41 protein-coding genes (1 of these 41 running past the window's edge) are annotated in these 57,671 nt (G+C 59.5%); 30 read left to right on the top strand and 11 right to left on the bottom strand.

The genetic code is table 11. The annotated features are described in order from the left end of the window. Positions 1 to 982: the 3' portion of an FAD-dependent oxidoreductase gene (locus AB5164_RS00640; RefSeq protein WP_368147723.1), read on the top strand. Its footprint begins 236 nt before the window's first position; 982 of the gene's 1,218 nt are visible here — the last part of the coding sequence; the start codon falls outside the window, past its left edge; it ends in the stop codon at positions 980 to 982. Between the two features lie 96 nt (positions 983 to 1,078). On the opposite strand, the gene AB5164_RS00635 is transcribed toward AB5164_RS00640, so the two are convergent. Then, positions 1,079 to 1,783, bottom strand: coding sequence for a response regulator (locus AB5164_RS00635; RefSeq protein ID WP_368142492.1), 705 nt, complete (start codon positions 1,781 to 1,783; stop codon positions 1,079 to 1,081). Further along, a complete protein-coding gene (locus AB5164_RS00630; protein WP_368142493.1) occupies positions 1,776 to 4,511 on the bottom strand; it encodes an ATP-binding protein in 2,736 nt (911 codons plus the stop codon). The genes AB5164_RS00635 and AB5164_RS00630 overlap by 8 nt, the downstream gene beginning before the upstream one ends. Before the next feature lie 334 nt (positions 4,512 to 4,845). On the opposite strand from AB5164_RS00630, the gene kdpA reads away from it, so the two are divergent. The 4 genes from kdpA to AB5164_RS00610 all read left to right on the top strand — a co-directional run bounded on the left by kdpA (position 4,846) and on the right by AB5164_RS00610 (position 11,539). Continuing rightward, positions 4,846 to 6,669 (top strand): potassium-transporting ATPase subunit KdpA, encoded by a 1,824-nt coding sequence (gene kdpA, locus AB5164_RS00625; RefSeq protein WP_368142494.1) that lies wholly within the window; start codon positions 4,846 to 4,848, stop codon positions 6,667 to 6,669. A gap of 16 nt (positions 6,670 to 6,685) precedes the next feature. After that, the gene (gene kdpB, locus AB5164_RS00620; protein WP_368142495.1) at positions 6,686 to 8,740 is read left to right on the top strand and encodes a potassium-transporting ATPase subunit KdpB; all 2,055 of its coding nucleotides are present in this window, start codon (positions 6,686 to 6,688) and stop codon (positions 8,738 to 8,740) included. 12 nt (positions 8,741 to 8,752) lie between these two features. Beyond that, a complete protein-coding gene (gene kdpC / locus AB5164_RS00615; protein ID WP_161115485.1) occupies positions 8,753 to 9,343 on the top strand; it encodes a potassium-transporting ATPase subunit KdpC in 591 nt (196 codons plus the stop codon). 246 nt (positions 9,344 to 9,589) lie between these two features. Beyond that, positions 9,590 to 11,539, top strand: a complete 1,950-nt coding sequence (locus tag AB5164_RS00610; RefSeq protein WP_368147721.1) for an oxidoreductase — start codon at positions 9,590 to 9,592, stop codon at positions 11,537 to 11,539. 118 nt (positions 11,540 to 11,657) lie between these two features. Here AB5164_RS00610 and AB5164_RS00605 read toward each other — a convergent pair whose 3' ends face one another. The 3 genes from AB5164_RS00605 to AB5164_RS00595 all read right to left on the bottom strand — a co-directional run bounded on the left by AB5164_RS00605 (position 11,658) and on the right by AB5164_RS00595 (position 14,163). Further along, complete coding sequence (locus AB5164_RS00605) at positions 11,658 to 12,299, bottom strand: RpiB/LacA/LacB family sugar-phosphate isomerase (protein ID WP_055309683.1); 642 nt, start codon at positions 12,297 to 12,299, stop codon at positions 11,658 to 11,660. A 202-nt stretch (positions 12,300 to 12,501) separates the two neighbouring features. Continuing rightward, positions 12,502 to 13,311 (bottom strand): gluconate 5-dehydrogenase, encoded by an 810-nt coding sequence (locus AB5164_RS00600; RefSeq protein ID WP_040358806.1) that lies wholly within the window; start codon positions 13,309 to 13,311, stop codon positions 12,502 to 12,504. A gap of 159 nt (positions 13,312 to 13,470) precedes the next feature. Then, a complete protein-coding gene (locus tag AB5164_RS00595; protein WP_368142497.1) occupies positions 13,471 to 14,163 on the bottom strand; it encodes a FadR/GntR family transcriptional regulator in 693 nt (230 codons plus the stop codon). A 234-nt stretch (positions 14,164 to 14,397) separates the two neighbouring features. Here AB5164_RS00595 and AB5164_RS00590 point away from each other — a divergent pair, with 234 nt between their 5' ends. Next, entirely contained in the window at positions 14,398 to 15,759 is a 1,362-nt protein-coding gene (locus AB5164_RS00590; RefSeq protein WP_368142498.1) for a GntP family permease, read from the top strand. A 108-nt stretch (positions 15,760 to 15,867) separates the two neighbouring features. Next, positions 15,868 to 17,646, top strand: coding sequence for a dihydroxy-acid dehydratase (gene ilvD, locus AB5164_RS00585; RefSeq protein ID WP_368142499.1), 1,779 nt, complete (start codon positions 15,868 to 15,870; stop codon positions 17,644 to 17,646). Positions 17,647 to 17,896: 250 nt separating this feature from the next. Here ilvD and AB5164_RS00580 read toward each other — a convergent pair whose 3' ends face one another. Continuing rightward, the gene (locus tag AB5164_RS00580; RefSeq protein ID WP_368142500.1) at positions 17,897 to 18,988 is read right to left on the bottom strand and encodes an ATP-binding protein; all 1,092 of its coding nucleotides are present in this window, start codon (positions 18,986 to 18,988) and stop codon (positions 17,897 to 17,899) included. Between the two features lie 548 nt (positions 18,989 to 19,536). On the opposite strand from AB5164_RS00580, the gene AB5164_RS00575 reads away from it, so the two are divergent. Continuing rightward, complete coding sequence (locus AB5164_RS00575) at positions 19,537 to 20,226, top strand: GntR family transcriptional regulator (RefSeq protein WP_368142501.1); 690 nt, start codon at positions 19,537 to 19,539, stop codon at positions 20,224 to 20,226. A gap of 391 nt (positions 20,227 to 20,617) precedes the next feature. Here AB5164_RS00575 and eda read toward each other — a convergent pair whose 3' ends face one another. Next, the gene (eda, locus tag AB5164_RS00570; protein ID WP_161115494.1) at positions 20,618 to 21,259 is read right to left on the bottom strand and encodes a bifunctional 4-hydroxy-2-oxoglutarate aldolase/2-dehydro-3-deoxy-phosphogluconate aldolase; all 642 of its coding nucleotides are present in this window, start codon (positions 21,257 to 21,259) and stop codon (positions 20,618 to 20,620) included. Positions 21,260 to 21,513: 254 nt separating this feature from the next. Further along, positions 21,514 to 22,548: a sugar kinase gene (locus AB5164_RS00565; RefSeq protein WP_161115495.1), complete on the bottom strand. Its 1,035-nt coding sequence runs from the start codon at positions 22,546 to 22,548 to the stop codon at positions 21,514 to 21,516. A 232-nt stretch (positions 22,549 to 22,780) separates the two neighbouring features. Between AB5164_RS00565 and AB5164_RS00560 the strand changes: the two genes are divergently transcribed. The 8 genes from AB5164_RS00560 (at position 22,781) to ligA (ending at position 32,367) form a co-directional block, all read left to right on the top strand. Next, complete coding sequence (locus tag AB5164_RS00560) at positions 22,781 to 23,803, top strand: LacI family DNA-binding transcriptional regulator (protein ID WP_349073825.1); 1,023 nt, start codon at positions 22,781 to 22,783, stop codon at positions 23,801 to 23,803. A gap of 134 nt (positions 23,804 to 23,937) precedes the next feature. Next, positions 23,938 to 25,275: a glutamine synthetase family protein gene (locus tag AB5164_RS00555; RefSeq protein ID WP_117745685.1), complete on the top strand. Its 1,338-nt coding sequence runs from the start codon at positions 23,938 to 23,940 to the stop codon at positions 25,273 to 25,275. Positions 25,276 to 25,325: 50 nt separating this feature from the next. Beyond that, positions 25,326 to 25,988, top strand: a complete 663-nt coding sequence (locus AB5164_RS00550; RefSeq protein ID WP_118256204.1) for a response regulator transcription factor — start codon at positions 25,326 to 25,328, stop codon at positions 25,986 to 25,988. A 184-nt stretch (positions 25,989 to 26,172) separates the two neighbouring features. Continuing rightward, entirely contained in the window at positions 26,173 to 26,688 is a 516-nt protein-coding gene (locus tag AB5164_RS00545) for a hypothetical protein (RefSeq protein ID WP_368142502.1), read from the top strand. Positions 26,689 to 27,312: 624 nt separating this feature from the next. Next, complete coding sequence (locus tag AB5164_RS00540) at positions 27,313 to 27,669, top strand: hypothetical protein (protein WP_368142503.1); 357 nt, start codon at positions 27,313 to 27,315, stop codon at positions 27,667 to 27,669. 3 nt (positions 27,670 to 27,672) lie between these two features. Beyond that, a complete protein-coding gene (locus AB5164_RS00535; RefSeq protein WP_117640056.1) occupies positions 27,673 to 28,257 on the top strand; it encodes a hypothetical protein in 585 nt (194 codons plus the stop codon). 172 nt (positions 28,258 to 28,429) lie between these two features. Next, positions 28,430 to 29,890 (top strand): S1C family serine protease, encoded by a 1,461-nt coding sequence (locus AB5164_RS00530; RefSeq protein WP_368142537.1) that lies wholly within the window; start codon positions 28,430 to 28,432, stop codon positions 29,888 to 29,890. A 248-nt stretch (positions 29,891 to 30,138) separates the two neighbouring features. After that, complete coding sequence (gene ligA / locus AB5164_RS00525; protein WP_368142538.1) at positions 30,139 to 32,367, top strand: NAD-dependent DNA ligase LigA; 2,229 nt, start codon at positions 30,139 to 30,141, stop codon at positions 32,365 to 32,367. A 427-nt stretch (positions 32,368 to 32,794) separates the two neighbouring features. On the opposite strand, the gene AB5164_RS00520 is transcribed toward ligA, so the two are convergent. The 3 genes from AB5164_RS00520 to AB5164_RS00510 form a co-directional block, all read right to left on the bottom strand. Continuing rightward, positions 32,795 to 33,967 (bottom strand): hypothetical protein, encoded by a 1,173-nt coding sequence (locus AB5164_RS00520; RefSeq protein ID WP_368138237.1) that lies wholly within the window; start codon positions 33,965 to 33,967, stop codon positions 32,795 to 32,797. A 108-nt stretch (positions 33,968 to 34,075) separates the two neighbouring features. Then, positions 34,076 to 34,915: a MerR family transcriptional regulator gene (locus tag AB5164_RS00515; protein ID WP_368142539.1), complete on the bottom strand. Its 840-nt coding sequence runs from the start codon at positions 34,913 to 34,915 to the stop codon at positions 34,076 to 34,078. Between the two features lie 54 nt (positions 34,916 to 34,969). Next, complete coding sequence (locus AB5164_RS00510; protein WP_368142540.1) at positions 34,970 to 36,316, bottom strand: MATE family efflux transporter; 1,347 nt, start codon at positions 36,314 to 36,316, stop codon at positions 34,970 to 34,972. Positions 36,317 to 36,574: 258 nt separating this feature from the next. Between AB5164_RS00510 and AB5164_RS00505 the strand changes: the two genes are divergently transcribed. The 14 genes from AB5164_RS00505 to AB5164_RS00440 form a co-directional block, all read left to right on the top strand. Continuing rightward, positions 36,575 to 38,404: an ABC transporter ATP-binding protein gene (locus AB5164_RS00505; protein ID WP_368138234.1), complete on the top strand. Its 1,830-nt coding sequence runs from the start codon at positions 36,575 to 36,577 to the stop codon at positions 38,402 to 38,404. Further along, the gene (locus AB5164_RS00500) at positions 38,397 to 40,295 is read left to right on the top strand and encodes an ABC transporter ATP-binding protein (protein ID WP_368142541.1); all 1,899 of its coding nucleotides are present in this window, start codon (positions 38,397 to 38,399) and stop codon (positions 40,293 to 40,295) included. The genes AB5164_RS00505 and AB5164_RS00500 overlap by 8 nt, the downstream gene beginning before the upstream one ends. A gap of 215 nt (positions 40,296 to 40,510) precedes the next feature. Next, positions 40,511 to 41,548 (top strand): putative endonuclease domain-containing protein, encoded by a 1,038-nt coding sequence (locus tag AB5164_RS00495; protein ID WP_368142542.1) that lies wholly within the window; start codon positions 40,511 to 40,513, stop codon positions 41,546 to 41,548. Between the two features lie 235 nt (positions 41,549 to 41,783). After that, the gene (gene moaA / locus AB5164_RS00490; RefSeq protein WP_368142543.1) at positions 41,784 to 42,839 is read left to right on the top strand and encodes a GTP 3',8-cyclase MoaA; all 1,056 of its coding nucleotides are present in this window, start codon (positions 41,784 to 41,786) and stop codon (positions 42,837 to 42,839) included. Positions 42,840 to 42,843: 4 nt separating this feature from the next. Further along, positions 42,844 to 44,151 carry a molybdopterin-guanine dinucleotide biosynthesis protein B gene (gene mobB, locus AB5164_RS00485; RefSeq protein ID WP_368142544.1) on the top strand — a complete coding sequence of 436 codons (1,308 nt, stop codon included), beginning with the start codon at positions 42,844 to 42,846 and terminating at the stop codon, positions 44,149 to 44,151. A 452-nt stretch (positions 44,152 to 44,603) separates the two neighbouring features. Next, positions 44,604 to 45,824: an MFS transporter gene (locus AB5164_RS00480; RefSeq protein ID WP_368142545.1), complete on the top strand. Its 1,221-nt coding sequence runs from the start codon at positions 44,604 to 44,606 to the stop codon at positions 45,822 to 45,824. Between the two features lie 224 nt (positions 45,825 to 46,048). Then, on the top strand, positions 46,049 to 46,870 hold the full coding sequence (locus AB5164_RS00475) for an HAD family hydrolase (protein WP_368142546.1): 822 nt from the start codon (positions 46,049 to 46,051) through the stop codon (positions 46,868 to 46,870). 504 nt (positions 46,871 to 47,374) lie between these two features. Continuing rightward, a complete protein-coding gene (locus AB5164_RS00470) occupies positions 47,375 to 50,899 on the top strand; it encodes a Spy0128 family protein (protein WP_368142547.1) in 3,525 nt (1,174 codons plus the stop codon). Beyond that, entirely contained in the window at positions 50,892 to 52,559 is a 1,668-nt protein-coding gene (locus tag AB5164_RS00465) for a SpaA isopeptide-forming pilin-related protein (protein WP_368142548.1), read from the top strand. The genes AB5164_RS00470 and AB5164_RS00465 overlap by 8 nt, the downstream gene beginning before the upstream one ends. 114 nt (positions 52,560 to 52,673) lie before the next feature. After that, positions 52,674 to 54,437: an isopeptide-forming domain-containing fimbrial protein gene (locus tag AB5164_RS00460; RefSeq protein ID WP_368142549.1), complete on the top strand. Its 1,764-nt coding sequence runs from the start codon at positions 52,674 to 52,676 to the stop codon at positions 54,435 to 54,437. 303 nt (positions 54,438 to 54,740) lie between these two features. Continuing rightward, positions 54,741 to 54,893: a hypothetical protein gene (locus AB5164_RS00455; protein ID WP_199409394.1), complete on the top strand. Its 153-nt coding sequence runs from the start codon at positions 54,741 to 54,743 to the stop codon at positions 54,891 to 54,893. Between the two features lie 281 nt (positions 54,894 to 55,174). Continuing rightward, complete coding sequence (locus AB5164_RS00450) at positions 55,175 to 56,092, top strand: class C sortase (RefSeq protein ID WP_368142550.1); 918 nt, start codon at positions 55,175 to 55,177, stop codon at positions 56,090 to 56,092. A gap of 324 nt (positions 56,093 to 56,416) precedes the next feature. Beyond that, the gene (gene gatC, locus AB5164_RS00445) at positions 56,417 to 56,728 is read left to right on the top strand and encodes an Asp-tRNA(Asn)/Glu-tRNA(Gln) amidotransferase subunit GatC (protein WP_035136890.1); all 312 of its coding nucleotides are present in this window, start codon (positions 56,417 to 56,419) and stop codon (positions 56,726 to 56,728) included. Further along, a partial coding sequence (locus AB5164_RS00440; protein ID WP_368147719.1) for an amidase occupies positions 56,728 to 57,671 on the top strand: 944 nt, incomplete at its 3' end. The genes gatC and AB5164_RS00440, both read left to right, overlap by 1 nt.

The following is a 57,671-nucleotide window of genomic DNA, read 5'->3' as shown; positions in this document are numbered from 1 at the left end:
GGGCACACCGGTGCATTTTTCGAGTATCGAGAACTATATCTCGACTGCATATTTGGACCGCAAGGAGTGGAAGCCCGCGCCGTCGTGCGGCAAGCAGGTTGCCGTGGTCGGTTCCGGTCCTGCCGGCATTACCGTGGCCATTAAGATGGCCCAGCTGGGCTGTGCCGTCACGGTGTTTGAACAGCGCCCCGAGATCGGCGGCGTGCTGGAGTACGGCATCCCCGAGTTCCGCCTGCCGCGCTCGCTGGTGCAAAAATACCGCCATGTGATGTGCTCACTGGGCGTGCGCGTCCGTCCCTCGACCACCATCGGTGGCGCGCTGCATATCGACGACCTGCTGCGCGACGGCTACGATGCGGTCTTTGTCGGTACCGGTACTTGGCGCGCCCGCAAGCTGGGTATTCCCGGCGAGTCGCGTGGCAACGTGCTGTTTGGTATCGATTATCTGGTCGATCCTACGAGCGTGGCAATTGGGCAGAACGTGGCGGTTATCGGCGCCGGCAACGTGGCCATGGATGTTGCCCGCACAGCCCTGCGCTCGGGCGCTCGCAAGGTCACCGTGTATGCCCGATCGCGCCATATCTCTGCCATCGATGATGAGGTGGAGCTGACCGAGCTTGACGGTGCCGAGATTATGTGCGGCAAGGCGATCTGCGCCATCGACGATAACGGTCCGGTGTTCGAGACGGCTATCTTTGACGAGGACAACAACGTGGTGGGCTACGAGGAAGAGCTCGACCATGCGTCTGCCGACACGGTTGTGATTGCGGCGTCTCAGGTGCCCAAGGACAAACTCGTGCTTACAACGGGCGGTCTGGAGACCGACCATCGCGGCCTGCTTTCGGTCGACGAGAACGGCATGACAACGGTGCCTGGCGTCTTTGCCGCCGGCGACGTGGTTAACGGCCCGCTCACGGTGGTTCATGCCGTGGCAGGCGCCAAGCTCGCCGTCGAAGGCATGACCAGCTACCTGGGCCTCTAACACATTCCATCCATCAGTTGCGGTGAAATACGGACTGTTTTGGCTGCCAAAAGCCTCGATTGCTCCGTATCTCACCGCAACTTTTTGTGGGGTAGGCTAGAGACGCTGCATGCGGTACCCGACACCCATGTGTGTCTGAATCATCTTGGGGTGAGAGGGGTCTGCCTCGATCTTCTTGCGCAGGGTGCGCATGAACACGCGCAGGCTCGCCAGATCGCTGTCCCAGCTCGTGCCCCATATCTCGTGGGTGATGAAAGTGTGGGTGAGCACCTTGTCGACGTTTTTCGCCAGAAGGACGAGCAATTTGTACTCAGTTGGGGTGAGCGAGAGCTCGCGTCCGTCTTTTGTCGCGTATCCCGCGGCGTAGTCGATATGCAGCGGACCGTTGTCAAAGGTGCTCGCTTCTGTCGACTCGCTCGACGCCATCGAGGAGCGCCTCAAATTCGCACGGACGCGCGCGAGCAACTCATCCACAGAAAAGGGCTTGGTGAGGTAGTCGTCTGCCCCTGCGTCAAGTGCTGCAATCTTGTCGGAATCTTCGGTGCGCGCCGAAATGACGATAATGGGGACTGCCGACCAGCTTCGGATCTTCGTGATGACCTCGATACCGTCAATGTCGGGAAGGCCGAAGTCGAGCATGATGAGGCTGGGGCCGTGCGACACCGCATCCATGATGGCGGCCTGGCCGTTGCAAACCTTGCTCACGACATAGCCGTGGAGGTCAAGCGCGGTCGAAACGAGGTTTTGAACGGTCAGGTCATCTTCTACCAGGAGGATGCGTGGCTTAGCGGCATTATTCATGAATCTCGATCTCCTCGGCGGGCAGGGTAAAACGGAAGACGGCCCCATGGGGGTGGTTGTCGCGAACTTCGATGACGCCGCCATGCGCCTCCACGATGGAGCGGCAGAGCGACAGCCCAAGGCCGATGCTTCGACGCGAATCCACGGGCCGCGTATTGCTTGAGGTGAAGAAGCGCTCAAAGATATGAGGTTTGTCGCAGTCTGCCACACCCGGCCCATCGTCTGCGACGTCCACCACGATGAACTCACCCTCGCGACGTGCGCTGATGGTGACAGTCGAGTCCTCGGGCGTGTATTTGAAGGCGTTCATGATGAGATTCGTAAGCACCTGCATGATGAGATGGACGTCGATGCGTACCAGCAGGATGTCGTCAGTGTGCTCGATGGTGACGGCACGTCCATGCGATGCTTGGGCGACATGGCTGAGGGCGGCCTCGATGACCTCGTCGATGAGCTCGGATGTTAAGTTGAGGCGAATGGTGCCGTCCTCGACGCGTGTGATGGCGAGGAGGTTTTCCACGGTATCGATAAGCCAGAGGGAGTCGTCGTAGATGGCATCGGCAAGATCGCAGCGTTGTTCGAGGCTGAGCTTCTCGTCGCTCTTCCGAAGGATTGCCGCAGATCCGGATATAGCCGTGAGGGGTGTCCTCAAATCGTGGCCGATGGAGCGCAAAAGGTTGGCGCGCAGCTGCTCGTTTTTCGCCAAGACCGCAGCCTCTTCGCGCTCTTGCGCCGCCCGGTCGCTTTCGAGCGCCAAGGCGCATTCACCTACGATAGATAGGACGATCGAATGCTCGAAGGCTTCGATCTCGCGCCCCTCCAGGGCGATGCCGATGACACCGAATACCTTGTCGCCGGTGCGAACCGCGAGGTAGAGACAGCGCGCCTCAGGCAGGGTCCGCGTGCTTGCGCCCGCGCGCTTGTTGTTGGTGTAGGTCCAGGTTGCAACGGCGCGCTCGTAGTCGGTGAGCAGCGACGCGGATCGGTTTTCGGTGCCAGCGGACTCATAGAGCGCCTTGCCGAGCGTGCCGTGTTCGGCGGGGTAGAAGACCACGTCGAGTTTTAGCAGTTTGACGAGTTGGTTCATGGCGACGCGGGCGCACTCCTCCGCGCTATGGGCTTGCTGCAAGAGCTGGTTCGTTTCGAGGAGTACGCGCGTTTTGAATGCGTTCTCGGCGGATGTACGGGCGTTGTCGGCGATGCGCGCAGTTAACTCGCCGGCGACCATAGCGGTGGCGAACATGATGCCGAACGTGACCAGATAGCTTCGGTCGTAGCTGGCGAGCGAAAACAGAGGCGTGACGAAGCAGAAGTTGTAAAGCACTACAGAGAGCACGCTCGATACGATCGTGCAGATACGCCCCGTCGTGGTGACGGCGGTCAGCAGGGCCGTGAAGATATAGAGGGATATGATGCTGGAATCGGCAAATCCCAGATGGCGGAAAGCCGTGCCGATCGCCGTGGCGGCAAGAGAGAGAGCCAGCGTGCGAAGCACGTTTCGGCTGCTGGGCGGCTGCAGGGCGAGCGCATGGCGGCGTCCTATGGGTCGGGAGGGCGGAGTCGACTGTTCTGGAATGATGTAAATGTCGAGGTTCGGAGCGAATGTTATGAGCTGTTCTACGAGAGATTTGCGGCCGAAGAGGGCCTGACGGACGCTGCTGCGCTCGCCCGTGCGCCCCATGACGATCTTCGAAATACCCGACAGGCGCGCGAACTCGGAGATCTGAAACGCGATGTCGTCGCCATAGACGGTTTCCATATGTGCTCCGAGCTGCTCGGCTAGGGCGATATTGGCTGCAAGCTTGGCGCGCTCATCATCGCTCATGGCTTGCGTGCGCGGGCTCTCTACGAACAGGGCGACGAGCTCGCTGCGAAACGCTTTCGCCATGCGTGCGGCGGCACGGACGATGCGGGGATTGGTCGGCGCCGGGGAGACACAGACTAAGATACGCTCCCTGGTGTAGTAGTCACGGTTTCCCAGCACGCGTGCGGCGTCTGTGAGGTGACCGGTGCGATCGGCGCAGCGGCGCAGCGCGATTTCTCGGAGTGCGGTGAGGTTCTCGACGGTAAAAAAATGCTGTTGCGCTCGGTCGGCTTGTGCGGGACGGTAGACGAGGCCGGCGCGAAGGCGCTCAAGTAGGTCTTCGGGCTCTATGTCGACGAGCTCGACCTGGTCGGCATCATCGAAGATGCGGTCGGGGATTCGTTCGCTCACGACAACGCCGGTGATGGATGCAACCATGTCGTTTAGGCTCTCGATATGCTGAACGTTCACGGTCGTATAGACGTCGATGCCCGCATGTAGAAGTTCCTCGACGTCTTGATAGCGTTTGTCGTGGCGAGACCCCGGCGCATTCGTATGGGCGAGCTCGTCGACAAGGATGAGCTGAGGGGCGCGTTCGATAGCCGCATCTAGATCGAACTCGCTGAGCGCAATGCCGTTGTGCTCGATGAGTTTACAGGGCACGTTCTCAAGCCCTTGTGCAAGATGGGCAGTTGCCGGACGTTCGTGCGGCTCGATGTATCCCGCGACGACGTCGACACCTCGCCGCTTGGCGGCGTGGGCGGCTTGAAGCATCGCATAGGTTTTGCCTGTGCCAGCAGCGTAGCTAAAGAAAATTTTGAGGTGTCCCCGGCTGGTTCGAGTGTCATCGGCGACCCCGTCTTTCTCAATTGCCTTGAGGATGAGGTCTGGATTGACGCGAGTGTCCGATGCGTCGCGCTGCATAGCGTAGCCTTTCTGAAGCGTTGTCCATGCGTGCATACGCGGTGAAGACACCACTGTATGCTCGCGAGGTCGAGTATAGGCGCACTGCAGCTGCAATAGTGCTTTCTACCTGCATCTTTACGGCATCTTAAGGACGTGAGCCCCGGCCCTCACGCCTCTTTAATCCCTAGAAGCGTTTACTGTCCCCAGACGCTTGCGAGGGCAGGCGTCCGAGACATCGGACCGCGTGTGAAAGGGGCGGTAAATGGACATCCTCATTCCCATCATCGGAGTCGTCTGCATTGGACTTCTTATCTATTACATCTACATTCTGATGAGGAGTGATTCGTAAACTATGGACGCTGCGATTCAGTACATCTTGTACTTTGCCGTACTCGTCGTCCTGGCCGTTCCGCTCGGTCGGTTCATGGCCCATATCATGGATGGTGAGCATACGTTCCTGTCGCCTGTGATTGCTCCTGTGGAGCGTGGCGTCTATCGTCTGCTTCGCATCGACGCGGCAGAACAGATGGGGTGTAGGCGCTATCTGGCGAGCGTGCTGGTCTTTTCGGGGATCGGCCTCGTGACTCTTGTGGCACTCCAGGCGCTTCAGTCCTTCTTGCCAGGCAATCCCCAGCACCTGCCGGGTGTGTCATGGGACCTGTCGTTCAATACGGCTGCTTCCTTCATAACCAACACCAACTGGCAGTCCTACTCCGGTGAGACCACCCTGTCCTACCTTGTGCAGTTCATGGGTCTCACCGTGCAAAACTTCTTGTCCGCTGGCACCGGTATCGCGGTCATGTTCGCGCTGATCCGCGGCTTCCGTCAGGTCAAGGAGCAGGGTCTGGGTTCCTTCTGGGTCGACCTCACCCGCACCGTCCTGTATGTGCTCATCCCGCTGAACCTCGTGTTCGGCATCTGCCTGGCTGCCGGTGGCGTCATCTCCAACTTCCAGCCGGCTCAGAAGGCTGAGCTCGTAGAACCCGTCGCTGTTCAGCCTAATGCAGACGGCGGCTGGAGCGTCATCGACGGCGCCCAGATTGAGGGCGACACGGTCAAGGTCGACGGCAAGGTTGTCGAGGGCGCGCGCGTGGTCACCGAGCAGTTCCTGCCCCAGGGTCCCGCGGCTCCTCAGGTCGCCATCAAGCAGTCCGGCACCAACGGCGGCGGCTTCTTCGGCGTGAACTCCGCCCATCCGTATGAGAACCCCAGTGCCTTCACCAACATCATCGAGATGACCAGCCTGCTGCTGATCCCGGCCGCCTGTTGCTTCGCCTTCGGTATCGGCGTCAAGAACACCAAGCAGGGCAAGGCCATCTTTGCCGCCATGTTCATCCTGCTGGTGATCTTCACCGGCATCATCGCCGTCAACGAGCATGCGGGCACCCCGCAGCTGGCCGATGGCGGAGCGGTCAATATCGAGATGACCGACGGCCAGGCCGGCGGCAACATGGAGGGCAAGGAGAGCCGTTTCGGTATCGCCTCCTCTTCTACCTGGTCCGCTTTCACGACGGCTGCTTCCAACGGCTCGGTTAACTCCATGCACGACTCCTACACCCCGCTGGGCGGTTTTGTCCAGATGCTCCAGATTGCTCTGGGCGAGGTCGTCTTCGGCGGCGTGGGCTGCGGCCTGTACGGCATGATCGGCTTTGCCATCCTCACAGTGTTCATCGCCGGCCTCATGGTCGGACGCACGCCTGAGTTCCTGGGCAAGAAGATCGAGCCGGGCGAGATGCGCTGGGCAGTTGTCCTGTGCTTGGCAACTCCGTTTGCCATTCTGGTGTGCTCGGCCATCGCCTGCATGGTGCCCGGTCTTGCCGACCAGCTCAACAATGGTGGCGCGCACGGCTTCTCCGAGGCGCTGTATGCCTTCACCTCATGCGGCGGCAACAACGGCTCGGCGTTTGCAGGCATGAACTGCAACATTCCCTGGATCAACGTCATGCTCGGCCTCGAGATGCTGTTCGCCCGCTTCATGCCTATCATCGGTACGCTGGCTATCGCCGGCTCGCTGGCCAAGAAGGGCAAGGTCGCCGAGAGCGCCGGTACCCTGTCTACCACCAACGGCATGTTCGTATTCCTGCTCGTGTTCATCGTTCTGCTGATCGGTGCCCTGAGCTTCTTCCCGGCCCTGGCGCTTGGCCCCGTTGCCGAGTTCTTCCAGATGATTGCGTAAAGGAGGGCGCAGATTTATGACTATGCAAAAAGACATGATGGGCCGTGCGGTCCGCGACTCGTTTGCCAAGCTGGATCCTCGCGTCCAGATTCAAAACCCGGTCATGTTCCTGGTGTGGCTTTCCGCCGTCATGACCTCCGTCCTGGCCGTCGCTTCCATTTTCGGTGTGCAGGACGCGGGTGTGCCCACCTACTATGTGGTCGCCATCGCGGTCATCCTGTGGCTTACCGACCTGTTCTCGAACTTCGCCGAGGCGCTTGCCGAGGGCCGCGGTAAAGCCCAGGCCGATTCCCTGCGTGCGGCCAAGAAGGATGTCGAGGCCCATCGCATCGAGTCCGTTGAGGACAAGGAGCACTTCACCGTCGTTCCCGGCACCGAGCTCACGCGCGGCGACCTGGTGATCGTACGCGCCGGCGAGCAGATTCCCGGCGACGGCGACGTCATCGAGGGCGCTGCTTCCGTTGACGAGTCCGCCATCACCGGCGAGTCCGCCCCCGTGGTCCGCGAGGCCGGCGGCGACCGCTCTGCCGTTACCGGCGGTACCACGGTGCTGTCCGACTGGATCATCGTCAAGATCTCCAGTGAGCCCGGCCAGAGCTTTCTGGACAAGATGATCGCGATGGTCGAGGGTGCCGCGCGCAAGAAGACCCCTAACGAGATCGCTCTGGAGATCTTCCTGGTGGCCCTCTCCATCGTCTTTATCCTGGTCACGCTGGCCCTGTATTGTTACTCCTGCTTCTCGGTCGGTCTTAACGACATGGACAACCCCACGGCCGTGACCACGCTCGTGGCGCTGCTCGTGTGCCTGGCTCCTACTACCATCGGCGCCCTTCTTTCCGCCATCGGCATCGCCGGCATGAGCCGTCTGAACGAGGCCAACGTGCTGGCCATGTCCGGCCGCGCCATCGAGGCCGCCGGCGACGTCGACATCCTCATGCTCGACAAGACCGGCACCATCACCCTGGGTAACCGCCAAGCCGCCGAGTTCATCCCGGTCGACGGCATCGATCCCGCGGAGCTGGCCGATGCCGCCCAGCTTTCCTCGCTGGCCGACGAGACCCCCGAAGGCCGTTCCATCGTCGTGCTCGCCAAGGAGCAGTTTGGGCTGCGCGGCCGCACACTCGAGGATAAGGGTATGGAGTTTATCCCGTTCACCGCGGCAACGCGTATGTCCGGCGTGAACTACGAGGGCAATGAGATCCGCAAAGGCGCTGCCGATTCCGTACGCACCTATGTGGAGGCAGCCGGCGGCGTGTTCTCAAAGGAGTGCGACGAGGCCGTCGAACGCATCGCCAAGGCCGGCGGCACCCCGCTGGTCGTGACCAAGAACTGCCGCGTGCTGGGCGTTGTGTACCTCAAGGACATCATCAAGTCCGGCGTTAAGGAGAAGTTCGCCGACCTGCGCAAGATGGGCATCAAGACCATCATGGTGACGGGCGACAACCCGCTCACCGCCGCGGCAATCGCCGCCGAGGCCGGCGTTGACGACTTCCTGGCCGAGGCCACCCCTGAAGGCAAGCTCGAGAAGATCCGCGAGTTCCAGCGTGAGGGGCACCTGGTCGCCATGACCGGCGACGGCACCAACGACGCGCCCGCTCTGGCCCAGGCCGACGTCGCCGTGGCCATGAACACGGGCACCCAGGCTGCCAAGGAGGCCGGCAACATGGTCGACCTCGACTCCAGCCCCACCAAGCTCATCGAGGTCGTGCGTATCGGCAAGCAGCTGCTCATGACCCGCGGTTCGCTCACGACCTTCTCGGTGGCCAACGACATGGCGAAGTACTTCGCTATCATCCCGGCCCTGTTCTCGCCGATCTACCCCGGGTTGGACGCCCTCAACATCCTCGGTCTGGCAAGCCCGCTGTCCGCGGTTCTTTCGGCCATCATCTATAACGCGCTCGTTATCGTCGCGCTGATCCCGGCCGCGCTGAAGGGCGTTAAGTATCGCGAGGTCCCGTCCGGACAGCTGCTGACCCACAACCTGCTCGTGTGGGGTCTGGGCGGCATCGTTGCCCCGTTCGTATTCATCAAGCTCATCGACATGCTGCTCGCGTTCTGCGGCATTATGTAAGTGGAGGTTTGTATGTTCAAAGGTGTTGCATCGCGCGCACTGGGCGTGTTCGCGCTGTTTACCGTTGTCTGCGGCCTGGGCTATACGCTTGTCGTGACCGGCATTGCCCAGGTTGCGTTCCCGTATCAGGCGAACGGTTCGCTCATTACGGTCGACGGCAAGGTTGTGGGTTCCGAGCTCATCGGCCAGAACTTCGAGGATGAGGACCACATGTGGGGCCGCATCCAGAACGTGTCAATTTTCGAAGGCGAAGATGGCGAGCTCATGGCGTATGGTGCCCCATCCAACCTGTCCCCGGCGAGTGAGGAGTATCGGCAGCTTGTGGATGCGCGCGTGAAGAAGATCCGCGCCGCCAACCCCGATGCCGATATGGATGCTGTGCCCGTCGACCTGGTGACGTGTTCCGGCTCAGGGCTCGACCCCGAGATCTCTCCCGATGCCGCCGAGTACCAGGTCCCGCGCCTTGCCAAGGCCACGGGCAAAAGTGAGGACGAGGTGCGCGACATCATTGCCGCGTGCACCAAGGGCCGTTTCCTCGGCGTGTTCGGCGAGCCCACGGTCAACGTGCTCAAGGTGAACCTTATGCTGGACGGCGCGCTGTAGGTGAGGGAGTGGCGGATGAGGGCATGACTGACTATCTGAGCCCTCAAGTCCACCCCGCCCATCAGTTGCGGTGAAATACGGACTGTTTTGGCTGTCAAAAGCCTCGATTGCTCCGTATCTCACCGCAACTTTTTTGTGGGTCGATACGTAGGCAGGGGAGTGCGTGCGGTCGGGTGTTGTGCAGTTGCTGGTACGATAGATACGTCAGCAACTGCCGCCGAGCGGCTCAAACGAAAGGAACCCTGTATGGAGTCTTCCGCCTATCCGATGCTCTTTAGCCCGATCAAGGTCGGTACGACCGAGGTCAAGAACCGCGTCTTTATGCCGCCGGTGTCCACCAACCTGGCCGATCATGGCTACGTGACCGACGACTTGGTTGATCATTACCGTGCCCGCGCCAAGGGCGGCGTGGGCCTGATCATCACCGAGGTCGTGACGGTCGAGCCCACCTATACCTATCTGCCGGGCGACATGTGCTGCTACGACGACACGTTTATCCCTGGCTGGGAAAAGCTCGCCGCGGCCGTCCACGAGTATGGCTGTAAGATCATGCCGCAGCTCTTCCACCCCGCCTACATGGCCTTTAACATTCCGGGTACGCCGCGCCTGATCGCTCCGTCCTTTGTGGGCCCGTCCTATGCCCGCGAGGCGCCGCGCCCCATTACGGTCGATGAGATTCACGAGCTCACGCATCAGTTTGGCGACGCTGCCGTGCGTATGCAGAAGGCCGGTGTCGATGGCGTCGAGGTCCATGCGGCGCACGCCCACGGTATGCTCGGCGGCTTTTTGACTCCGCTCTATAACAAGCGTACCGATGAGTACGGCGGCTCGCTCGACGCCCGCATGCGCTTTTTGCTCGAGGTCATCGCCGAGATTCGCGAGCGCTGCGGCAAGGACTTTATCATCGACGTCCGCATCTCGGGCGATGAGTACACCGATGGCGGCCTGACCCTCAACGACATGATCTATGTCTCGCGTCGCTTGGAGAAGGTCGGCGTCGACATGATTCACGTGTCGGGCGGTACCACCATCAAGCGCGGTTCCGCAATTCCCGCCGCCGGTACTCAGCAGGCCTCGCATGCCGCCTGCTCGCGCGAGATCAAAAAGCACGTCAACATTCCCGTTGCCACCGTCGGACGCATTAACGAGGCTTGGATCGCCGAGGAGCTGATCGAGGACGGTGCCGCCGACATCTGCATGATGGGCCGCGCCAATCTGTGTGATGCCGAGTTCTGCAACAAGGCCGCTGCCGGCAACGCCGACGATATTCGCCCCTGCATTGGCTGCCTGCGCTGCCTGAACGGCATTATGTTTGGCAAACGCATCTCCTGCACCGTTAATCCGGACGTGGAGCGCGACGAGGCTGGCTACGAGCCTGCCGCCGAGGCCAAGAACGTGCTCGTTGTGGGCGCTGGTCCTGCGGGCATGGAGGCGGCGTTCATTGCCGCCAAGCGCGGCCACAACGTGGTGCTCGTGGACAAGCAGGACGAACCGGGCGGTGAGATGCGCATCGCGGCCGTTCCGCCGGCAAAGCAGGAACTCACCCGTGTGATCAAGTATCAGTATCGCCGTCTTGCTGAGGCGGGCGTGAAGTGCGTATTTGGCACCGAGCTTACTGCCGAGGACATTCAGCGCGACTACGCCGGCTACGAGGTCGTCCTGGCCTATGGCGCCGAGCCCATCGCTCCGGCCTTCATGCAGGGCTTTAAGCAGGTTATGACGGCCGACGACCTGCTGGGTGGCAAGGCTTTCCCGGGTAAGAAGATCGTCATCGTGGGCGGCGGCACCGTTGGCTGCGAGACGGCCGATTACCTGGCCCCGTTGGTCAACGACCTGTCGCCGGCCAACCGCGATGTCACCGTCATCGAGATGACCAAGACGCTCGCCGCCAACGAGGGCGGTGCCGGTCGCGCGGTGCTCATCACGCGCATGCTCTCCAAGGGCGTCCACGTGCTGACCGAGGCCAAGGTGACCGAGATTACCGAGGACACTATCAGCTACGAGAAGGACGGCGAGGTCCACACCATCGCCGATGCCGATACGCTGGTACTTGCCATGGGCTATCGTCCCAATACCAAGTTGGCCGACGACCTTGCTGCAGCCGGCGTTACCACCCACGTGTTGGGCGATGCCAACAAGTGCGGCAACATCCGCGACGCCATCGGCGACGGCTACAAGATTGCCTGCGAGCTCTAGTTAATCCCTTGGTGCATGGGGCCTGTCCCCGCGGCGTCAGTCGGTAGATAGCAAAAAGCGGCGGTCGTCCCGTACGTGGGACGACCGCCGCTTGCGTTAGCTGCAATGAGTCGTGCGATTAGAGGCCCAGGATCTCCTTGACCTTGGCGATGATGGCCTCGTCGGTGGCGTTGGCAAAGAAGTACTCCTGGAAGTGCTCGCCGGCAAGTGCGCCCTTCACCAGGTCCTGATCGATCTCGCCCAGGACGTCGACGAGCGGACGCATGGTCACAGCGCGCACGCCGTCGAGGATCTTCTTGTTGCGCTGCTCGGGCTCAACGCGCTCGGCAGGATAGCCGTTGCCCGAACCAAAGCCAAAGAGCTTCTCGAAGGTGTACTCGAGGTTGAGCTCCTGGCCCCAGCCGTTCTTGAGGGCGAAGGGCATGGCAACGGCGTTGCCATCGTTGACCTGGGCAAAGGTGTAGGCATCGAGCGGGTCGGCAACGTGGCCGCACAGCACGCCGGGGAAGGAGTTACAGGCGAGCATGGCGCCCTCGCCGGTGCCGCAGCCGGTCACGACGTAGTCGGCAGCACCGGAGTTCAGCAGCACGGCGGCAAGGATGCCGTTCTGCACGTAGGTGAGGGGCTTGGAGTCGGCGTCGGCATACATACCATAGTTAAAGACGGTGTGCCCCATGGGCTCGACAACCTTCTTAAGGGCAGCCTCGATCATGGGGTTCTTGGAGTTCTGAGAGTTCTCATTGATCAGAGCGATTTTCATGATAGGTAACCTTCCGCTATTTTCTGAATTAATTGTTCGTTATGTTGAGCGGCATTTCCAACAGAGAGGCCGCTCTGCGGGCGGCGGACAATAAGGTCTGTCGCGAGTTCCGCACGAGCCGAAGAGCACTTAATGTGCTCTTCGTGCGAGTCAGGACTGCTCGAGCAGCAGACCTTATCGTCCGCCGCCTCGCCCAGACGTCTTACTGCGGTTGCTTGCCGATGTAGGCCAAGATTCCGCCGTCGACATAGAGGATGTGGCCGTTGACGAAGTTCGATGCATCGGAAGCCAAGAACACGGCGGGGCCCTTCAGATCTTCGGGCGTGCCCCAACGGGCGGCCGGCGTCTTGGCAATGATGAACTGGTCAAACGGGTGACGGCTGCCGTCGGGCTGCGTCTCGCGCAGCGGCGCGGTTTGCGGTGTGGCGATGTAGCCGGGCCCAATGCCGTTGCACTGGATGTTGGCCTCGCCAAACTCGGAGCAGATGTTCTTGGTGAGCATCTTGAGTCCGCCCTTGGCGGCGGCGTAGCCGGCAATGGTCTCGCGGCCCAGCTCGCTCATCATGGAGCAGATGTTGATGATCTTGCCGTGGCCCTTGGCGATCATGCCGGGCAGGCAGGCCTTGGACACGATAAACGGGGCGTTGAGGTCGATATCGACGACACGGCGGAAGTCCTCGGCGCTCATGTCGAGCATCGGCGTGCGCTGGATGACGCCTGCATTGTTGACCAGGATGTCGGGCGTGGTGCCAAAATCGGCCTCGATCTTGGCGATGAGCTCGGCGACGACGGCCTCGTCGGTGACATCGGCAACATAGCCGTGAGCATCAAAGCCCAGCTCGCGGTAGTGCTTCTCGGCCTCGGTGACCTTGTCGGCATGACGGGCGTTAAAGGCAATCTTGGCGCCGGCTTCGCCGAGCGCCTCGGCAATGGCCATGCCAATACCGTAAGTGGCGCCGGTCACCAGCGCGACCTTGCCATCCAGACGGAAGCTGTCCATAAGATCAGACATAGCGATCCTTTCAAAAGAAACGTTCATCTGTATAAGTCTTGCTTTTCGTACAAGGTCAGTATAGGAGAAGAGGAGGATTTAAAAGTCAGATTCTCCTAAAATCAGGTGAACGTTCACTTTTAAAAGGCGAACGGTTGTAGATAATTGTCGCGATGACTGCTATTCGCTCTGATCCTGCGTGCCCTCTGCGATCATGTTGCGGTTATACACCAGGTGCAGATACATCGCGTCGTGCGCGGCGGTGGGATTGCGCGAGGCGATGGCGTCGGCTACATCGCGGTGCGTGCGGATAGTTTCCTCGACGAGCTTTTTGCCGGTCACGTCGATAAAGAGGGGGACGGATGCCTTGAACACGCCCATCAGGCGGGGAACGACGAGGTTTCCGGAGCTCTCGGCAATGGCATTGTGGAACGCGGTGTCGGCGGCGGAGTAATCCTCACCGGCCTCGGCCAGGCGCTCGGATTCGTCGCAGAGCTCTTTGATACAGACGACCTGGTCGTTGGTTGCGTGCTCGGCCGCCATGCGTGCTATCTGCGGCTCGATCATAAAGCGCACCTCGAGTAGGTCGCGCGCCAGACGCTGCTTGTCGTCGATAAAGGTAAAGCCCAGCGGGTCGTCGGCAACGCCGGGGTTTGACGCCACATAGGTGCCCGAACCCTGCTTGATGCGCACGATATTGCGCGACTGCAGCAACTTCATGGCCTCGCGCACGGTGCTCCTGCCGGCGCCCAAGCGCTCGACCAGCACGGTTTCCTTAGGCAGGCGATCGCCTTGCTCAAGGTGTTCATCCAGAATCAATCGAATGATTTTCTCCGATATTTGCTCGGGGAGTCCCGATTCGGCGCGGGCCATAGCTATACCTTTCATTACAAAATTCATCTGAGCTATTTTAGCGCACCGCGGATGCGATATTGGCCGCTGGATTTGAGTCGGGCGGCTTAAATATACCGTTCGCAGCGCAAATACGACCGTTTACCAAATACATCAGATGTATTTCGAACAAATTTCAAAATGAAACATCAGACCTATCCAAAACACGCTATAGTCATCAGACGAATTCAAAAGGTCTGATGAATTGGAGGAAAGATGTCAGACCCAACGTTTATGGCTGATCCCACCAGGCTGGTCATCGCCGCCATCGTGGGCATCGCGCTGCTGCTTGCGCTCATCATCAAGTTCAAGCTGCACCCCGTGCTGTCGATGATGGTCTCGGCGCTCGTGATCGGTATCGGTGCCGGCATGCCGCTCGACATGGTGGCAGACACCGTCACCAAGGGCGTGGGCACCACGCTGCAAAACATCGCCCTGCTCATTGGCCTGGGATCGATGTTTGGCCAGATTTTGGAGGAGAGCGGCGGCGCCAAGAAAATCGCCCAGACCTTCATTGACACCTTCGGCCAGGGCCACTCCAGCTGGGCGCTGGGCATCACCGGTTTGGTCATCGGCACCACGGTGTTCTTTGAGGCCGGCGTGGTCGTTTTGATCCCGCTTGCCTTTAGTGTGGCGTCGCAGACCAAGAAGTCGACCCTCTACTACGGCATCGCCCTGCTCGCGGGATTGGCGGCTGGCTATGCGTTCGTGCCGCCTTCGGCCGGTTCGGTCCTGGTTGCCGGCACGCTCGGTGTCGACCTGGGCACCATGATTCTCGTCGGTATCCCCACCGCCTTCATCGCCATGGCGATTGCCGGCGTCATCTGGGGCCGCAACGTGGGCGGTCGCATTTTTACCGATGTTCCGGAGCACTTTACCTCTGCCGAGGGGGCGAGTGACGACAAGGAGCTTCCCTCCTTTGGCATGGTGCTCGCGATCGTGCTCACGCCGCTTTGCCTGATTCTGCTGGGCACGTTGTCCTCTTATATCCCCATGCCCGCTGAGCTCGCCTCGATTCTCGCCTTCTTGGGCAAGCCGTTCGTCGCTTTGACGCTCGCCACGCTCGTCGCGATGTATCTGCTGGGCGCGCGCCGCGGCTACTCCGGCGCCGAGCTCAAGGCCTTGCTCGACCGCTCTCTTAAGCCCGTCGGCATGATCTTGCTGGTTATCGCCTGCGGCGGCGTTATTCGCTGGATGCTGCAGGACTGCGGTCTGGGCCAGGTTATCGGCCCTGTGCTCGAGAACTGCCCGCTGCCCCTCGTGGTTGTCGGCTTCCTCATCGCTGCGCTCGTCCGTGCCTCGGTCGGTAGCTCTATTGTTTCGATGACCATGGCATCGGGCATTATGGCCGCTATGCCTGCGGTCGTCGGCGCTTCGGTGCTCATGCGTGCCGCCATCTGTCTTGCCATCTGCGGCGGCGCCACGGCACTCTCGCACGTCAACGATGCCGGTTTTTGGATGTGCTCCTCGTTCCTGGAGATTGACGAGAAGACCACCCTCAAGTCCTGGACCGTTATGGAGACGCTCATCGGCCTTTCGGGTCTTGCCTGCGCCCTGGTGATTTCGTTATTCGCCTAGTTCGCGTAGCTAAGCATCTTTCGCCGAGTGCATCGCTCGGTACCCATTTACACCTGATTCATTAACCAACGATTGGTACAACCGTTCAAACCAAAAGAGGAGAATATCATGGACGAGAAGACCAAAGCACAGATTCAGCAGGAGGCAGCCAACCTGGTTGCCAAGCTGCAGCCGCGTTCCGGCAAGTTTCGCACCATCAGCCCCGAGATGGACCCGCTGCGTCTGGGCTCCGGCTGGACGATCGAGGATCTGGACAAGCCGCAGGTCATCATCGAGTCGACATTCGGTGATTCGCACCCGGGTTCTGCCGGCCTGTTCGAGCTGGTCGAGGAGGTCCGTGCCGGCGTTGCCGAGGCCGGTGGCCATGGCGCCCGTTACTTCTGCACCGATATCTGCGACGGCGAGGCCCAGGGCCACGACGGCATCAACTACTCGCTGCCCAGCCGCGACATGATCGCCAACATGATCGAGATCCACGCCAAGGCCACTCCGTTCGACGCCGGCGTTTTTGTCGCCAGCTGCGATAAGGGTCTGCCTGCGAACCTCATGGCCATGGGCCGCATCAACATCCCCTCCATCGTCGTCACCGGCGGTGTCATGGATGCCGGCCCCGACCTGCTGACCCTCGAGCAGCTCGGCGCTATCTCGGCTCGCTACGAGCGTGGCGAAATCTCCCGCGAGGAGCTCGAGTTCGCCAAGCACAACGCCTGCCCCAGCTGCGGCGCCTGCTCCTTTATGGGCACCGCCTCGACCATGCAGGTTACCGCCGAGGCCCTGGGCCTTATGCTCCCCGGTACCGCCCTGCTGCCCGCAACTAGCTCCGACCTGCGCGAGTTTGCCCGCGCGGCCGGCCGTCAGTCCGTGTGGCTCTCCGAGCACAACCTGTGCCCGCGCGACATCGTGACCAAGGAGTCCTTCGAGAACCTCATCATGGTCCACGGCGCCATCTCCGGTTCCACCAACTCGCTGCTGCACATCCCCGCGATCGCCCGCGAGTTTGGCATCGAGATGTCCGCCGACGATTTCGATCGTCTGCACCGTGGTGCTCACTACCTGCTCAACGTTCGCCCCGCAGGCGAGTGGCCGGCGCAGTTCTTCTACTATGCGGGCGGCGTGCCGCGCATCATGGAGGAGATCAAGTCGATGCTCCACCTCGATGTTATGACCGTCACCGGCAAGACTCTCGGCGAGAACCTCGAGGATCTCAAGAACAACGGCTACTACGAGAAGTGCGGTCGTTACCTTGAGAAATGGAATCTCAAGCGCGAGGACATCATCCGTCCGTTTGACCAGGCCTTCGGCACCGACGGTTCCATCGCCATCCTCCACGGCAACCTTGCTCCAGAGGGCGCGGTCGTCAAGCACACCGTCGTTCCGCGCGAGATGTTCCAGGCCACGCTTAAGGCCCGCCCGTTCGATTGTGAGGAGGACGCTATCCATGCCGTCCTGACGCACGAGATCAAGCCCGGTGACGCCGTCATCATTCGCTATGAGGGCCCCAAGGGCTCCGGCATGCCCGAGATGTTCTACACCACCGAGGCTATCGCCAGCGATCCCGAGCTGGGTGCGAGCATTGCCCTGATCACCGATGGCCGCTTCTCCGGCGCCTCCAAGGGCCCGGCTATCGGTCACGTTTCGCCCGAGGCTGCCGTGGGCGGCCCGATTGCCCTGATCGAGGAGGGCGACCTGATCCAGATCAATATTCCCGAGCGCTCGCTGTCCATCGTTGGCATCGCCGGCAAGGAGATGGAGCCGGCCGAGGTCGACGCCGTCCTGGCCGAGCGTCGCGCCGCCTGGAAGCCCAAGGCTAATCGCTATACCTCCGGCACGCTCAAGTTCTTTACCGAGCATGCAGTTTCCGCCATTCAGGGTGGCTACATGGAGTAGCGCCCATGCGCATCAAAGTTCTCCTCTCATAGATGCGCGGCACGAAGGGCCCCGAGCTTACACTGAGCTCGGGGCTCTTTTCGTCTGGATTGGGGACGTATGGACAGACGAAAACAGTTTGCGTCTGGTAATAAGCGTGCGAAAGCGCAATTTACGTCTTAATTTCGTACGCAAACTAAGACGAAACGCATTTGCGTCTGCTTTAAATCTGTATGAAAACGGTTTTCGTCTTGCAGGGCAGTTGCCGTTTCTACAGTTCAACTTCCAGTTCGGCTTTGTGCTCGTAGAGGTAGTCGCGCATGTAGGGGATGGCAAATGAGACCTTGCCGTACGAAGGAGCCTCGATAATCGATTCTCTTAACAGGCGGCTGCGGACGGAGCTTACCTGTTGAGGCGTTTTGTTTAGGGCGTCGGCAACCATGCTGGTCGAGCTCGTCTGCCCCAAAGACGCCATGCTCAGCAGATAAGCGATGCACGTGGGCGGAATGCGCTGCAGCGCGGGCTCAATCACCATGGCGCAGAAGCGTTCGCGTGCCGTTGCAATGCCGCGCTCGGCTTCTTCTTCTCCAATAATCGCTGTATGCGCGCGTCTCGCCAACTGCCATGCGTAGTATCCAACGAGTTGGATCATGAAAGGATAGCCTTGCGTTGCCTCGGCAAGTTGGCCGGCAATACCTGGTTGCAACTCCACGCCAGACGCTTCAATGGTTTCCTCGAGGGAATACAACACTTCGGTTACTGCCACAGCCTTCAGGTCAAAGGGGAGGGCGCGGCGCAAAAACGCAAGTGTCTTTCCGTTGATGATGCTTTCAATCATCGAAGGCAGACCCGCAAAAACAAAGGCGATATCAAGGTCTTCGCCGATAACCTGCTGAATCGCAATGGAGAGCGTTCGGACCTCATCGAGCTCTGCGTCTTGAACCTCGTCGAGAGTGATGAGCAGGCCATTTCCATTCTTGGATATTGTCTGTCTCATGGCGTCGCGTAGCGATGGGCCGATTCGTTCAATATCTATGCTGCCGATGGATATGCCAGCTACGGTGGGCTCAAATCTGGCGTGCTTGGCCTGGAATTTGGGCTGCAGCTGTTCGAGAATGCGCTGGCAAAGTCCCTCGGTTGCGACCTCTTTTATGACCGTCCAGCCACGGCTTTGCGCCAAACGTGAGCACTCGTCAAGGAGGACCGTCTTGCCCGTTCCACGGACGCCGGCTATGCGCATTAGGCGCCCCGGGGCACCAGGCCCGTTGACGAGGCCCTCATTGAATTCTTCGAGCACATCTTCGCGGCCGATAATCGTGGGAGGTGTTTTACCTGCTGTGGGCTTAAAAGGGTTTGTTTGCATGTGAGCCACCTTTGCTCAAGATATAGCAAGATATAGCAAAGTATAGTGAGATATAGCAAAGTAAGCGCTACTCGCGGGTTTTGCGGTGGTGCTATTTTCCAAATGCCGCGCGGATAAAGCGCTGGGCGAACAGCTTGTTGGCAACTCACGAGGGCTCGGGGTGCCAATTTGGGGTGCAGTAGTGCTGCGCCACGAAAAGGGCCTATCTACTACGTTTAAGCCGCAGGGGTCAACCATAGTCGGCTTTTTCGAAAATCGACAAGCTGTCTACCTGCGGTTTTATTTTTGCAGTTTTCGGCATGGTCGGGGCTATCCGCGTTAACGTAGTAGATGGGCCCCTTTTGTGGCAAGGGGCCGACCTGCGGCTCAGGGTAGCCAAAAAAGCCCCGTCCCAAAAAGACTGTTGGAAGTTGCGGTGGAATAGTTCCTGTTTTTGCTGCTGAAGGCTTTGAACAGGAACTATTCCACCGCAACTTATGAGGGGGCGTGTCGATGCGATAGTATTGCATGGTGGTATTCGACAAACCGTGGCTTCATCCGAGGGCTTTATGGAACAGCAGCATTATCAGAGCCTGCAAGACCAGGCGTACAACGCATTGCGGTCCAAGATCATCTATGCCGAGCTCAGGCCCGGCACGCGCCTTTCGGCGATTGGTCTGGAAAAGGAGACGGGAATCGGGCGCACGCCCATTCGCGAGTCCTTTGTGCGCCTGCGTGAGCAGGAGCTGGTGGAAACGCGTCCCAAAAGCGGCACCTACGTCTCTAAGATCAGCATGGAACGCGCCGAAAACGCCTGCTTTTTGCGCGAGAAGCTCGAGAGAAGCGTGCTAATTAAATGCTGTTCGGCCGCCTCGCCCGAGCAAAAGCAGCGGCTTGAGCAGATTCTTACCGAGTCCGAGTCGCTCGACCATGGCGAAACGCGCCGTTTCTTTGACCTGGATAACCTGTTCCATGAGACATGTTTTGAGATTGCCGGTCGTCACATGTTGTGGGGTTGGATGAAGAGCATCAACACGCATTTTGAGCGATATAACTGGTTGCGTATGGTGTCGCAGGATTTGGATTGGGAGCCGATTCGTCGGCAGCATCGCCGGATTCTCGAGGCCATTAAGAGGGGCGATACCGACGCGGCGAGCTATCTGGCAGAGACGCACCTGCACCTGATGCCCGAAGAGCAAGGTCCGGTTATCGCCTTGCATCCCGACTATTTTGAGCTGTCCAAAGACTCGTTCATCTAATCAATCCCCATATAAGTTGCGGTGAAATAGGGACTGTTTTGTGACCTAGGTGGCGCAAACAGTCCCTATTTCACCGCAACTGCGTTGGGGCGTAACCGGGGCACAAAGCTGCGGCACCGCTTGGAGGAAAAGACCGGAAGCAAGGGTCCATTCCTCCAGACGGCACCGCAGCTGTTTTGGTGGCTCGGCTTTTGTCGAAGTGGCTTAGTTGAGCGCGACGGCCAGCCGAGTAGGCAAAGCGGCTTGGAGGCGTGTCGCTTCCGTCACGTTCTATCAGCATACAAGACGGTTTTGGTTCTTGTTCGTGACGGAAACGGCGCGCTTCCGAGCCGCTTTAAAAGAAAGGGGGCGAGGTCTAGGGCACGCCCCCTTTCACGATAGAGAGCTAAACCTAGCCGCGGACCTTCTTGACGACGTCCATGGCCTCGCGGGCAATCTGCTCGACCTTGGAGAAGTCGCCATCGGCAAACAGGGCCGGCTTGACCATCCAGGTGCCACCGCAGGCGATGATGGCAGAGGAGCTCAGGTACTCCTCGACGTTGGCGGTGCTCACGCCGCCGGTAGGCATAAAGCGGTGACCGACAAACGGAGCGGCGAGGGCCTTGATGGTGCTCAGGCCGCCATACTGGGACGCGGGGAAGAACTTGGTGACCTTGAGGCCCAGGTTCTCGGCTGCGGTAACCTCGGAGGGGGTCACGGTGCCGGGAAGGACGGGCAGGTCGATGTCGATGCAGTGCTTCACGACGTTCTCGTTGTAACCCGGGGAGACGATGAACTTGGCACCGGCGGCGCGGGCCTGCTCAACCTGCTCGACGGTCAGGACAGTGCCGGCGCCAACGCACATCTCGGGCTCGGCCTCGGCCATAGCGGCGATGCACTCGGCGGCGCAGGCGGTGCGGAAGGTGACCTCGGCGGACTTCATGCCAGCTGCCATAAGGGCGTGGGCGAGCGGAGCGGCGTCCTCGACCTTGTCGAGCACAACGACCGGCACGATGCCCAGGGACTCAAGCGTGGTGTAGAACTGATCGAACATGATGTTCCTTTCGATGTGTGGCGCGCATGGGCGCGTGATTGCCAAATGTGCTGGTCAGGAGCCGATTTTGGATTGGTTATCGGAGGCACTGCTTGGGGTTCAAGCAATTCCAAAACCGGCTGCTCGACCAGTCATGTAGGGAATGCCAGGCAAAACCGGAATGGGACTGGTGGTTTTGCCCGGCCGGAGGAATCGGGGAGCGGGCCGCAGGGGTATGGGATTGGAAAGCTGCGGCCCGCGGAATGGGGAACGAATTAACGGGCGACGCGGGTGCCACCGTCGGCGGCGGATGCCGCGGCTGCGATCTCGTCTGCGGTCACCAAGTTGGAATCGCCCTTGATAGTGAGCTTGAGGATCGAGGCTGCAATCGCGTAGTTGACAGCGTCCTGCGGGTCAAAGTCGTTGATGAGGGCATGGACGAGGCCGGCGTTGAAAGCGTCGCCGGCGGCAACGCCCTCGAGTACGTGCACGTCGTGAGCAGGGGAGAACCAGTGCTCGCCGCTCTCGGCCTCAAAGAGCATGCCCATCCAGATGGAGCGTTCGACGCAGGAGATGTTGCGGACGACCGAAGCGACCTTCTTACAGCCGTACTCGGCGCAGATCTGGCGGGCCATCTCGACGTAGGTGTCGCGCTCCTCGATGCCATGGGCAAGGGAGCCAGAGACGCAGGTCATGCCAAGGCCGGCAGGCGCATCCTCGTCGTTGGCGATGCAGATGTCGACGAGCGGCAGGAGTTCCTTCATGGTGGCCTGAGACTTCTCGGGCGACCACATTTTGCCGCGATAGTTGACGTCGCACACGGTGGTGATGCCCTTGGCGCGGCAGGCGGTGAGGGCATCCTTGCAGGCGGCAGCCATCTCATCGGAGACGGCGGGGGTCACGCCGGAGAAATAGAAGACATCGATGCCCTTGAGGATCTCGTCCCAGTCAAAGACGTCGCGCTTGGCCATGTTGATGGCAGAGTACTTGCGGTCGTAGACGCAACCGTTGCCGCGCTGCGAGGCACCGACCTCAAACACATAGGAGCCAAGGCGGTCGCCCTGACGCACGACGCGCGTGGTGTCGACGTCGTAGGCCTTCAGCGAACGCAGGGCGCACTCGCCCAGACGGTTGGCCGGGACAACGGAGACGTAAGCGGCCTTGTCGCCCTGGTAGGCCAGGGAAAGCGCAGTGTTGGCCTCGGCGCCGCCGTAGCGGACGTCAAACTCGGTTGCCTGCTCAATACGCAGGTGGTCTTTGGGTGAGAGTCTCATCATGATCTCGCCGAAGGTAAGAACCGTTTTACCCATGGTCGCGCAGCTCCTTTTACTCGTGCGTACACCTTTGATATGGCGTTGGCACGCAGGTGCCAAGACGGTAGGGTGCGTCTTTGCACCTGTGTGCCAACGCTCACCGAAATCGGTTTACGAAATCGGTTTCGTTTCGAGTTGTAGTATACTCACCTACAGCGTTTTGCAACCGAGATTTTTAAAAAATGCCTAAAATGGCTCAGACTGCCGACATTGGGAAACGGGGTGCGCTATGGCGCAGATGAGAATCAAGGACATTGCCGCCGAGGCGGGCGTGAGCCCGGCCACGGTCTCGCGCTATCTCAACAACCGCCCCGGGCAAATGACCGAGGAGACCCGTGCTCGCATCGCGGCAGTTATCGAGCGCACTGGCTATCGCCCACGTGCCGCCGCGCGCAATCTGCGCAGCTCGCGTACGAACCTCATCGGTGTGATTCTGGCTGACATCGCCAACCCGTTCTCGAGCGCCATGCTCGAGGGCCTTTCCGCCAGCGCCGCGGCGCGCGGCTGCTCGCTCATGACGGCCATTAGCGGCAACGACCCCGCTAAGGAAGCGGAGTCGCTCACCAGACTTATCGATGCCGGCGTGGACGGCCTGGTCGTCAACACCTGCGGAGGCAATGACGAGGCGATCGCCGCGGCAGCGGGACGTCTGCCCGTCGTGCTGCTCGACCGCGACGTTGCCGACGGCGGTGTTGACCTGGTGACATCTAACAACCGTGAGCTGGTCGCCGGCTTGGTAGACGCCTTGGCAGCTGCGGGCAGCGAGCGTCTGTGCCTGCTCACCGAGGCAAGCGACGATAGCCCCGTGCGTCGAGAGCGCGCCGAGGCCTTTGCCGACGAGCTTTCGCGCCGCGGCCTTGCGGGCGAGGTCGTCACCCTGGCCGACGGTGGCGCCACGGGCGTTGGCCGTTTGGACAAGACCATCCGCGACTACGCGGGCAAAAGGCTCGGCCTTATCGCCGTCAACGGCCTGGTTTTCCTGCGTCTGACCGAGGCGCTGGCGCAGCTTGGTCCCTCGCTGCCGGCGGGGCTCAAGATCGCGACGTTTGACGACTACCCCTGGAACCATGTGCTCTTTGGCGGCGTCACCACGGCCGCGCAGGACACCCTCACCATTGCCGAGCGCGTAGTCGAGCGCCTTTCCGAGCGCATCGACGTCGTTACCACCACCGTGGGCGAGGCCGCAAAGCTGGCGCCCAAACGCATCGAGATCCCCGGCCACATCGAACACCGCGCTTCGACCTCGCGCTAACCGTCTGCTCGAGCTGGCCTGTTCGCGCACGTTTTTTGAGCGCTTGATACGCTTTAACCCTGCGGAAACATTTTTCTGCGATAGTATCTGCGATATAGACCAGTCGAAACCCGCCCGAAAGAAAGGGGAGCGACATGAACCAGCAGAACATCGATTACGTACTCCGCTCCGTAGAGCAGCGCGACATCCGCTTTGTGCGTCTGTGGTTTGTCGACATTCTCGGCCGCCTCAAGAACTTTGCCATTAGCCCCGAGGACCTCGAGGTCGCTTTTGAGGAGGGTATTGGCTTTGACGGCTCCGCCATCGAGGGCTTTGCCACGCCCGAGGAAGCCGACATGCTGGCGTTTCCCGATGCTTCGACCTTCCAGATTCTGCCGTGGCGTCCGAGCCATAACGGCGTCGCCCGCGTGTTCTGCGACGTGTGCACCCCCGACCGCAAGCCCTTCGCCGGCGATCCGCGCGATGCCCTGCGCCGCATGTTCCGCAAGGCCGAGAAGGCTGGCTATCTGCTCAACGTGGGCGCCGAGCTGGAGTATTACTACTTCCCCGACGAGCACACCCCCGAGCCGCTCGACAACGTGGGCTACTTCGATCTTTCGGTGAGCGATGCCGCTCGCGACCTGCGCCGCAACACGGTCCTCACGCTCGAGAAGATGTCCGTGCCCGTGGAGTACACCTTCCACGCCGCCGGCCGCTCGCAGCACGGCATGAGCCTGCGCCACGCCGAGGCCCTGAGCATGTCCGATGCCATCACCACGGCCAAACTCATCATTAAGCAGCAGGCCTACGAGAGCGGTTGCCACGCCTCCTTTATGCCCAAGCCGCTGGCAGGCGAGGACGGCAGCGCTATGTTCCTGTGCCAGTCGCTATTCGACCACGACGGCAACAACGTCTTTTGGGGCGAGGACGACGAGAAATACCATCTCTCCGATATCGCCAAGCACTATATGGCCGGTATTCTGGCGCACGCGCGCGAGATCAGCGCCATCACCAACCCCACGGTCAACTCGTACAAGCGCATCACCACGGGTGGCGACTCCGTGCCGCAGTACGCCACGTGGGGTCTGCGCAACCGCGCGAGTATGGTCCGCATTCCGGTCTACAAGCCCGGCAAGCAGCTGTCCACGCGCATCGAGCTTCGCAGCCCCGATCCCATGGCCAATCCGTACCTGGTCAACGCCGTCACGCTGGCGGCTGGTCTCGACGGCATCGAGCGCAAGCTGGAACTCCCGCCCGAGGCCACGGCTGAGACGCTCAAGCTTACCGACCGCCAGATGCTCGAGGCTGGCTACACGCCGCTGCCGCGTTCGCTCAAAGAGGCGCTCGACGTGTTTGAGGACTCGCAGTTTATGAAGGATGCCCTCGGCGAGCACATCCACAGCTTCTTCCTCAAAAAGAAGCGCGACGAGTGGCATAAGTTTGAGTCCACGATCACCGAGTGGGAGATCAAGCACTACCTGGCGAACTCCTAATCGCGCTGGCTTGTTCCAGTATGATTGAGCTCATTTCTTTGGAGGCCGATATGTCCGAAAAGAGTGCCCTGTTCATGGCGCGCACGACGCGCTTCCACGAGTTTGCCCGCAGCTTGACGACCACCCTGGGTGTCGAGGTGAGCCTGGCCACCCCCGATTCGCCGACTGCGGCGCACGACTTTGACCTGCTGATCCTCGATTCCGATGGCATCCGCAGCGACCGCATCGATCAGATTGCCAAGTGGCTTGACGATCGCGGCGGCGTCCCCATGCTGGTGATCGTCGACGACGAGGCGCTCGGCACCCTGCGCCTGCCGAATCACGCGCATGCCGACTTTGTATGCCCCACGGCGACGCCCAACGAGCTTAAGGCTCGCGCGCAGCGCCTGATGGGCGAGGAGGAGACCGTCGCCGCCGACGATGTGCTCAACATCGATAACCTCGAGATCAACCTGGCTACCTACCAGGTGACGCTCGATAACGAGCCTATCGACCTGACGCTGATGGAGTACTCGCTGCTGAGCTTTTTGGCGACGCATCCCAACCGTGCCTACAGCCGCGAGGTACTGCTGCACCGCGTGTGGGGCTTTGAGTACTGCGGCGGTACGCGTACCGTCGACGTGCACATCCGACGCATCCGCTCCAAGGTGGGCCCGCAGATCGCGGCACACATCACCACCGTCCGCGGCGTGGGCTATCTGTTTAAGGACTAGCAAGTAAATAGAGGGCAATGTGAGGGTACCGGAGATTTCTCCAGTACCCTTTTCTCGTTTAGGGCGAAAAGAAGACCTTTCACCGATTAAAAGTGTGTCAGTAAAAACAATATCAAACGTATAACACTATCTAGCGAATATCATTTAGTTACCGTATCTCCCTACTACACGGATGGAGGAAGAAATGCGTTATTCGAGAAAGGTGATTGTCGGATTCATAGTGTTGCTTGCCGCCCTGATGTCTCCAAGGTTGGTTTTTGGAGACGACGACTTGGTCCGTGTCACACCGCAAATAGCTGTGGAGCAAGCGCAGGCTTTCTTTGATGATGTATCGGATGAGCCGGTGACCGCTTGTGACCCAGTAAAAATGGTGAATTCCGATGGGGAATCAATCGGGTATATCGTTCGTGCGAAGCGGGATGACGTTAACTATGGCTACGTCGTATTTGATTCAGAGCGATCTTGGTGGATCAGCGAATACTGCTTGGCTCCGAACGCTCTTTTACCTATCGAGAGTGCAAGCGAAGAAATTGCACTCCTCGCATCCTCGGATAACGTCGTTGCGTTAAAGATTGACGAGCTAACTGTTGGCGTTGCCGACTTAGATAAAAACATTGTTTTAGACGCAAGTGGAAAAAAAAGTACCAAATTAATTGTCCTCGGGAGGCAATCGCAGCGGATCGCCGGAACATTTCGATGACGTTTTTGTATCTGCCAAGGATTTGTATAAACAGGGATATGTTGTTGATGCGAGCAAAACGGTTTCGGGAATAATAACGCCAACGCAAACAGAAGTTATCAAAGAAACGGGGACTTATGCTTGCGCTGTTTCGGCAATGTTTGCAGTTAGCAGTCACTATGTGACTTTGAACCGCCTTAAATTGTCCGATTTATACTCGGAGCTTTGGAGGCTGTCGGGGACATGGGAAGAAGAAGGAGGAAAGAAATATGATCAAGCGACTGGTCTGTACTTTACTCAAGGCAAGACTTCTCCTGACAAACCCGCTCCGGCCTTAAAGGAGTTTTGTGCAAGACGAGGCAAGGAGCTTGAGACGTCATTCGTTTGGTATCCGTCATGGGATTCCTTTAGGGTGAATACCGACTCGGGGAATCTGAGTATTTTCTCTGGAAGGCTCCGGTCAAATGGCAGCGGGCACGCAATGGCAGTTGTGGGCTACGTGGCAATGCATAACACATACTCGAATGCCAAGAAGTACCTGCTTGTTGTTTGGAATGGATGGACAAACCAGCTACAGTTTCTTCCATATGACGTATCAATTTACACGTCTCACGATGGCACATATTGCAAGGGTTGATTGTACTCGTGAACGGCGACAAGTTCATTCGAAGGGCAATGCTCCTATTGGTGCTTTCCTTTGCTTTGCTCACCGCGGCGAGCTTCTTTCTGTTAAGGGCGACTAATGGGGGAGAAAACGACACGGTTGTTGCAGTCGAGGTGCGCGTTCTATCGGATGTTCATAACGGGCAATTTGAGGCGCTTATGCCAAGTGGTTGCCGTAAGAGAATCGATATGCGCCGTAAGTCAAGTTCCGGATATGTCTCAGGGTTGAAAGCAGGTGATAAATGGATTCTAGTTTTTGTGGAAGATAAGGAACTTGACGGGACTGTTCTGTATCCCCATTCAGCTGAGAAAGTCAAATCAAGTAGACAAGGGGAATGAAGAATGATTGATAGAAAGCAGTTCTTAGGTCTGATGGCGGGGGCTCCTATTTTGATGCGAGCCGGGATGGCAGAAGCCGTGGAGTTGCCGGACGCTCAGAAGCGATTGACGCTCGTGGTCGACACGGTGGTCAGAGATGAAAATGGCAATGAAAAAACGCGAACAAGAAGCAGAGAGACTATTTTCACGCCAGAGAGCAAAACTGTGTCTGCCGACGCTATGGCCGGTGATGTCATAACAATCCAGAGGGAATCAGATGAAACGTTGCCGCTGCTTGCCAAGATTGAGCTCACAGTCGCTTATTATAACGATAAAACAGAAATTGAGATTCGTTCCGGAAAGTACTCGATAGTCCAAATCGATCCGCTTGTGATGTATGCAAACGCTTGGTACGCGCTCATGCAGAAGGATAAATACGTGATGAATAACTTCACGGAAAGCGAAGCATCATATGAAACGGGGTGGGAGCCAACGCCATACGACGCGGAGAAAGATAAGTGGACGTGCGGATCAGGCATGGGCGCGACGATTACGGACTTCATTAACGATTCAACATATAGCTTTGCTATCGACTGTTATATCGAATAGACATGACGGCATAGAACGAATTGGCCTATAAGTATGTCATTACTTAAGCAAAGCTGAAATCTTGGCATCTAGTGCTCGGGACTGCCCAGCTTGGGGTACAACTCAACGCGAACAATGATGGCCCGCCACATGTTTGGCGGGCCTTTGGTTATTAGACGAAAGGATCGCAGCCATGAGCGAGAACGATTCCCAGCGTCCTCAGGATGCGGGCAACGCTGGCGAGACCCAGCAGCAGCCGCGTGTGCAGGTGGAGTCGACGCCTGCCGGCAGTAACATTCCCTACGTGCAGGCTTACGATACACAGACCGGCCAGCCGCTGGGCGGTCAGCAGGTTGTAAACAAGCACACGGTGGTCAAGACCAAGACCAAAAAGCTGCCGATCTTTATTACGGCACTCGCCGGCTGTGCCTGCGGAGCCCTGCTGGTCATTGCGCTCATTATGAGCGGCACGCTCAATATTGGCGGCGGAAAGAATGCCGTGACGGCGGGTGCTTCGGGTTCGTCGACGCAAAAGATTACGATCGACTCCGAGGACACCACGCTTGCCGAGGCCGTTTCTGCCAAGGCCCTGCCCTCCGTCGTTTCCATCACCGCCACTTCGAGCGGTAGCCAGAACGGCTCGCTTTCGCAGTCTGCCGACGAGTCGGATAGCTCGGGCAGCGTCGGCTCGGGCGTGGTACTCGATACCGAGGGCCACATCCTCACCAACAACCACGTGGTCGATGGTTACGACCAGTACGTGGTGACCATGGACGACGGCACCACCTATGAGGCCGAGTTCGTGGGCAACGATGCCTCGAGCGACCTGGCCGTCATCAAGCTCAAGGATGCTGACGCCTCCAAGCTCACCCCGATCGAGATCGGCGACTCCTCCAAGCTCAACGTGGGCGAGTGGGTCATGGCGATCGGCTCGCCGTTCGGCAACGAGCAGTCCGTCTCCACGGGCATCGTGTCGGCGCTCTATCGCTCCACGGCCATGAGCTCTACCAGCGGCAACACCATCTACGCCAACATGATCCAGACCGATGCTGCCATCAACCCGGGCAACTCCGGCGGCGCGCTCGTCAACGACAACGGCGAGCTCGTGGGTATCAACTCGCTCATCGAGAGCTATTCGGGCTCCAGCTCGGGCGTGGGCTTTGCCATTCCGGTCAACTATGCCAAGAACATTGCCGACCAGATCATCGACGGCAAGACGCCGGTTCATCCGTACCTGGGCGCCACGCTTTCGAGCGTCAATGCGCTCAATGCCCGTACCAACAAGCTCAGCACCGATAGCGGCGCCTACGTGGCAAGCGTCGTCGAGGACGGTCCCGCTGCCAAGGCCGGCATCCAAGAGGGCGATGTCATTACCAAGCTGGGCGACGATGAGATTACGAGCGCCGATGGCCTGATCATCGCTCTGCGCAGCCACGAGGTGGGCGAGAAGGTCGAGATCACGCTCATGCGCGGCAAGGAAGAGAAGAAGGTCACGGTTGAGCTGGGCTCTGACGAGGAGCTGCAGAGCCAGCAGCAGGACGACAGCGCGACCGACACCGGCAACGGCGGCATTACTGACGAGCAGTTGCGCCAGTATCTGGAGGAGCTGCTGGGCCAGCAGGGTCAGGGCCAGGGCTACGGCCAAGGCTACTAACGAGCCGTATCGCACATACCGATGCCAGAGGGGCTGTTCCGCCAACGCGGGACAGCCTCTCTTTTCTTATTGATCCGTTGGGGACGGAGGAAAACGGATCATTTAGAAATGGCAAGGGCATGGTTTGATCGCGCGATCCATCCCGGTCTAGCGGCTGCCGATTCGGTGCGGTTGGAAAGGGCGATTTGGCTCCATCGCGACCGGTGGTACTCTTGTATCCGTTTGAAATCGAGCGAAGGAGTGCCGCTATGGAGCAATCGAGCCTGTTTGGTGACGGCGTGGACATCGATACCGAAACGCCCGTGAGCGCGGATACCGCTGCACCGACCGATGCCCGTGCCCAGGCGGCAGCACGTGCGGCCGAGCTGCGCCACGAGCTCGATTACCACGCCTATCGCTACTACATGCTCGATGCGCCCGAGATCACGGATGCCGCATTCGACAAAATGCTCGTTGAACTGCAGGAAATCGAGGCGGCCTACCCCGATTTGGTGACGCCCGACAGCTATACCCAGCGTGTGGGCGGATACGTGAGCGAGCAGTTTACGCCGGTCACGCATATGGCGCGCATGTATTCCATGGACGATGCCATGGATCTAGACGAACTCGACGCATGGCTCCAGCGCACCGAGGACGCGCTCGGTGCTGGTAGCGTCACCTATACCTGCGAGCTTAAGATCGACGGCCTGGGCGTGGCGCTTACCTACCAAAACGGCACCTTTGTGCGCGCCGCCACACGTGGCGATGGCACCACGGGCGAGGACGTGTCGCTCAACGTCCGTACCATCAAGGATGTGCCCATGCACCTGTCCGAGCCGGCGCTCGCCCACATGGGCGCCGACCGCGAGCGCACCATTGAGGTACGCGGCGAGGTCTATATGCCCAAGGGCAGCTTTGTTCGTCTGAACGACGAGGCCGATGCCGAGGGGCGCGACCCCTTCGCCAACCCGCGCAACGCCGCCGCCGGCAGCCTGCGCCAGAAGGATCCCAAGGTCACGGCGCGTCGCGACTTGGCCACCTTTATCTATGCCATCGCCGATACCGATCCGTTGCACGTCCACAGCCAGCGCGAGTTCCTCGATTGGCTGCGTAGCGCCGGCTTTAGCGTCAACCCCAACGTGGCTCGTTGCGCCACGCCGGCCGAGGTCCACGAGTTCTGTGCCCAGGCGCTCGAGCACCGCGGCGACCTGGATTACGACATCGACGGCGTGGTCGTAAAGGTCGACAGCTTTCAACAGCAGCTCGACCTGGGCTTTACCGCCCGCGCACCGCGCTGGGCCATTGCCTTTAAGTTCCCGCCCGAGGAAAAGCGGACCGTCCTGCGCGAAATTCGCATCCAGGTGGGCCGCACCGGTGTGCTCACGCCGGTCGCCGAGTTCGACCCGGTGACGGTTGCCGGCTCCACCATCGCGCGCGCCACGCTGCACAACATCGACGAGATCCGTCGCAAAAACGTGCGCGAGGGCGACACCATCATCGTGCACAAGGCAGGCGACGTGATCCCCGAGGTCGTGGGCCCGGTGCTCGACAAGCGTCCGGCCGATTCGGTCGACTGGCACATGCCCGAGGTCTGCCCCGTGTGCGGCGGCCCCGTGGTCCACGAGGACGGCGAGGTCGCTTACCGTTGCGTCTCCATCGACTGCCCCGCGCAGCTCAAGGAGCGCCTGCTCCACTGGGTGAGCCGCGGCTGCATGGACGTCGACGGCCTAGGCGACGAGATCGTCGACAAGATGATCGCCGCCGGGCTGATCCACGACGTCGCAGACTTCTACCAGCTCACGGTCGACGACATCGCAGGCCTGGACACAGGGCGCACCTATGCCAGCTCCAACAGCAAAAAGGGCGTCAAGAAGGGCGACCCCATTCCGGTGGGCCTCAAGACGGCCGAGAAAATCATCGCCGAGCTCAACAAGTCCAAGAGCCAGCCGCTCGGTCGCGTGCTGTTTGCCCTGGGTATCCGCCATGTGGGCAAGAGCGTGGGCGAGGTCATCGCCGAGCGATTCCTGTCGATTGACAAGCTCATCTTGGCGAGCGAAGAGGACATCGCCGAGTGCGAGGGCATCGGTCCCAAGATTGCGGCGAGCGTCAAGCAGTTCCTGGCCGTGCCCGAGAACCTTGCCGTGCTGGAACGTCTGCGCCAGGCGGGTCTGTCACTCGAGGTCGACCTGGGCGCCGCGCACGCGCAAGCCGCAGCCGACGCTGGCGTGGCGGGCGAGCTCGCCGACGCACAGCCGCTCGCGGGTCTGACCTTCGTGCTCACCGGTACGCTCGTCAACCGCACGCGCGACGAGGCGGGCGCGGCGCTCAAGGTGCTCGGCGCCAAGGTTTCGGGCAGCGTGTCAAAGAAGACGAGCTATCTGGTCGCCGGCCCCAAAGCGGGCTCCAAGCTCACCAAGGCCGAGCAGCTGGGTGTGCCCGTGCTGGACGAGGCGGCACTTGAACAGATTTTGGCGACGGGTAGGGTCCCGGAGGCATAATGATTTGTTGAGGAACTGCGCAGAGGCTCAGTTCCTCAACATCTCCTTATAGTGTTTGCCTGTTCAATTTCGATATCGTTTCCCTCGTATGATCCAGATGCGTCTACCGACTCAAAGCGTGAGTAGGAAACTCTTGTCCCAACTTTGATTTGGGAAAGCTTGTCTTTGATTCGGCCAGATGAGGGGAATGTAATCCGGGTTTGCTTTCCAGCGTCGGTGTAGCGGGGACTGTTGTCTGTTTGGATTACGAGTTCCGTTCCCTCAATAGAATGAACGCTGCCGACTCCAAAGACAAGGTAATCATCTCCTCCGCTATAGCGGGCTCTATCTGTGCATGAAGAAACGGATGCAAACATAGCGAAAATCACCAATATCGTAACCAGGGCAAAGGCCGTGGTGCCATAGCATTTTGATGGTGCCATCCGGTTTACCAAAAGACTGTTCCGTTCAATTTGACCATATTGGGCGTTGCATAGTTAATCGCTCGGGGATAAGTGTTCCATCCGTCGAATACTTCGAGCCACTGCAGTTCGATGCCAGAGCTTCCATTATGCCCAGTAAAATAGCCAGTTACCGTGACTGTATGACCTGATAGCTCGACGGATCCTTCACTGTTTCGGCTGTTGATCCACATATGATACAAGCCGATATTCCCTTGATCGATAGTTGCTCTGTACTGAGCGAATTGAGGCTGATAACCGAAAAATTGAGTATTAAGTGCTCTACCCTTTTGAGCGGCAAGACTTTTAAACGGAACAATTCCATCTGGGATGATCGTGCTTCCGTACTCGACGCCCTGATCATTGGTCTTATACGTTGTTGTGCCAGTGACGTTCCATATTTCTTTATAATAATCGGGATTAAATTGATTAGCGTTTGAACTGGTGAGACCGTAATGCATTGATACAGCGTACAAGGCAGAAACGACGCATGCATACTTATTAGTGCGGGCTTCAACTAATGATTCCGAGACTCCTCGGAACGGTATTCCGTTTAAATCGTCTATTTGGAAATGCAACATCAAGTCATCTTCATTGATAATGACTGCATTCCATGAAGTTGGGTTATTGCTTTGAGGTGTTATACCCTTTTCGGTGGCAATCGGGACAGACCGTATATTGTTATAGTTGGTTACACAGTCTCTAGTTCCTGGCACCAAAGTTCCATATTCAATATCGTTGTACGAAATTAGTACGGTTGGGTTTGTGGCCTGTTGGCCGGAATAAGTTGAAATGGCGTTTGATAGAGAAGCTGAAATCGGAAGAATGGTATCGCCGAGGGTTATCTCCTTCAGAAGCCCGGGATATGATGCGTCAAGTACTAAATAACCGTAAGGGCTTCCTTCCCTTGTGACACTGATTTCATAGCCACAGATAAGGCCGATTTGTTGGCATACGGGAACGATTCGCTCGATCTCTAAGTTCGCGGATCCGTCGACGATGGGCAACAGGGAAAGCGCGTAGTCTTGTGCTAGGTCTGATGTAAAAGCGACGGATGAGTTTGAGTCGGCAGCGAATACTCTTGTTGGGCGTGACGCGGATAAGCCGATGATCGAGGCTAGGCCGAGAAGAAACGAGCGACGTGATTGAACTCTGGGCATAATGTCTCCTGCCTATGGGGGGCAATATGCTGTCATTTTATTTGCTACATAATACAATCTAATTCGGATTAAGGTAAATGGATGGAATTGCTCGATAAATGGTAGTGATTAGCGGACCGGTATCGCGATCCTCGTCACATACGCCCCCGGGTCGTCGCTGATGATGTCGTCGATGGGGGCGATTTCGCGCGAGGGACCGGCGGGGGACAGGTCGCGCTCGTGCATGTAATCGAGTAAGCGCTCATAGCGCGGGGCCGCCTGACCGTGCGTGCCGCGGAAGCTGACCGTCAGACACCGCGCGGCGGGACGTACTTCGACATCGCCCAGGTAATCGTCCGTGCCATCCAGCAGCAGAAAGACCTCGTCGTAGCCATCAAAGTCGCCGGCGGCAAGGCGTTCGGCGCTAATCCCAACGCCCAAGTTGCCCAGGAAGACAAAGGTCTCGTGCTGGCCCTTCTGCAATTGACGAATCTGCCACTCCAGCGCATAGGCGTCGGTAGGGTTGACGCGTTCGCGCAACACGGCGCAGCGAAGCTCGGGCGCATCGATTGTGCAAATGGTATCGAGCTCGGTGTTCAAGGCATCGTGCGGTAGAGCAAGCCGGTTATCGATCTTGCGCGACACGCGCTCCAGCTCGCGGCGCTTGCGCTCGATGAGCTCCTGTTGCTGAGCCAGCTGCCGCTGCATAAGGTCCACGTCGCGCGTGGTCACAAACTCACGGATTTGCGCCAACGGCAAGTCGAGAACACGCAGGTGGCTGATGGTATTGAGGGTGGAGAGCTGCCGCGATCCGTAGTAGCGGTACCCACTCGCCGGATCGATGTGTGCCGGGTCCAGCAAGCCCATTTGCTCGTAATGGCGCAACGTGCCCACGCTCAGGTTAAACAAGCGCGCCACCTCGCCAATGCGGAGCAGGCCCTCGGTATGTTCGGTTGGCGAGTCGGTCATGGGACCGCTCCTTTCAATAGGGTCGGGGAGGGACGCCAGGCCTACGTCGCCCCGCTACGCCACCAACCTGTCAAAAGCCCCGCGCCGGTTGAGCACGGTAAACGCGACAACACAGATGACCGCCGACAAAATCGATCCGCACGGCGAGGCGATGCCCATGGGAAACAACGTATCGGAATAGGCGTTCGACAGCAGCCACGCGCCCGGCACGCGAATGAGCGCCACGGCTAGCACGTTGTGCGCAAAGCCGATGTAGCTCTTGCCATACGCAGCGAAAAAGCCGCTAAAGCAAATGTGGATGCCGGCAAAAATCGCGTCGAAAATATAACTGCGCATATAGCCGGTGCCGGCGGTGACCACTGCAGCGTTCTTGGCAAAAAAGCCAATAAACGCCGGTGCCACCAGCCACATCAGCACCGTGATCAGGCAGCCGTACACTACCGAGATGGTCATGGCGTCCTTGAGCACCTGACGCGCACGATCGCCCTTGCCGGCGCCGGCGTTTTGCGCCGTGAGCGCGCTGACGGTGGCGCCCATGGAACTCGGCACAATGAACAAAAAGCTGATCATCTTCTCGACCAGGCCCACGGCGGCGGCGTCGACGAGCCCTCGGTGGTTGGCGATGACGGTGATAAACATAAACGCCACCTGGATACAGCCGTCCTGCACGGCCACGGGCACGCCGATCTTAAGAATGCTGCCGAGCACCTCGGGTTGGGGGCGCAGGTCGCTACGCTTAACGTGGATGTTCGTGCGACGGCTCTTGAGCCACACGAGCGCGAGGGCAACGCTTGCCGTCTGGGCGGTTACCGTGCCGAGCGCCGCGCCCACGGGGCCGAGCCCCATGTGCCCGATAAACAGAAAGTCGAGCGCGATATTGATGATGCATGCCACGCCGATCACGTACATGGGCGAGCGCGAATCGCCCAGCCCGCGAAAGATGGCCGAAAGAATGTTGTACGCGGCAATAAACGGAATGCCGACAAAGCAAATGCGCAGGTAGGCGGCGGTGCCTTCGACCGCCTCGGCCGGCGTGCCAATGAGTGCCACGATTTGCGGGCACAGTGCGAGCAGGACAGCGGCCAGCACCACCGAGACGCCCATAAAGAGCGTGATGGTGTTGCCGATGGCGGTCTCGGCGCGATCGAAGCGACGCGAACCCACGGCGTGGCCGACGATGACCGTCGTTCCCATGGCCAGGCCCACGAGCGCCACGGTAATCATATAGAGCGTCTGCGCGCCATTTGCCACGGCGGTGATGCCGGCAGCGCCGCTAAACTGCCCCATCATGTACAGGTCGGCCATGCCGTAGAGCATCTGCAAAAAGTACGAGAGCATATAGGGCAGGGCAAAGACCGCGATGGTCTTGAGGACATTGCCACGTGTGAGGTCGTGTTCCATGAGCGGGGCTTTCTGGCTGGGTTCGTTTAGCTACCAGTGTAGTGAAAACCCTACAACGATTGTAGAGTCAAGGTTTGTGATGACGCCGGAGCGAAAAAGTCTCGCGCACCATTATTCCGAGTGAATATGGACACACATCACGAGAACTCGCCGCCGGCGCTAACCTTGCAGAAAACGATTTCGGAATACTTGACACCATTATTCGGCGCGCAATAATACGTGCGTTTGCGAACAACGTTTGATGGGGGTTGAACCTGCGTGCGCAATCTCAAAATACTGTTTTCCTATCTAGGGGCATACCGTCGCGATGCCATCCTCGGCGTGTTCTTTGTGTCGGTCGAGACGGTGCTCGAGCTGTTTATCCCGGTCATCATGGCCAACATCATCGATGTGGGCGTGCCTGCGGGTGATATCAACTACATGCTGCTACAGGGTGCGTACATGTTGGTGTGCGCTGCGCTTTCGCTGGTACTGGGCTTGGGTTATGCCCGCACGTCCGCCCGCGTTGCCTCGGGCCTAGGCGCTAACCTGCGCGAGGCCGAGTACAAAAAGATTCAAACGCTCGCCTTTGGCAACCTGGACAACTACGACGCCAGCTCGCTCGTCACCCGCATGACCACGGACATCACCGTTATCCAAAATGCTGTGGGCAACGGCTTTCGCCCTATGGTGCGCGGCCCGGTGACGCTTATCGTCGGCCTTATCTACGCGCTGATGCTGTCGCGCCCGCTCGCCACCGTCTTTGCGATCATCTTGCCCGTGCTGGCAATCGTGCTGGGCGTCATCACCTATCGCGTGAGCCCGCTCTACCGCCAACTCCAGACCTCGATGGACCACCTCAACGGCGTGGTACAGGAAGACCTCACCGCCGTGCGTGCCGTCAAGGCCTACGTTCGTACCGAGCACGAGGAGGCCAAGTTCGACACCGTCAATACCGAGCTCGCGCGCACTGCGACAAAGACCTTTGGCAGCGCGGTGCTCAACCTGCCGGTGTTTCAGCTGTCGATGTACGTGGCTGCGCTCTCCATCCTGTGGATTGGCGGCCGCATGATTCTCGCCGGCAAGCTGGGCGTGGGCTCGCTCACGGGCTTTATGAGCTACGTGCTGCTGATCATGAATTCGCTCATGATGATTTCCAACGTGTTTTTGCTGCTCACGCGCGCTCTTACGAGTGTGGGCCGTATCGCCGAGGTGCTCGATGAGGAGCCCTTTATCGCCAACCCCGCGGGAGACCTCGCGATTGCGGCGCCAGCGGACGGCAGTATCGAGTTTCGCGACGTTTCCTTTAAATACCGCACGGATGCAGCCGAGGATGTGCTCGAGCATATCGACCTTCGCATCGAGAGCGGCTCGACGGTGGGCATCCTCGGCGGCACGGGCTCGGGCAAGAGCTCACTTGTGCAGCTGATTGCGCGCCTGTACGACGCTACCGAGGGCGCCGTGCTTGTGGGCGGACGTGACGTGCGTGACTACGACCTCGCGACCCTACGCGACGCCGTGGGCATTGTGCTGCAAAAGAACGTGCTGTTTACGGGCACCGTGCGCGAGAATCTGCAGTGGGGCAATCCGCAGGCGTCGGACGATGAGCTCCTCGCGGCTTGCCGCGCGGCGTGCGTGGACGAGTTCCTTGATCGCATCGGCGGGCTGGACGGCGAGTTGGGCCAAGGCGGCGCCGGTGTCTCGGGTGGCCAGAAGCAACGCCTGTGCATCGCGCGCACGCTGCTCAAGCATCCGCGCGTGCTCATTTTTGATGACTCCACCAGCGCGGTCGATATGGCGACCGACGCAAAGATTCGCGAGCACATCGCTCGGATTCCCGATGCGACCGTGCTCATCATCGCCCAGCGCATCGCGAGTGTCATGGATGCCGATCGCATTGTGGTATTGGACGACGGTCGTGTCCACGGCGTGGGCACGCACGAGGAACTGCTAGCGGGCGACAACATATACCAGGAGATTTATGCCTCGCAGATGGAGTTTGCGAGGAACGCGGACGCCGGCGACGGCAGCGACGATGGTTGCGCGAATGATCCGTTTTCCTCCGTCGTATGCGGATCACCCTTGGAAGGGGGTGAGCGCCATGCCTAAGACCGCAGCCCAAGCACGCCCGGCCGACCTCAAGCGCACTGTGCGTCGCTTGCTCTCCTACATGGGGCATGCCAAGTTCTCGTTGCTCGCGGTGGGCGTGCTCGCCTCCGTCGCCGCCATCGCGAGCCTCGCCGGCACCTACATGGTGCGTCCCATCGTTAACGGTTTGGCCACGGGCGGGGAGGAACTGCTTGCCAGGCAGGTCATCCTGACGGCGATCATCTACGCTGCGGGCGTGCTTTCGGCCCTGGGCTACTCACAGATCATGGTGCGTGCGGCCCAACGCGTGGTGTCCGATATTCGCCGCGACCTGTTCGCGCACATCCAGACGCTGCCGCTCAGTTATTTTGACAGCACGCGCTCGGGCGACATCATGAGTTTTTTCACCAACGACGTCGACACCGTCTCCGAGGCGCTCAACAACAGCTTTGCTAACGTGATTCAGGCCGCCATTCAGGTTGTGGGCACCACGGCCATGCTCATCATCCTTAACTGGCAGCTCACGATTATCACACTCGTGTGCGATGCGGCCATTGTGCTGTATGCGCGCTACTCGGGCGCGCGCTCTAAGCGTTTCTTTGCTGCCCAGCAGGCATCGCTTGGCGACCTGGACGGATATATCGAAGAGATGGTCTCGGGTCAAAAGGTCATCAAGGTCTTTAACCGTGAGGCGGCGAATGTCGCCGGCTTTGCCTGCCGCAACGACGAGCTTCGCCGCACCGGCACCGCCGCCGTGAGCTATGCCAACTCCATGGTGCCCATGACTGTCGTGATTGGCTACGTCAACTATGCCATCGTCGCCGTGGCGGGCGGCATGCTCTGCATCAAGGGGCTCGCCGACGTAGGTGCGCTCGCGAGCTACCTGGTCTTTGTGCGCCAGGCCGCCATGCCCATCAACCAGTTTACGCAGCTCGGCAACTTCTTGCTCAACGCGTTGGCCGGTGCCGAGCGCCTGTTTGCGGCTATGGACCTTGAGCCCGAGGTGGACGAGGGCTGCGTGGAGCTGGTGCAGACGGGCGATGCCGCATGGGCGTGGAAAATTCCCGAGGGCCAGGGCGTGGGCGTCTACGGGCACCTGCATGACGTGGCAGCCGTTGATGAGTCGGGCCGCGCGGTGGCCGCCGACGGCATCGAGCTCACGTGCGGCTTGGTCCCGCTTGCCGGTGACGTGCGCTTCCATGCCGTGGACTTTTCCTACGTGCCGGGCGCCCGCGTGCTCACGGACCTCAACCTGTTTGCCAAGCCGGGGCAAAAGATTGCGTTTGTGGGCTCCACGGGCGCCGGCAAGACGACTATTACCAACCTCATCAACCGCTTCTACGAGGTCGATGACGGCGAGATCACGTACGACGGCATCGACGTCAAGCACATTGCCAAGACCAGCCTGCGCGGGTCGCTCGGCATTGTGCTGCAGGACACGCACCTGTTTAGCGGCACCATTGCGCAGAACATCCGCTTTGGCAAGCTCGACGCGACCGACGAGGAGGTGCGCGCCGCTGCCGAGGCCGCCTGCGCGGATTCGTTTATCCGCCGCCTGCCGCGGGGCTACGACACACCGGTCACGGCCGATGGCGCCAACCTGTCGCAGGGCCAGCGCCAGCTGCTCGCCATCGCGCGCGTGGCCGTCGCCGACCCGCCGGTGCTCATCCTGGACGAAGCCACTTCGAGCATCGACACGCGTACCGAAAAGCTCATCGAACGCGGTATGGACCGCATCATGCGCGGACGCACCACGTTTATGATCGCGCACCGCCTGTCCACTGTCCGCGACGCCGACGCCATCATGGTCCTCGAACACGGCCGCATCATCGAGCGCGGCACGCACGAAGAGCTGCTCGCCCAGCACGGCGAGTACTGGCAGCTGGCGCATGGCTTAAAAGAGCTGGATTAACCCGTTCGAGCACGATGCTTTGATCCCTCCGTGCCCCTCACCTCACCTCAGACCATCACAACATTCGATGTTTTTTGCCAAAAACGGGAAAAGCATCGAATGTTGTGATGGTTTTTCTGCCACTCGACCGGGTGGAATCGCTTTCTTGCGCACGAAGGTGTGCGAACCCGTGAGCAGGGGAATAAGGTTGGTTATCCGACTCCATTGGAGGGCTCATGGACCTGCCGATCGTCCTGTCCCATAAGACTGCCTGGCTGTACCACAACGTGGCGCGCCCGTCCGAGCCGCTCTCGCGAGCAAGCAGCCTATACGATGAGGACTCGCTTGCTAACGAGGCGGAGCCGACCGCGAGCCTGCCCAAACTGGGACTCGATGCCAAGGGGCTGAGGGCTTCAATGGCAGTTGGGATCGTTACCGACTATCTGGTTTCGCTCGGTATTCCACGAGAAGAGCTCGATCATATCGATACGCTCGTCAACTTCGATTTTGAGCGCTCGACGCCGGCTGGATTTAGGTGCCACGTGTTTGGAGCGCCGATACCTCCAGGCCATCTTATCGAGGTGGCAGAGGGCCTTCTAGTGGTTGATGAGGCCATGTGCTTTGTCCAAGCGGGTTCGTGGATGAGCGAGCCCGAGCAGCTGGAATATGGCTACGAAATCTGCGCACGATACCATTTGAATCATCTGTCGACAGGCGATTATATCGAGATGGGGCAGAGGTATACCGTTGCCGACTTGATTGCTTATTGCAATGAGAACCGATCTCGTCAGGGGGCCATACGCGCGGCCGCCGTGCTCAGGCACGTGCACGATGGCGCGCGGTCGCCCATGGAGACGGCCACCGCAATCATGGTCGTAGCAAAACGTTCCCAGGGCGGGCTGGGATACGCCAAGATCGAGCTCAACCATCGGGTCGATGTTCCCAACGAGTTCAAGTATCTCGCAAAGGCCGGGTATTTCGAGATCGACGTATATGCGCCTGCGAGCGGTACGGGGGTTGAATACAACGGCTCGGACCATCTTGATAAACAGCGCAGCGCGTCGGATGCGGAGCGTATGACCGTGCTGAGCGCGCTGGGCTTTAGGATGATCGTCCTCACCGGGACTCAGTTTGCCCACCAGCTGCAATTGCACCGGGCGATGAACGCCATCGCGCTCGCTATGGGTCTTAAGTGCGACCGAAGCGAGGTGTTCCAGAAACGTCAGAACGACTTGCGAGAATTCGTGATTCGGCACTGGGACGGCGGCCTTTAGAGGCGTTCCGGTCCTTCTACGGGGTGCCGTGGGCGGGCAAACCATCACAACATTCGACGTTTTTCGCCAAAATCGGGAAAAGCATCGAATGTTGTGATGGTTTGCGTGTTGAGGATGGGCTTGGGAAGCCGGTCTTGCTCGAAGCGACCTGTCCTGTCGTACGGGTGTCGGCATGATTCTCTCGTGGGGTATTATGTTTTCCGAAGAATAAAACGCCGCGTGAGGGGAGGGCTGCGTGGACGGGCACGTGCAACATGACGGCTTTGGCCGCGATATCAACTACCTGCGCATTGCCGTTACCGACAAGTGCAATTTCCGCTGCATTTACTGCATGCCGGCCGATGGCGTGGCGCCCCGCGCGCACGACGAGCTGCTCAGCGCCGAGGAAATCGCCCGCTTTGTGCGCTTGGTAGCGGGGGAGGGCATTCGCCGCGTGCGCCTGACGGGTGGCGAGCCGCTGGTCAGCCGCCGTATCATCCCGCTCATTCGTGACATCCGCGCGATTCCGCAGATCGAGGACATCTCGCTCACCACCAACGGCGCCCTGCTTCCCAAGTTGGCGCCGCAGCTCAAAGATGCCGGGCTTAACCGCGTCAACATCTCGCTCGATACGCTTGACCCTACGCTCTTTGGAAAGATCACGCGCCTGGGTCGACTCGAGCGGACCATGGCAGGCATCGACGCGGCGCTGGCTTGGGGCTTTGAGCCCGTTAAGGTCAACTGCGTTGTGGTGCGTCGGCTCAACCAGGATGTGGCAGCCCTTGCGCGGCTGACCGTCGACCGCCCCATCCACCTGCGCTTTATCGAATACATGCCCATCGGCGACGAGCGCACCAGCTCGCATTGCGCTGTGGATCCGCATGCGCCCGCGCTCAATCCCGAGCTGTGGGACGCGAGCGATACCGTGCCGAGCGACGAGCTGCGGGCGCGCATCAATGCCGGGGCCGCCGCGGCGGGGCTGGGCGAGCTTGAACCGCTCGACATCAACGACGCTCCTGCCGGCGCGGGCCCTGCGCGCTATTGGCACTTTCCGGGCGCGGCGGGAACGGTCGGCTTCATTAGCGCCATGTCCAACCATTTTTGCGCGAATTGCAACCGTCTGCGCCTGACGGCCGATGGCGACGTGCGTCCGTGCCTGTTCAGCGATGTCGAGTATTCGGTGCGCGACGCCTTGCGCCGTGGTGATGATATGCAGGTACTTTCGATTTGGCGCGATGCCGTGGCCCACAAACCGCAGGAACACGCGATAATTGAGGGCACGCAACGATTTATGTCCCAAATCGGAGGATGATCATATGGCCAAGAGCAGGTACGCCGATGCCACCAAGGCCGCTCGCAGGGCCGCGATGTCTGCCCACAAAGCCACGGCTGCGGCGAATGCTGGCAACGCCGACGCGTCCGCACAGCCGACTGCCAGCGCTGCCACCGAGCCCGCCCGTGACGCCCGTCGCGACGAGTTGACGCACGTGGACGCCAAGGGCGAGGTGCGCATGGTTGACGTGTCCGACAAGGCCGAGACCCATCGCATTGCCATCGCAGAGGGCACCATCCTCATGCATCCCGAGACGCAGGCCATGGTGCTGCAGGACCGCGCCAAAAAGGGCGACGTGCTTGCCTGCGCGCGCGTGGCGGGCATTATGGCCATCAAGCGCACGAGCGACATCATCCCCATGTGCCATCCGTTGCTCATTACCAAGAGCAAGTGCGACATTGCGCCCATCGCTCCGGCGGGGACGCCGGCCGAGGACGTGCCCGAGGGCTGGGCACCGGCGCGCGCGGACGGACAGGTTGGCTTTCACGTACTGGTTACGGCCGGCGTGACGGGCAAGACGGGTATCGAGATGGAGGCCCTGACCGGCGCGAGTGCCGCGTGCCTAACGATTTACGACATGTGCAAGGCGGTCGATCGCGGCATGGAGATCGTCGACGTTCGTCTGCTGCACAAGGAAGGTGGTCGCTCGGGTGTGTGGGATCGTGCCGAACGCCAGGCCGCTGCTGTTGAGGCCGTGGGAGCCGCGGGCAACGCACCCGCGAGCGCACCCGTCGCCGTCGCGTCCGCAGCTCCGACACCGGCCGTCCCCGCGATCGCGTTTATCGGCTACCAGAACTCGGGCAAGACAACGCTCGTCGAGAAGGTCATTGCCGAGCTCACCCGCCGCGGCCTGCGCGTGGGTTCGCTCAAGCATCATGGGCATCACGGCTTTGATATCGATGTGCCCGCTAAGGACACCTGGCGCCATCACCAGGCCGGATCCAAGCACGTGGGACTCATCTGCGCCACGCGCTGGGCGGAGTACGCCGACACGCGCGAGGAGGACGAGATGCCCGCGCGCGAGCTGCTGTCGCGCTACAACGATGTCGACGTGGTGATCATCGAGGGCTACAAGACCGAGGGCTTCGACAACATCGTCGTCGCGCGCTCCGGTGTCGACCGTCTGCGCGGCAAGAGCTCGCTCGACCTGGTCGACGGTCACACGCTGGCCCTTGCCTGCAACGAGGCCCTGGCGCGTCAGGCCTTCGACGCCGGCTTCGCGACCCGAGCCATCAACATCAACGACGCCCGAGCCATCTGCGACCTCATCCAAGATCACCTTCAGGCTTGACGCTGCGCCGGCCCCAAGCACCCCATCTCGCCCCTCAAGCCGTCGCTCGCGTACCAAAGTACGCGTCGCTCCTCTTTCGGGGCGACCTGGGGCACTTGGAACCGGCTCGCTGCGTTGCCATAACATGCCAAAAAGGGACAGGTTTATTTTGGTAGGTTTTATCTGGGCAAACGTCACTTCCACCACAAAGGGGCCAGGCACCTTTGTGGTGGTTTTTGTTTAAGTAGATGTGTGGGACATGCCTTACAATCTACCAAGTAGTTCATGACGGGCGAAAAACGGAGAAAAGGGGCTTGATGGGTCCTTAATGTTTCATGCGGATTGATTGATTCGATAGACGGTGGCGAATGCCCACCGCCCGTATTCGTATGAAACGAGGAGTCTCCATGCTCGCATCTCTTCTCTCAAAACCTCAACCTTAGCTGTCCGCGCAGGCCAAGCGCCTGGTGGCCATGCGCTTTCTCATTTACACCGGTTTTCAGACCAGCTACTTTATCGGCGTTATCGGAACACTCACCTATGCGGACGACGCTTCGGTCGTCGCGACATCGCTGGCCGTCCTGTTTATGAACGCATTCGTGATCTTGGGATCCTTTGCGGGTGGCGCGGCGCTCGACGCCTGGGGTCCGCGCCGTCATTTCCGGGCGAGTATCGTCGGCACGTTGGCAACCGGCGCGGCAATTCTCGCCTTTGGCAGCGCGACCGAAACAGTCCTTGCCGGCGCGGTGCTCCTGGGCTTTGTGATGGGGTTCGCCCAGCCCATCGCCACATCCTATCCGGCCTACCTCACCGACGATCCTGTCGAGCTCAAAGACATCAACTCCGCCATTGCCATGTTTTCAAACGTGAGTATCATCGTTGGCCCCACACTGGGCGGCTTTGTCGCGGCGGCTGCATCGTCACGCGCGGTGTTCGTGCTCATGATGATCTTTACCGTACTGGCGCTCGTCGCCGGTTGGGGCTTTAGGCAAAGTGCGGGTCAGGCCGCCACACACGAAGGCAAACCCGCGACCGGCGACATCACATCGGATAAGGCCAGCCAAAGCCCCGACCCCAACACGTCCTCCCGTGCCACCTTCGCGACAAGCATCAAGACGGTCTTTACCAATAGCGTTCTCGCCCTACTGTTCTGCATCATCTTTCTTTCGAACTTCGGCTATGGCGCCTTTGACCCGCTGGAGTCGTTCTTCTACCGCGATGTCCTGCACGTCGGTGTCGAATGGATGGGCTGGCTCTCGTCGGCCAGCGGTGTGGGCGCGGTGCTGGGTGCCGTGGTCGCGCTCCGTTTGCCGCCGCGCTTCGTCAGCCTCAAAACGCTGCTCGTGGCACTCATGTCCGTGGGTCTGGGAAGTTTGCTCTATGTGGGAACGCCGTACGTGGGCGTAGCCCTTGTCGGCCAGATTGTACTGGGCATAGCTTGGGGCGTCGTCAACCCGCTCCACAACACGATCGTGCAAACGACGGCTCCGCTCGAGCAGCTCGGCCACGTCAACTCGGTCATGGGCTTTGGCAACATGTTCGCCGGCGTAGCCCCGCTGGCGATTGCCCCCTGGCTGGCGGCGACGTTTGGCGTGCAACAGGCGCTCGTAGGGGCGGGCATGGTCGTGACGGCAGTTCCCGCGGCGTTGCTGCTGTTTGGACGCCGGCATTTTGATCGTGCCGCAAGGCAGTAAAAACCATCACAACATTCGTTGAAAATCGCGATTTTGCCGAAAAACGTCGAATGTTGTGATGGTTTGCGCTCCGGGCCGGGACACCCTTCGGGTCCGGCCACCACAAAGGGGCCAGGCACCTTTGTGGTGGTTTTTGCTTTGACGGGCCGCGCCTGCGCCTTGGTATACCATGTACGCCGTTCACGAATACACCCCACATCGCCGCACAACCCAGAAAGGCCCCCATGGACACCACCTTCAGCCATATCAAAGCCGTGTTCTGCGATATCGATGGCACGCTGCTCACGAGCCAGCACACGGTGTCCCCGCGCACCGTGGCGGCGATCCGCGCCCTGCGCGAGCGCGGCGTGCTCTTTGGCCTGTGCACCGGGCGCGACGCCCACGCGACCGAGGCCATGTACGAGCTCTGGGGCATCGAAGGCCTGGTGGACGTGATGGTGGGCTGCGGTGGTGCCGAGGTCATCGACCGTGCGCACGACATCAACGAGCTGAGCTATCCGCTGCCGGGCGAGACCATCGCGCGCATCTGCAAGCACATGGCGGACCTTCCGGCAACGCCCGTCTGCCCCCGAGACGGCGTGTTCTACGTGCCCGAGAGCAACGCGTGCGTCGAGCACCTGTCGCGCGTCGACGGCGTGCCCTACCAGGTGGTCGATTTTGCCGAGTTTTTGCGCGAGCCGCAGCCCAAGGTGATGTTTACCATGGCGCCAGAGGTAATGCCGCGGGTGATTGAGCGAGCATCGACGTTTGCCGACGACACCGTCAAGGCGGCGGCTCTGCAAACCACGCAGCGGCTCTACGAGTTCATGGATCCGCGCGTGTCCAAGACGCGCGGCCTTGTGCGCGTGGCGGAGCTCAACGACATGGAGCTCCAGGACATCTGCGTGTTTGGTGATGCGGACAACGACACCTGCATGGTGGCCGACGCCGGCGTGGGCGTGGCCATGACAAACGGCAGCGACGCCACCCGTGCCGCCGCCGACTTTGTAACCGCGAGCAACGACAAAGACGGCATCGCGATCTTTATCGAGGAGCATCTGCTGTAGTGCAGGGGGAGAACCGCCACAAAGGGGACAGGCGCCTTTGCGGTGGCCTCAGGCGATTTGGGCGAATTGATGCCTAAAATCTGCGCGAAAATTCAAATATTGTTGTCTGAACATCACGCTTCTAACTACCGATGGGTTAAAGATATTCCCATCAATTTGGTAGTCTATTCATCCCGGTTAATGACCTACCGTGAACGGTCGATTTTCGACCGTTCACAGGATGCATGCTCTTGAGCAAAATGTTGTGCAAATAAATAAAATGCTATTAAAAAATGATAACTAGCTTAATTACCAGTAGAAATAGATATTTCATAGCGAATAAACGAAGGTAAATCCGAGCAAATGTCAAGAGAATTGAGAATTCGCTACAAAACTATCGGTATTTTTGCTTAGATGTTCAAACAATCGTTACAATATGTACTATAACCGTGCGCAATTACAGATTGCGCAGATACGTTTGATAGTGAAAGAGCAAGATCGCGGTCTCTTGGGGAGGAGACATCGATGAAAGCGAATTCAGAAAAAACTAAGCAGAGTAAAAAAGCGACGCGTCGTGTACTGGCAGGCGTTTTGTGCGGAGCATCCGTGTTGAGCCTGGTACTGTCGCTCGTCATGCCTCCAATCTCGCAGGCCATTGCCAACGATGCCCAGACAGTTTCTACCGAGGAAACTGTGATGGGGGGGGGTTCCTCAAGTGAGTCTACTGATGTAGACAACACCAACAACGGGGATACCGAAAACCAGAATAGTGACGAGACCGAGGGCGACGAGACCTCTGGTGGCGCTGTCGCGACGGGCCTGTCGCCCGATGACACGGAAGCAAAAAGTGCTGAGCAGCCTGCCGAAGACGACACTAATGGTGAAGACGCAATCGCGCCTGCTGCGGAGAATGAATCAGATTATGAAATTCGCAACGGCGCAGAGCTGAGCTCAAAGCTCCTTAACAATAAACTGCGTGATGGAGCCGGCGCTGCTACTTTTAAGCTTATGGCCGATATCGACTATGACGATGAGATTAGGCTCGAACAGTCCAGCGACAATCTCATCAATATCACCTTGAACTTAAATGGTCACAAGATTAAGCACGATGATAGTAATGGCAAGCCTCTGTTTGATATTGCTAAGGGCGCGACGCTTACGGTCGTGGACGACGTGGACTCTGGGCACATTCAGGAGGATGTTGACGACGGCCAGCAGCTGCAAGATAAGGACGAGCATCTGACACCTGAAAATTATGGCAAGACGGCAAAGATGACTTATGACAAGAATGGCATTCCGACTGGTCTTATCTATTACGTAACCGAATCGACTGCAAGTGGTGTAGGCACCACTGAGAAGATCTATGAGCACAAAGCGACTATTCAGGGCGCAATCGTTGGAGTCACCAAGAACTCCACGATGAAGCTCATTAACGTTTACCAGGGCGGCACGTTTAACCTTCAGGGCGGTACGCTTACGCAGAAAGAGGACTGCAATGTCGGCAGCCTCATCTATGCCGAGAACGGTTCTACCGTCAATATGAGCGGTGGCTACGTATGCGGTGCCTCTACGGGAACTTCGGGTACCGGTGCGGGCATTATGGTTAATACAAACGGCAATGTATCGACCCTCAGTCTGATCGGCGGTGTTATCGCTGCAAACTACGCTCCCAAAGGTGCCGGCGTGTACTCGAATGGCTCGAACGTTTCCATTTCGAAGGACGCGGTTATTTCGGGTAATGCGACGTTCAATGGGGAAAGCGACCAGCCTGGCTATGGTGGCGGCATTATGGCCGTAGGCGGCAGCGTAACCGTTTCGGGCGGCTATATCACGAATAATAGAATGGCTAAGTTCTGCGGTAATGATGGCTGGGGTTGCCATGGCGGCGGCGGGCTTGCTGCCAATAACGGCGCCCATGTCAGCATTTTCGGTGGCCAGATTACTGGCAATTATTCCGAGGAAGCCGGTGGCGGCGTTTACGTTACCGATGTGGGTCGAAATGACAAGCCTCGTACGGGAATGGCGTGGCTGCATATCACGGGAGGGATTATTGCCTCTAATGTAAGCTATCAATCTGAAGGTGCCGGCATTCGCGTGGGCCAGATGGTTGACGCGATGATTGGCGACGCTACGAGCAGCAAGGTCTACATTACGAATAACCATTGCATGTCTCGCTTTGACTGGGGCGGTGGCGGTATCTTCGTCCAGGGAAACTCGGATGCGGGTAAGGAAAAGACTGCTGGTAGATTATTTGTATACAACTCGTACATTAGCAGCAATACCGCTGGTGGCTATGGCGGCGGCGTAGCAGTCTGCCCCACGGGCAAGACGTTGGTAACGAACACTAACGGCACGGCAATCTTTGGCAATTCGTCTGCTGGCAGTGAGCAAAATGCCATCGATTATAAGCCGGCAGATGGCAAGTATAATAATGGTACGCCCCATCTTTCAGCTGGTGGTGCTGAGGGTTTTGATAAGACTGAAGATCAAGATGCATACAATTCGAAGGTGTTTCGCGAGAACGGCCATGCCGATTTCTTCCTTGTGGCAAAGGCTGGCCATAAGGAACCGCTTGCGGCAATAATCGGCAAGATGCTCGGCGGCGAAGATGCCAAGTATCGGGGAAGCAAAGAACGCAGTGATAACAAAGAACCCAGTGATAACGACGAACTCTATGAGGCTATCACTATCCCTGCCAATGGCGGCGTGAAGATTTATCGGAGCGTCGGTCTGACTTCGGATGTCGAAGTTGGAAGTGATGAAGCGAATAAAGCACAGGATGCCGCTACAACTTTCATCACGGGCAACTATTCCTGGGACCATGGCGGTGGCATCATGTCGAATGGCGACCTGTACCTGGGTCAGCCTGCGGATACATACGTCTATCCGAGCCTTAAACTGAAGGCGTCAAAGGCGCTGAAAAATAAGCAAACCGGAGTAGAAGAAACGCTCGCCAAAGATCAGTTCTCCTTCGCTGTCTATCGCAGGGATTCGGCCACTGCGACGATGCCCTCTTGGAACAAAGATGAATTCAACAATGGCGGCTGCACCTTGGTCGGAACTGCCAAGAATGAAGCTGACGGCAACATCACGTTTGACCTTGGCGAACAGTTCATTGATAAGACTGTTGAGGCTAACAAGATTACATACTACTTGGTCGAACAGACCGGTGGAGTCTCTGGCATTGAGTACGACCACACTGTGTACGAGATCGAGGTGCAGCTCACGGACAACAAAACTTTGCTCATGAAGGTGCCGAAAAAGGATGATCCGAACGATAACGTGGAGCTTTACGTTCATAACTGCACGATCGCAAGCGTGAGCGTGACCAGGCACTCCGAGGATCAAAGCAGCCCGCTGGGTGGGGTGCAGCCGGGTGAAGACGGCTACTATTCAATTGGTTGCTCCGATGGATCAAAGACCTTCACCAACAAGTACACTCCGTACACCTCCAGCGGCTCTTGGAAGCCCATGGCGACCAAGGTCGTTGAGGGCGGCGAGATGAAGGGGTTTACGCTCGAGTTTGCGGATAATACAAAGTTCAAAGGAGATAGTCTCAAGACTGTGACGACCTCTGCGACGGGCACGAATCCTCAAACGTTGATCTTTGATCCCATCAGCTATGACTTGAGCAAACTCGAGGGTGGGGATACCACCAAACACGGTGCTTCCAAGACCTTCACGTACTACGTGCGTGAGAAGAACGATAGCTCGATTTCCTCGCATTACAAGTTCGATCAGTCGGTCTATAAGTTCACGGTTGTTGCAACGGACAATACCGAGGGAACCATCAACTGCAAGGTGACCTACAGGAAGGGAACCGTCGACTCCGATGGCAAGTGGGTGGAAGACGTTAATAGCGAAGACCACGACCTCACCAACACCTCCACCCCCACCTTTACCAACACCTACTCCACCTCTTTGCCCCTTTCTGGTATGTCAGGCGTCACTCTGACGTACCTTGCCGGCGCGGCGGTGCTTTGCGCTGCTGCGGCCTGGATGCACATTCGTCGCAAGGCGAATGCGGAGGGAGGTAAGCGTCGTGAATAAGAAAGTTTGCTCCTTCCCGATCTTGTTTGCGCTGCTTGCCCTCCTGATCGGCACCTGCGCGGTTGTGTTCCCCGCTTCCGCGCAGGCCGCGCCGACCTCGACCGGTTCCATCACGGTGAGCGGCACCGTGGCGAGCAGCTACGACGCCTACCAGATCTTTAGCGCCAACGTCGTCGACAGCGACAGCGACGCCAAGATCGCCACCGACCTTGCCTGGGCAAGCGACGCCGTGCGCGACGCCGCGCTGCCTGTGCTGCACAGCGCCGGTATGCCCAAATCCCAGACCACCGCGCAGGAAGCTGCCGAGTGGCTCAACACCGATTCCCACCTTACGAGCGCGCTGAGCGCACAGCTCGCTCGTTCCCTCCAGAGCTCTGGCACCGTGTCCGTGGCCCTTAACGCGGGCACGACGGCCGAGCTGCCCTGTGGCTACTGGCTCATCGTCGCCGACGACGATGCCATCTCCCAGAACGAGGCCGGCACCGCGCCGATCATGGCCCTGGTCGGCGGCAGCGCCGTCACCGTCAAGCCCAAGGCGGCGACCCCCAAGGTCGCCAAGCACGTGCTGGAGGACGGCACCGCCGCCTGGCAGAAGGCCGCCGACGCCACGGTCGCCGACGGCCTGTACTGGCGCCTCTCTGCCACGGTCCCGGCGGGGCTCACGGCCTACGACACCTATGCGGTGCAGTTCGTCGACACCATGAGCGCGGGGCTCGACCCCTCCAAGGTGGCCGCGAGCATGCGCGTGTACGTGGCGGCGGGCGCGGACGGCGGCTTTGACGCGGTCCAGACCGGCAAGGACGGTCGCGCCGGCACCGACCCCGCGAAGGGCTGGACCGATATCACGGCCCAGTGCGCCACCAAGGTAGCGGCCGACGGAACCTTTACCGTGCGCACCGGCGACCTCATCGCCGCGCTCGGCGGGGCCGACGCCTTCACCGCGGGCGCCCGCGTGGTCGCCGTGTACAACGCGCCGCTCAACAGCGCGTGCAACCACGGCATCGCGAAGGGCAACCCCAACGAGGTCTACCTGCGCTACCCGCGCTCTCCCTTTGCCGACCAGTCCGGCGACGCCGGCTTCACCCGCACGCCGAGCGACGATGCGTGCGCCTACACCTGGGATCTCGCGCTCACCAAGCGCGGCAGCGACGGCGACAAGCCGCTTGCCGGGGCGGTCCTGAGCATCGCCGACGACCGCGGTCGCACGCTGGCGGCCGACGGCACGTGGGATGCGGAGGGCAAGGCCACCGTCACCACGGGCGAGGACGGCCGCGTGACCGTCTCGGGCGTGGACTCGGGCAAGCTGGAGGTCCGCGAGCTCAAGGCGCCCAAGGGCTACACCGCCTTTGAGGGCACGCGCTCCGTGACGGTCAAGGCCGAGGGCCTGGACGTCGATCAGGTGGCCGCCGCCAAGCCCAAGCTCACCATCACGGCCGAGTCGCCCCTGCGCGCCGACAGCGCGGACGGGTCGACGGGTAGCCTGGAGGCGTCGCTCATCAACACGCCCACCGGCACACCCCCTAGCATTACCACCGGAGGCTTTATGCCCTCGACTGGCGATATGGCAATGTACGCCGCGGCCGTCGCAGCGGTCGCCGGAGCCGCGCTCATCGTGGTCGCGCTCCTGGTCAAGCGGGGAGGTGGCAGCCATAAAGAGTAGCTGGCAGCCCCGCAGAGAGCGGGGCGAGACGTAGCGAAGCAGATGCTAAGACACAGACAGACAGATTTAGATCAAATGGAATTCGAGCAGAAAGCAGAGGAAAAGAAGATGAGCATGAGCAAGAACATCGCACGCCTGGCAGTAACCGCCGGCCTCACAGCAGCGCTGAGCTTCGGCGGCGTGATGGCCCCGGTCACGATGGCGTTTGCTGAGGGTACGACGGGCAGCATCACGATCAATAAGGTCAACGACGCCAACAATGACAATACGTTCAACGCCTACCAGATCTTCAAGGCAAAAGTCGCTGATGAGGGGAGCAAAGGAAAAGTTGCTTCCGATATTGAATGGTCAAGCACGACTATCGGGCCCAAGGTAGTCGCTGCTATTAAAGGATCTGCCAAGTACAAGGAAATCGTGGATGCAGACGGCACTGCGGCGCTTGCGGACGGTGCCACTGCCCCGGTTGTTGCCGAGTGGCTTGCTAAAAATGTGCCGGGTACTTCTGCCAGCTCGGCAACCAGCAGCGAGGGTACGCGCGTTGCTCCCGGTGACGTGCTTTATGAAATTGCAGCTGCGGTTTCAGGCAAGAAGCAAGGTGTTGATGCGGAGACCGCTGCGGGACAACTTACGGCGGACAAATCGTGGACGCGTCCGGACGCTAGTGGCGATGGCTATTATCTCTTCGTGTCTGATGGTCTTACGGTTCAGACCAAGCCGAATACCGGCACCTCTCCGATCTTTGCCATCGTTGGCGGTAATCCCGTGGTCGTTACTGAGAAGACCAGCATCCCGACGATCAATAAGGAGATCCTTAACGACTCCAATGAGAATAAACAAGACGGCTACACCGCTCAACAGGGGTGGAGTAATTTTGCTGACTCCCAGATGGGTCAGGAAGTAAGCTATAAGCTCACCGGCTCGATTGCGGACAACTACGCCACCTATGATTCCTATACATACAAGTTCACGGATACCCTTTCGCAGGGCCTTACTTATGATAATAAGTCGCTCGAGGTTTATGCGCTGAATGGTCAGAGCTATACCAAGATAAGTCCGGAAAGCTACACAGTGGATAATCCTACTGAGGACAATAATACTCTGACGGTGAGTTTTAATGGTAAGGGATTGAAGTCGGCTATCGCGGCTAAAGAAAGCGACACCCTTACTATCAATTCCAACACTTATATCGTTGTCTTTTACAAGGCCAAACTCAATAGCAAGGCTAACTATGATACTGTCGGTAATACAAACAACGTCTATCTCGAGTACTCCAATAACCCCATGGCCGAAGGCACCGGCAAATCCGAGATCAAGAGCGTGACGGACCACGTCTTCCGTCTCGATGTTACCAAGACCGATAAGGGCTCCGGGGAAGTAATCAAGGGAGAAGGTCTCCAGGCGGGCTTTAAGGTTAAGGTTCTCGAAGGTGACGAGGACACTTTGGATAACAAGTGGCTTGGTGAAAACGGCGAGATTGTCGACGAGGGCCATGCATATGAGTTCATGACGAGACTCAGTGACGGCAAGGTCTATATTCCCGGCCTTGACACCGGTAAGTACCAGATTACTGAGACCACTACACCCACTGGCTACAACACCATCGCCTCATTTGAAATCACGGTAACTCCGACATACAAGAAAAATGGTGAGTTGGATACGCTTACGGTCAGCTCCAACAATAAGGAGATGGCCGTCATTGGGGATGCAAATGGCGCAACCATGCCCCTCACGATTAAGAACAAGAAGGGCTCTGGCCTTCCCCTCACCGGCCTTAACGGCGTGACCTTCACTTGGATCGCTGGTGGCGCGGTGCTGTGCATCGGCGTGGCGCACCTCATCCGCAGCCGTAAGCAGGCTGAGGAGTCCGAGCAGGAGTAACGCTCGCTCACCCATCCCTTTGGCAGGTGGGATGTGATGGCCATGAGACTTGCGGACACTTTTCTCGTCCATCCACGTTCTTGCTTTGCCATTCTCTTTTCGGGGCAGACTCCGCACTGGAGTCTGCCCCGTTTTTTTGGATAACGCAGTCAGGTTTCATTGCCCGAGAGATCAAGCGTATGAATATCGAACAAATGTTTGCAATTATTGCGTTTACCAGGCGTGGTGCGTGTAACCGCAGTAAAATGGCTTTGCGACGCATCCCGTGCGCGGGCGGCCGACGACTCGATCGGAGGTCCCCAAATGCTGAAATTCCTTAACGCGCTCGCCGCCCTCGCGGCGGTGGGCTCGTTCGTCATCGCGTTTCTTGACTCGTATGAGGTTCGGTTTAAGGTCCGTAGGCGCACGCGCGGTGCGGACGGTAGAAGGCATTTGCGCCGCAACAAGCGCAAATAAGAATGCCCGGGGTTAGAGGCCCGGGCATTTAACAACACCGGAAACTGGTCGCCCGCGCTCCAAAGTACTTACGCGGGATGCGTCGTTTCCTATTAACATTGTATCCCGAATCGCCCCGCCGATCCGGGACATTCTGAAAACTCAAATGCGGGCCCATACTCGCGCTGCGCAATGCTGCCAGGCTGCGTTGTCTGGCGCGGAAGCTCGCTAATCGGCTATTATTTGTTTAGACAACTTGAGTTGTAGAGGAGTGACCGGCGATGGTGCAGGGCGCCAAACATATGAAGAGCAATAACGCCGCGGACAACGGCGGCTCAAGCCTTCAGCCCAAACCTCAACCAAAGCCCAAGCGTCGTCGCAAGCGACTGCCGCGCTGGGCCGATCGGCTCATCACCATCGTCATCATCCTTATTGGCGTGGGCCTTATGACCTGGCCGTGGATCTTGGACCGGCTCGAGGCCTCGGGCGTGTTCAACCAGATCAGCACGGTGTCCAGCACCGTGGACGCGCTGTCTGCCGAGGAGCGCGAGCGCATCCTGCTCCAGGCGCGCTCCTTTAATGAGCAGCTGGCGGGCGAGGCCACCGAGCTCCCCGCCGACCAGATTGAGCCCTACGCTCAGCAGCTCATCTTTGACCGCGACCCCATGATGAGCTGGGTCGAGATCCCCTCCATCGACGTGAGCATGCCCATCTACCACGGCACGAGCGAAGAAGTCCTTATGGCGGGCGTCGGCCACCTGGAGGGCACGAGCCTGCCGGTGGGCGGCACCTCGACGCATTGCGTGCTCACCGCGCACTCGGGTATGCGCAACCTGAGCATGTTCGACGACATTCACTCGCTGGAGCCCGGCGACCTGGTGCTGCTGCACACCATGAACAAGACGCTCGCCTACAAGATGGTGGACTCCGAGGTCGTGCTGCCCGAGGAGATGGAGTCGCTGACCATCGAGCCCGGCGCCGACAAGGTGACGCTTGTCACCTGCACGCCCTACGGCGTGAACGACCATCGCCTGCTGGTGCATTGCGTGCGCACCAAGTACAACAAGAAGGACGTCGACAAGCAAAAGTCGCTGGCCGGCCGCCACTGGGGCAAGCGCGAGTTCGCCGTGCTCATCGTGGTCGTGGCCATTGTGCTGTTGCTGCTGGACATCGTGGTCCACGCGGTCCGCAAGCGCCGCAAGGCCAAAGCCTCGGCATAAGACATTCTCCAGAACCACCACAAAGGGGACAGGTACCTTTGTGGTGGTCGGGACTTCCAAACCATCACAACATTCGATGAAAATCGCGATTTTGGCGAAAAGCGTCGAATGTTGTGATGGTCTTCGTTGTGGACGCGACGGTCTTCGTTGCGGTCGGGACGGTTTTCGCTACGGACGGCGCGGTTTTGCTGCAGAACCGCCAGCCCGCCGCCTGCCAACCGCCGTCCTCGTTACGTTTTCGCTGCATTTGGGTAAAGCACCTGCTCCAAGCGGCGTTGCCTTGTATACTAGAGCGGTTTATCTGTTATGCGGAAGGGAGCGCCTATGGCACTCAGCGAGAAAGACGTGCGCGGCATCGCCGAGTACGCAAAGATCGCACTGACCGATGACGAGCTCGCCCAGATGACGTCCTACATGAACGATGCCGTCCAGATGCTCGAGCCCGTCTTGCAATATGACTTGCCCGACGTGGAGCCCACGTTCCATCCTATCGGAAGCCTGTCCAACGTGATGGGCGATGACCTGCGCGAGCCCGAGCGCGACCTGCCGCTCGACGTCGCGCTCGAAAACGCCGGCAGCGCGCGCGACCGCTACTTCCGCGTGCCGTCCATTTTGGGAGAGGGGGAGAGCGAGTAATGGCGCTAAGCTTCGATTCCCTTACCGCCGCCCAGATCGCCGCGGGTGTTGCCGCCGGCGACTTTACCGCTACCGAGGTGGCCCAGGCCTCTCTTGCCGCCATCGAGGCACGCGAGGGCGGGGTCCAGGCATTCCTGCAGGTGGCGCCCGAGCTTGCGCTCGAGGCCGCTGCGCGCGTGGATGCCGACCGTGCAGCAGGCAAGCCGCTGCCCCCGCTCGCGGGCGTGCCGCTGGCCATCAAGGACAACATGAACCTCGTGGGCACGCGCACTACCTGCGCTTCCCGCATGCTTGAGGATTACCAGAGCGTCTACACCGCCACCTGCGTCCAGCGCATGCTCGATGCCGGCTGCCTGCCCATGGGCAAGGCCAACATGGACGAGTTTGCCTTTGGCAGCTCCACCGAGAGCTCGGCGTTCCACCGCACCAACAACCCTTGGGATACCGAGCGCGTGCCCGGCGGCTCCTCGGGCGGCTCCGCTGCCGCCGTCGCCGCGGGCGAGGTCGCGCTCTCGCTGGGCTCGGACACCGGCGGCTCCATTCGCCAGCCGGCGTCGCTGTGCGGCGTGGTGGGCTTTAAGCCCACGTATGGCGCCGTGAGCCGTTACGGCGTGGTCGCCTTTGGCTCGTCGCTCGACCAGGTGGGGCCCTTTGGCCGCACGGTCGAGGATGTCGCACTGGCCATGAACGCGCTTACCGGCGCGGGTCACGATCCGTACGACTGCACCAGCCAGGATTGCGCCGTCGACTTTACCGAGCATCTCAACGACAGCATCGAGGGCAAGCGCGTGGGCATCATCCCCGCGTTTATGGAGGCCGAGGGCCTGACGCCCGAGGTCAAGGCCGCTGTTCAGTGCGCCGCTCAGGAGCTGCAGAACCAGGGCGCCGAGCTGGTCGAGGTCGACCTGCCGCACCTGGACGCCGCCATCGCCGCCTACTACGT

The organism is Collinsella aerofaciens, assembly GCF_040915425.1.
Lineage (GTDB): Bacteria > Actinomycetota > Coriobacteriia > Coriobacteriales > Coriobacteriaceae > Collinsella > Collinsella aerofaciens_BW.
This window is presented reverse-complemented; position numbering and strand designations above follow the sequence as displayed.

Excerpts from the sequence above, each read along its gene's own strand:
- AB5164_RS00635 (WP_368142492.1), bottom strand. The coding sequence starts at position 1,783 with ATGAATAATGCCGCTAAGCCACGCATCCTCCTGGTAGAAGATGACCTG.
- AB5164_RS00630 (WP_368142493.1), bottom strand. The coding sequence starts at position 4,511 with ATGCAGCGCGACGCATCGGACACTCGCGTCAATCCAGACCTCATCCTC.
- kdpA (WP_368142494.1), top strand. The coding sequence starts at position 4,846 with ATGGACGCTGCGATTCAGTACATCTTGTACTTTGCCGTACTCGTCGTC.
- kdpB (WP_368142495.1), top strand. The coding sequence starts at position 6,686 with ATGACTATGCAAAAAGACATGATGGGCCGTGCGGTCCGCGACTCGTTT.
- kdpC (WP_161115485.1), top strand. The coding sequence starts at position 8,753 with ATGTTCAAAGGTGTTGCATCGCGCGCACTGGGCGTGTTCGCGCTGTTT.
- AB5164_RS00610 (WP_368147721.1), top strand. The coding sequence starts at position 9,590 with ATGGAGTCTTCCGCCTATCCGATGCTCTTTAGCCCGATCAAGGTCGGT.
- AB5164_RS00605 (WP_055309683.1), bottom strand. The coding sequence starts at position 12,299 with ATGAAAATCGCTCTGATCAATGAGAACTCTCAGAACTCCAAGAACCCC.
- AB5164_RS00600 (WP_040358806.1), bottom strand. The coding sequence starts at position 13,311 with ATGTCTGATCTTATGGACAGCTTCCGTCTGGATGGCAAGGTCGCGCTG.
- AB5164_RS00595 (WP_368142497.1), bottom strand. The coding sequence starts at position 14,163 with ATGGCCCGCGCCGAATCGGGACTCCCCGAGCAAATATCGGAGAAAATC.
- AB5164_RS00590 (WP_368142498.1), top strand. The coding sequence starts at position 14,398 with ATGTCAGACCCAACGTTTATGGCTGATCCCACCAGGCTGGTCATCGCC.
- ilvD (WP_368142499.1), top strand. The coding sequence starts at position 15,868 with ATGGACGAGAAGACCAAAGCACAGATTCAGCAGGAGGCAGCCAACCTG.
- AB5164_RS00580 (WP_368142500.1), bottom strand. The coding sequence starts at position 18,988 with ATGCAAACAAACCCTTTTAAGCCCACAGCAGGTAAAACACCTCCCACG.
- AB5164_RS00575 (WP_368142501.1), top strand. The coding sequence starts at position 19,537 with ATGGAACAGCAGCATTATCAGAGCCTGCAAGACCAGGCGTACAACGCA.
- eda (WP_161115494.1), bottom strand. The coding sequence starts at position 21,259 with ATGTTCGATCAGTTCTACACCACGCTTGAGTCCCTGGGCATCGTGCCG.
- AB5164_RS00565 (WP_161115495.1), bottom strand. The coding sequence starts at position 22,548 with ATGGGTAAAACGGTTCTTACCTTCGGCGAGATCATGATGAGACTCTCA.
- AB5164_RS00560 (WP_349073825.1), top strand. The coding sequence starts at position 22,781 with ATGGCGCAGATGAGAATCAAGGACATTGCCGCCGAGGCGGGCGTGAGC.
- AB5164_RS00555 (WP_117745685.1), top strand. The coding sequence starts at position 23,938 with ATGAACCAGCAGAACATCGATTACGTACTCCGCTCCGTAGAGCAGCGC.
- AB5164_RS00550 (WP_118256204.1), top strand. The coding sequence starts at position 25,326 with ATGTCCGAAAAGAGTGCCCTGTTCATGGCGCGCACGACGCGCTTCCAC.
- AB5164_RS00545 (WP_368142502.1), top strand. The coding sequence starts at position 26,173 with ATGCGTTATTCGAGAAAGGTGATTGTCGGATTCATAGTGTTGCTTGCC.
- AB5164_RS00535 (WP_117640056.1), top strand. The coding sequence starts at position 27,673 with ATGATTGATAGAAAGCAGTTCTTAGGTCTGATGGCGGGGGCTCCTATT.
- AB5164_RS00530 (WP_368142537.1), top strand. The coding sequence starts at position 28,430 with ATGAGCGAGAACGATTCCCAGCGTCCTCAGGATGCGGGCAACGCTGGC.
- ligA (WP_368142538.1), top strand. The coding sequence starts at position 30,139 with ATGGAGCAATCGAGCCTGTTTGGTGACGGCGTGGACATCGATACCGAA.
- AB5164_RS00520 (WP_368138237.1), bottom strand. The coding sequence starts at position 33,967 with ATGCCCAGAGTTCAATCACGTCGCTCGTTTCTTCTCGGCCTAGCCTCG.
- AB5164_RS00515 (WP_368142539.1), bottom strand. The coding sequence starts at position 34,915 with ATGACCGACTCGCCAACCGAACATACCGAGGGCCTGCTCCGCATTGGC.
- AB5164_RS00510 (WP_368142540.1), bottom strand. The coding sequence starts at position 36,316 with ATGGAACACGACCTCACACGTGGCAATGTCCTCAAGACCATCGCGGTC.
- AB5164_RS00500 (WP_368142541.1), top strand. The coding sequence starts at position 38,397 with ATGCCTAAGACCGCAGCCCAAGCACGCCCGGCCGACCTCAAGCGCACT.
- AB5164_RS00495 (WP_368142542.1), top strand. The coding sequence starts at position 40,511 with ATGGACCTGCCGATCGTCCTGTCCCATAAGACTGCCTGGCTGTACCAC.
- mobB (WP_368142544.1), top strand. The coding sequence starts at position 42,844 with ATGGCCAAGAGCAGGTACGCCGATGCCACCAAGGCCGCTCGCAGGGCC.
- AB5164_RS00480 (WP_368142545.1), top strand. The coding sequence starts at position 44,604 with ATGCGCTTTCTCATTTACACCGGTTTTCAGACCAGCTACTTTATCGGC.
- AB5164_RS00475 (WP_368142546.1), top strand. The coding sequence starts at position 46,049 with ATGGACACCACCTTCAGCCATATCAAAGCCGTGTTCTGCGATATCGAT.
- AB5164_RS00470 (WP_368142547.1), top strand. The coding sequence starts at position 47,375 with ATGAAAGCGAATTCAGAAAAAACTAAGCAGAGTAAAAAAGCGACGCGT.
- AB5164_RS00460 (WP_368142549.1), top strand. The coding sequence starts at position 52,674 with ATGAGCAAGAACATCGCACGCCTGGCAGTAACCGCCGGCCTCACAGCA.
- AB5164_RS00455 (WP_199409394.1), top strand. The coding sequence starts at position 54,741 with ATGCTGAAATTCCTTAACGCGCTCGCCGCCCTCGCGGCGGTGGGCTCG.
- AB5164_RS00450 (WP_368142550.1), top strand. The coding sequence starts at position 55,175 with ATGAAGAGCAATAACGCCGCGGACAACGGCGGCTCAAGCCTTCAGCCC.
- gatC (WP_035136890.1), top strand. The coding sequence starts at position 56,417 with ATGGCACTCAGCGAGAAAGACGTGCGCGGCATCGCCGAGTACGCAAAG.